Genomic DNA, 55,344 nt, shown 5'->3' with positions numbered 1-55,344 from the left:
ACTGCGCCTTTGTGGCCCAGCCGCTGGACGATCCAGCGCTGGCGTCGCTGCCGGCGTTCGAGGAAGAGCTGGTGCTGATCGCCCGCGAGCGCCATGCTCCCATACACAGCGCGGCAGACCTGGAAACCCGCACCATGCTGTCGTTCGAGTCCGGCTGCAATTACCGCGGCCGGCTCGAAGCCTGGTTCGGCGCCAGCGGCAGCCCGCCGCGCCGGGTGCTGGAGCTGGGCTCGTATCACGCCATCATTGCTTGTGCCGCAGCCGGCATTGGCGTGGCGATTGTGCCGCGCTCGGTACTTGGCCTGTACCGCGACCTGCCCAAGATCAGCCTCCACGACCTCGGCCAGGCCGGCAAAGTCACCACGTTGCTGGCTTGGCATCCGGCCATGGCCAATACCGCGCTGGGCGCCTTGGCCGACACATTCCGCGCCCCACGGCCAGGACTGGCCGCGGCCGCCTGAGTCCGCCAGCTGCCGCCACACCGGGCAAGATGTGCCCGGTCGCCTACACTGGAAGTGGCGCCGCGTTTGCACTCCACGTGCCGGCGTCATTGCCATGAAGCATGTCCCGATGCTCCTGCGATGGCTTGCAACGGCCTTCTGGCTAGCCCTCGTTGCCTTGGCGGCGACGCCGCTGGTCCCCGCCACGCCGGCCAATGCGCAGGCGAGCGCGCCCGCGGCCACCGGCGCTGTCCCGCCCGTTTTCGTCATCCCGCTCAAAGGCGCGATCGGCCCGGCCAGCGCGAGCTTTATCGAGCGCGGCATGGCGCGCGCGCGCTCTGACGGCGCGCAGCTGATCGTGCTGGAAATGGACACCCCGGGCGGGCTGGACCTGTCGATGCGCGAGATCATCCAGGGCATCCTGGCCTCACCGGTACCGGTGGCGAGCTATGTCTATCCGGGCGGCGCGCGCGCGGCCAGCGCCGGCACCTACATCCTCTACGCCAGCCATATCGCCGCGATGGCGCCCGGCACCAACCTGGGCGCGGCCAGCCCGGTGCAGATCGGCATCGGCGGGCCACAGAAGCCAGAGGCGGCCCCAGCCTCCGCCCCTGCCGGCGCGCCGCCGCAGGACACCATGGAGCGCAAGCAGATGCACGACGCCTCGGCCTATATCCGCGGCCTGGCGCAATTGCGCGGGCGCAATGCCGAGTGGGGCGAACGCGCGGTGCGCGAGGCGGTCAGCCTGTCGGCCAGCGAGGCGGTCGCGCAGAAGGTCGCGGACCTGATCGCGCCCGACCTGCCTGCACTGCTGCGCGCCGTGGACGGCAAGCACATCCAGGCCGCCGGCGTGGACCGCGTGCTGCGCACGGCGCACGCGCCGGTGCAGGTGCTGGAGCCGGACTGGCGCGACAGCTTCCTGGAGGTCATCACCGATCCCAGCGTGGCGCTGATCCTGATGATGGCCGGCATCTACGGCCTGATCTTCGAGTTCTCCACGCCGGGCATGGTGGTACCCGGCATTGGCGGCGCGATCTGCCTGCTGCTGGCGCTGTTCGCGCTGCATATGCTGCCCGTCAGCTACGCGGGCCTGGGGCTGATCGCACTGGGCATCGGCTGCATGGTGGCGGAGCTATACCTGCCCACCTTTGGGGCGCTGGGCGTGGGCGGCATCATCGCCTTTATCTTTGGGGCGGTGATGCTGATCGATACGAATGTGCCCGGCTTCGGCATTCCGCTGTGGCTGATCGGCAGCCTGGCACTGGCCAGCGCGGTGTTCCTGTTCGCCGTCTGGACGCTGCTCTGGCGCGCGCGGCGCATGCCCGCGATCAATGGCGGCGACGCGATGATCGGCACGCCCGGCGTGATCCTGGACGATCTCCAGGAAGACGGCTGGGCCGAGGTGCGTGGCGAGCGCTGGCGGGTACATAGCCTGCGGCCGCTGGCGCGCGGCGAGCCGGTGCTGGTCATCGGGCGCAATGGGCTGCTGCTCGAAGTGCGCTCCCTCCACGCGTCTGGAACGACATCCGGCCCGATTCCCCCATCCACCCAAGGAGCATGATCATGGCATTTGGATTCAGCGCAGGCGGTCTGGTCTTCATCGTTGCCTTGCTCATTGTTTCCTCGATCCGCGTGCTGCGCGAGTACGAACGCGGCGTGGTGTTCATGCTGGGGCGCTTCTGGAAGGTGAAAGGCCCAGGGCTGGTGATCCTGATCCCGGCGGTGCAGCAGATGGTGCGCGTGGACTTGCGTACGGTGGTGATGGACGTGCCGCCGCAAGACGTGATCTCGCGCGACAACGTGTCGGTCAAGGTGAATGCGGTGGTGTATTTCCGCGTGATCGACCCGGAGCGCGCCATCATCCAGGTGGCGAACTTCCTCGAGGCCACCAGCCAGCTGGCGCAGACCACCTTGCGCTCGGTGCTGGGCAAGCATGAGCTCGACGAGATGCTGGCCGAGCGCGAGCAGCTCAACATCGACATCCAGAAAGCGCTCGATGCCCAGACCGATAGCTGGGGCATCAAGGTCTCCAACGTGGAGATCAAGCACGTCGACCTCAACGAAACCATGATCCGCGCCATCGCGCGCCAGGCCGAGGCCGAGCGCGAACGGCGCGCCAAGGTGATTCATGCCGAGGGCGAGTTGCAGGCCTCGGTGAAGCTGCTGGAAGCCGCGCAGATGCTGGCAAGGGAACCGCAAGCGATGCAACTGCGTTATCTGCAGACGCTGACGCAGATTGCCGGCGACAAGAGCTCGACGATCGTGTTTCCGTTGCCCATCGACATCCTGACGCTGGTGGGAAAGCTGAGCCGCGAGTCGACGTGAAAAAAGGCGCCTGGGGCGCCTCAGACTGCTGACAAAGGTAGATCTGCGCAGGGGGTCACTCCCCTCTCCCGCGGGCGGGAGAGGGGCTGGGGGAGAGGGCGGGTGCTCGTCACGCCGTCATGCTGGAAACAACCATGGGCTTCGCTTCAAGTGGCCCCTAGCTAAGCCACCCCTCACCCCGGCCCTCTCCCCCTGAGGGGAGAGGGAGAGACAGCCGTCGTCATGGCACGCGGCTTTGGCCCATTCCTCGGCTTCGGCGAATGCCTCAGATCTGCCTCAGACCTGCCTCAAACCTTGCCCGCGACCCACTCGCCGACACCTGCCAGCGCCTTGGGCAGGTTGGCCGGCTCCGTGCCGCCAGCTTGCGCCATGTCCGGACGGCCGCCGCCCTTGCCGCCGACCTGCTGCGCGACAAAGTTGACCAGCTCGCCGGCCTTGACCTTGGCGGTGGCATCGGCGGTCACCCCAGCGATCAGGCTGACCTTGCCGTCGGCCACCGCGCCTAGCACGATGGCCGCGGTGCCCAGCTTGTCCTTGAGCTTGTCCATGGTTTCGCGCAGCGTCTTGACGTCGGCGCCGTCGAGCTGTGCGGCCAGCACCTTGATGCCCTTGACGTCGATGGCCTGCGCCGCCAGCTCGTCGCCTTGCGAAGCAGCCAGCTTGCTCTTGAGGCGCTCCAGTTCCTTCTCCAGCGCGCGCACTTGTTCCTGCACCTGCCCGATACGCGGCACCAGTTCGGACGGCTGCGCCTTGAGCGCGGCGGCGGCTTCGTTCAGCTTGGCGTCCAGTGCTTGCAGGTAATGCAGCGCGTTGTCGCCGGTGATGGCTTCGACGCGGCGGATGCCCGCTGCCACGCCGCTTTCCACCACGATCTTGAACACACCGATATCGCCGGTGCGGGTCACGTGGGTGCCGCCGCACAGTTCCTTGGAGCTGCCGATCGACAGCACGCGCACGTCGTCGGCGTACTTCTCGCCGAACAGCGCCATCGCGCCGCTCTTGACCGCGTCGTCGAAGGGCATGACTTCAGCACCGGTAGCTGCGTTCTGCAGGATCTCGGCGTTGACGATCTCCTCGACGCGACGGATCTGCTCGTCGGTCATCGGCGCGTTGTGCGAGAAGTCAAAGCGGGTCTTGTCCGCGTCGACCAGCGAGCCCTTCTGCTGCACGTGGCTGCCCAGCACTTCACGCAATGCCTTGTGCATCAGGTGGGTGGCCGAGTGGTTGCGCACGGTGCGCGCGCGGCGCTGCGCATCCACCTGCGCGGTGACGCTGTCGCCCACCTTGAGCGCGCCGCCCGCCAGGGTGCCCTGGTGGCCGAACACATCGGCCTGCACCTTGGTGGTATCGACCACGCTGAACACGGCGCTGCCGCTCTTCAGTTCGCCCTGATCGCCGGCCTGGCCGCCGGACTCGGCGTAGAACGGCGTGTTATCCAGCACGATCACGCCGGTCTGGCCGGGCTGCATCGTGTCGACGGATGCGCCGTCCACATACAGCGCGGTGATCTTCGCACCGTCCACGCCCAGCTTTTCGTAGCCGTGGAAGGTGGTCTTGTCGCCCTTGTACTCCAGGCCGGCCGCCATCTTGAACTTGCCGGCGGCGCGGGCCTGCTCGCGCTGGCGGTTCATGGCCGCGTCGAAGGCGGCTTCGTCCACCGTCATTTCCTGCTCGCGGCACACGTCCTGCGTCAGGTCCAGCGGGAAGCCAAAGGTGTCGTGCAGCTTGAAGGCAAGTTCGCCGTCGAGCACGGTACCGCCCTTGGCCTTGACGTCGGCCAGTGCCGAGTCAAGGATGGACATGCCGTTCTCGATGGTTTCGAAGAAGCGTTCCTCTTCTGCCTTGAGCACCTCCACGACGCGCGATTCGGCGTCGGACAGTTCCGGATAGGCTTCGCCCATCTGACCCACCAGATCGCCCACCAGCTTGTGGAAGAACGGGGTCTTGCGGCCCAGCTTGTAGCCGTGGCGGATGGCGCGGCGGATGATACGGCGCAGCACGTAGCCGCGGCCTTCATTGCCGGGGATCACACCGTCGACGATCAGGAAGGAGCACGCGCGGATGTGGTCGGCGATGACCTTCAGCGAATTGTTGTTGAGATCGGTGGTGCCGGTCTCGCGCGCAGCGCCCTTGATCAGTGCCTGGAACAGGTCGATCTCATAGTTGCTGTGCACGTGCTGCAGCACCGCGGCGATGCGCTCCAGGCCCATGCCGGTGTCGACGCAGGGCTTGGGCAGGCGCGGCATATTGCCTTGCTCGTCCCGGTTGAACTGCATGAATACCAGGTTCCAGATCTCGATGTAGCGGTCGCCGTCTTCCTCGGGAGATCCCGGGGGGCCGCCCCACACGTCAGGGCCGTGGTCGTAGAAGATTTCCGAGCACGGGCCGCAGGGGCCGGTGTCGGCCATCTGCCAGAAGTTGTCGGAGGCGTAGCGCGCGCCCTTGTTGTCGCCGATGCGCACGATGCGCTCGGGCGGCACGCCGACTTCCTTGGCCCAGATGTCATAGGCTTCGTCGTCTTCCGCGTACACCGTGACCCACAGCTTCTCGGCCGGCAGCTGGTAGACCTTGGTCAGCAGCTCCCACGCGTACTGGATCGCCTCGCGCTTGAAATAGTCGCCAAACGAGAAGTTGCCGAGCATTTCAAAGAAGGTGTGGTGACGCGCGGTGTAACCCACGTTCTCCAGGTCGTTGTGCTTGCCGCCGGCGCGCACCGAGCGCTGCGACGAGGTCGCGCGGGTGTACGGGCGCTTGTCGGTGCCCAGGAACACGTCCTTGAACTGCACCATGCCGGAGTTGGTAAACAGCAACGTCGGATCGTTCCCCGGCACCAGGCTGGACGAGCGGACCACGGTATGGCCCTTCGATTCGAAGTACTGCAGGAACTTGCTGCGGATGTCGGAGACTTTCATGTTCTGGGCAAGGGCGTCCCACGTCGTGGCAGGGCGCTGTCGGTCAAGATGGTTTTGCAAACCGTTGATTATACGGGGAAGCCTGAGCGCGCGGCATTCCGCCGGGGATTCGCCTTGCGCCGCCCGCAATACCGCGCGCCGCCGCGATCCGGGCCGGCCGCGATGTGCGCCCGGCGGCCTGCCGGTGGTAAAGTGCTGGCTGTCCCAGCCGGACGCCCCCGAGCCTGGTTTCGCGCCAGCCTCCGATTGCCCTGCAAGCCGCCACCCAGACCAGACGGCGGGGCCGCCCGGCCTTCCCTCGCCCACCCCTTGCCGGATCCGCAATACACCCCATGGGAGCTTTAAGCCACCTCCGCGTCCTCGACCTGACCCGCGTTCTCGCCGGGCCATGGTGCGCCCAGAACCTTGCCGACTTCGGCGCCGACGTGATCAAGATCGAGCGCCCCGGCGCCGGCGACGATACCCGCACCTGGGGCCCGCCCTGGCTGCAGGACGGCGAAGGCCGCGATACCGCGGAAGCTGCCTATTACCTGGCCGCCAACCGCAACAAGCGCTCGGTGACCTGCGATATCAGCACGCCCGAGGGCCAGGAACTGGTGCGCGCGCTGGCCGCCCAGAGCGATGTGGTGCTGGAGAACTACAAGGTCGGCCAGCTGAAGAAGTACGGGCTGGACTACGACTCCCTCAAGGCGATCAAGCCGGGCCTGATCTATTGCTCGGTGACCGGCTTCGGCCAGACCGGCCCCTACGCGGCGCGCCCGGGCTACGACTTCATCATCCAGGGCATGGGCGGCTTCATGAGCCTGACCGGCGAGCGCGACGACCTGCCCGGCGGCGGCCCGCAGAAGGCCGGCGTGGCCATCTCCGACCTGATGACCGGGCAGTACGCCACCATCGCCGTGCTGGCCGCGCTGGCCCACCGCGAGCGCACCGGCGAAGGCCAGTACATCGACATGGCCCTGCTCGACGTGCAGGTGGCCATGCTGGCCAACATGAACACCAACTACCTGGCCAGCGGCGAAGCGCCCAGGCGCTGGGGCAACGCGCACCCCAATATCGTCCCCTACCAGACCTTCCAGGCGGCCGACGGCTGGATCATCGTGGCGGTGGGCAACGACGGCCAGTTCCGCAAGTTCGTCGTTGCCGGCGGGCGCCCCGAACTGGCCGACGACCCGCGCTTCGCCACCAACCCGCAGCGGGTTGCGCATCGCGATGTGCTGGTGCCGATCCTCGCCGACATGGTCAAGCCGCGCACCCGCGCCCAGTGGATCCTCGACCTGGAAGCCGCCGGCGTGCCCTGCGGCCCGATCAACACGCTGGACGACGTGTTCGAGGATGCCCAGGTCAAGGCGCGCGGCCTGCGCGTGGACCTGCCGCACCCGAGCGCCGGCGAGGTCAAGCTGGTGGGCAGCCCGATCAAGATGAGCGCGACGCCGCCCGAGGCCGTGCGCCACCCGCCGCTGCTGGGCGAGCACACCGACGCCGTGCTTGGCGACATGCTGGGCTACACGCCGGAGCAGATAGCCGCGCTGCGCGCCAAGGGCGTGCTGTAAGGTGCTGGCCGCCTGTGTGCCTGCAGTGGCGGCGCGCGGGCGGCGAGCCGGAGTTTGTCGTCGTTGTTCCCATAACCGTTGCCGTAGCGAGAAAAAGCAAGAACCCTGACACCGCGCGCGCCGGCGTACGGCGCATGCCTGACCACAAAAGGAGTTTGGATGCTGACCGACGCCCTGCTGGCCTTCCTGCACTACACCTTCATCTTCCTGCTGATCGCCCTGATGACCGCCGAGGCGGTCGTGCTGCGCCCCGGCATGACGCCGCCCGTGCTCAAGCGCCTGTCGATCTACGACCTGCTCTACTTCCTCACTGCCATGGCGGTGCTGGCAACCGGCCTGCTGCGGCTGTTCTACGGCGCCAAGGGCGCACAGTTCTACCTGCACAACCCGTGGTTCCACGCCAAGATCACCGTGTTCGTGGTGATCGCCCTGTGCTCGCTGCCGCCCACCTTCGCCATCCAGCGGTGGCGCCGCCAGGCGCGCAGCTTGCCGGACTTCGTGCCCATGCCCGCCGAACTGAAGTCCGCGCGGCGCTGGGTCATGATCCAGGCCCACCTGCTGATCCTGCTGCCGCTGTGCGCGGTAATGATGGCGCGCGGCATCGGCATGAAATAGGCCGCAGCGCCCTCGCCGCCAGATGCCCCAGGGCGCCTGGCGCACCCAGATTCCCGATCCAACCCGACGTATCTCCATGCTAAAGAAAAAACTCGCCGCGGCGCTGCTCGCCGCCGCCCTGCCCGCTATCGGCACCCTTATCGCATTTAGCGCCTTTAGCGCCGCGCCGGCTTCCGCAGCGGCAGCCGCCTACCCGACCAAGCCGCTCAAGTTCGTCGTGCCCTACCCGGCCGGCGGCCCGCTGGACACGGTGGCGCGCGCTATCGGCGACAAGCTCAAGGACAGCCTGGGCCAGCCCGTGGTGGTGGAAAACCGCCCGGGCGCCGGCGGCAATATCGGCGCCGACTACGTGGCCAAGCAGCCGGCCGACGGTTACACCATCGTGATGGGCGCCGTGGCCACCCACGCCATCAACCCCAGCCTCTTCGCCAAGATGCCGTACGACCCGGTGAAGGACTTCAGCCCGATCACGCTGGTGGCCGACGTGCCCAACGTACTCGTCATGCATCCCGGCAAGGCTGCCGAACTGCATATCAACAATGTGCGTGAGCTGGTGGAATACGCGCGCAAGAACCCCGGCAAGCTGGACTACGCCTCGGGCGGCAACGGCAGCGCGGGACATTTGTCGGGCGAGCTGTTCAAGAGCATGGCCAAGGTCAGCATGGTCCACATCCCCTACAACGGCGCCTCGCCTGCGCAGCTGTCGGTGCTGTCCGGCCAGACCGACATGATCTTCGATAACCTCGCCTCCGCGGCGGCCAACATCAAGGCCGGCAAGCTCAAGGCGTTCGCCGTCACCACCGCCACCCGCGCCGCCGCCCTGCCCGAGCTGCCCACTATCGCGGAAGCCGGCAAGGGGCTCGGCCTGGAAGGCTTCGACATTTCCACGTGGTTCGGGGTGTTCGCCCCGGCCAACACCCCGAAAGAGATCGTCGACCGCCTCAACCACGAGATCGTCGCCATTCTCAAGACCGACGACATGAAGGCAAAGCTGGCCCGCATCGGCGCCCAGCCGGCACCAACCACGCCGGAGCAGTTCGGCGCACTGGTGCAGCGCGAGCTGAAGAAGTACGCGCAGATCGTGAAGGTGTCGGGCGCCAAGGTGGATTGATCCGCCTCGAGACATTTGCCGAAGCCGCCAGCCGGGCCAAAGCCGCGCGCCATGACGACGGCTGTCTCTCCCTCGCCCCTCAGGGGGAGAGGGCCGGGGAGAGGGGTGGCTTAGCTAGGAGCCACTTCAAGCTAAGCCCGTGGTTTTTTCCAGCACGCAGGCGCACCGAGCGCCCGCCCTCTCCCCCAGCCCCTCTCCCACAAGTGGGAGAGGGGAGACCACCGGCGCAAATCCTGCTTTGTCAGATCGCTCCCGGCTCCGCGCGCGGCAACAACAACCCCACCTGAATAATCCGCGGCCCATCCATCCGCGTCACCGTCAGCTTCAGCCCGGCGATCTCCACGGCATCACCCTCCACTGGTGGTGATGTAAAGGCCTCCTGCAAAGCGACCTCCAGTGTCCGTGCCGCCTCGGCAGGGCTCAACTCCCGCGTCCCGTAAAGCCCCGCCACATCCCGCAGCATGGCCTCCCCGGACAGCAGGAAATCATGGCTAGCCTTGCCCCAGGCAGGTGCCGGCCCAGGCCGATGGAACAACAGCGCCAGCATCGGCACGCTGGTCCCCGGCGCCAGGATCGACACCATGTCCCCAGCCCGCAGCACGGTCTGATCGGGCGCAGCCAGCGCTTTGTCCCGCACCACGGTCAGCAGCCGGCAACGGGGCGGCAACTCGAGCTGGTCGGCGCGCAGGTTTTCAATCGGCGAATCAGCCTCGACCCTGAACTGCATCACCTCCAGCGCCGGCGCATGGGTGCCCTGCAGCCGCGAGCGGGCCACGGGCTCCGGATAGGCGGGACGCAGCACGCGCGCCAGCCGCGCCGCCAGCGGCACGGTGGTGCCCTGCAGCAGCAGGCTGGCCAGCACCACCGCAAAGGCGATGCGAAACAGCAAGCCGGAATCAGGCATGCCCTGCAGCATGGGAAACAGTGCCAGCACGATAGGCACCGCCCCACGCAAGCCCATCCAGGCCACGAAGCCCTTCTCCCGGGCGCTGAAACGAAACGGCAGCAGCGCCAGCCAGACCGCCGCCGGGCGCGCCACCAGCATCAGGAATGCCGCCACCGCCACCGCCGGCAGCGCCACTTCCCAGATCCGGTGCGGCGCCACCAGCAGGCCAAGCAGCAGGAACATCGCGGACTGCGACAGCCAGGCCATGCCATCCATCGCCCGCATGGTGTCGGGGCCTACCGCGCGGTCGCGGTTGCCCACCAGGATGCCGGTCAGGTAGACGGCCAGGAAGCCGCTACCGCCCGCCGTCTGCACGATGGCGAACACCATGGCGCCGCCCGAGCACAGCAGGATGGCCTGCAGGCCTTCGGCTACGCGGATGCGCTCCATTACGTTGGCCATGCAGTAGCCCAGGCCTAATCCGAGCAATCCGCCGACCCCGAACTGCACCACCAGGCGCCACAACAGCGCGCCGGGGCTCAGGCCCGCGGGCGCGGCGATCCAGTCGATCAGGGTGAGGGTCAGGAAGATCGCCATCGGGTCGTTGATGCCGGATTCGATTTCCAGCACGCTCGCCACCCGCTCCTTGAGCCGGATGCCGCTGGTATTGAGCAGCGAGAACACCGCCGCGGCATCGGTCGAGCCGACGATGGCGCCCAGCAGCAGGCCCAGCTTCCAGTCGATCTCCAGCACCCAGGCGGCAAACAGGCCCACCAGGCCGGTCGTGACCAGCACGCCGACGGTCGCCAGCGACAGCGAGGGTTTCAGCGCCACCCGGAAGGTGGCCAGCCGGGTGCGCAAGCCACCATCGAGCAGGATCACCGCCAGCGCGAGATTGCCGACCAGGAAGCTCAGCCAGGTATTGGAGAAGCGGATGCCGCCGGGGCCATCCACGCCGGCCAGCATGCCGACCGATAAAAAGACAAGCAGGAAAGGCACGCCCGCGCGCGCCGAGAAGGCGCCCACCACAATGCCCAGCGACATCACGACGGCGCCGATCAGGATGACATGGTCAATGCTTTCCAAAACGGCTTTCCCTTTTACCTTTTCATGCCGTGCCGCATCGGCCACGGGCTGCGCACGCATCGGCAACGGCAGTGCAGCCGTCGATGATAGCGCAGCCCTATGACCACTCTGCCGCGCAGACGTGAAAGCGGCACCCGGCAACGAAGCAAGCGGCCCCTGGATGTCTCCTAGGGAGATACCCGCAGATTGACCATTTTTGCAGACATCTGAAAGGTAGCTGAAAGGTCTTCCCCTTAATTTCCTCCCTGCCAGCGGCGGGACGGTTGCGCGCGCGCTTTTGACGCACCGCAACATCCTTAGCCGCACGGATTTCAAGCAGTTTTTTCGAGGAGAATCATTTTGCGCATTCGTAGCCAAAAGGACTTTGCCTCCGGCCTGATGTTCATCCTGGTCGGATTCAGCTTTTCCTGGGTCGCACGCGGGTATTCCATGGGTACTGCCGCGAAGATGGGCCCCGGGTATTTCCCGTTCTGGCTCGGCATCGTGCTCGCCTTGCTGGGCGCGCTGGTGCTGTGGAGTTCCCTGTCCGCCAAGAAGGAAGAAGACCAGCTCGCACGCTGGGACATCAAGACCTTGCTGTGGATCCTGGGTTCGGTGGTGCTGTTCGGCCTGATGCTCAAGCCGCTGGGCATGGTGCTGTCGGTGCTGGTGCTGGTGCTGGTGTCGTCGATGGCCAGCCATGAATTCAGCTGGAAGGGTGCCGTTGTCAACGCCATCGTCCTGGTGATCATCAGCCTGGGCGCCTTCGTCTACGGCATCAATCTTCAGATGCCGGTGTGGCCGGCATTCTTGGCAGGATAAGGAGACGGCCATATGGAACTACTAGCCAACCTGGGCCTGGGCTTCTCGACCGCCCTGACCCTGCAAAACCTCGCATACGCCTTCCTGGGCTGCGTGCTGGGCACCCTGATCGGCGTGCTGCCGGGCCTGGGGCCTCTGGCCACCATCGCCATGCTGCTGCCGGTGACCTACACGCTGCCGCCGGTGGCCGCGCTCATCATGCTGGCCGGTATTTACTACGGCGCCCAGTACGGTGGCTCCACCACCGCCATTCTGGTCAACCTGCCGGGTGAATCGTCGTCGGTGGTGACTACCATCGATGGCTACCAGATGGCCAGGCGAGGGCGAGCGGGGGTGGCGTTAGCCACCGCCGGCCTAGGCTCGTTCTTCGCCGGCTGCGTGGCAACCCTGATCCTGGCCGCGTTCGCAGCGCCGCTGTCGGAACTGGCGTTCAAGTTCGGCCCTGCCGAGTACTTCTCGCTGATGGTGCTGGGCCTGATCGGCGCCGTGGTGCTGGCTTCGGGCTCGCTGGTCAAGGCCATCGCCATGATCGTGCTGGGCCTGCTGCTGGGCCTGGTCGGCACCGACGTGAACTCGGGTGCAGCGCGCTTCTCGTTCGACGTGCCTGAGCTGACCGACGGACTGAACTTCGTCTCGGTCGCCATGGGTGTGTTCGGCTTCGCGGAAATCATCGCGAACCTGGAACAAAAAGATGCCCGCGAAACCTTCACGGACCACATCACCAACCTGTTCCCGACCAAGGAAGACTTCAAGCGCATGATCCCGGCAGTGCTTCGCGGCACCTTCCTGGGCTCCGCGCTGGGCATCCTGCCGGGCGGCGGTGCGGCGCTGGCTTCGTTTGCAGCCTACTCGCTGGAAAAGAAGACCTCGAAGTTCTCGCATGAGTTCGGCAAGGGCGCCATCGAAGGCGTGGCGGGTCCGGAATCGGCCAACAACGCCGCGGCGCAGACCTCCTTCATCCCGCTGCTCACGCTGGGCATTCCGCCCAACGCCGTGATGGCGCTGATGGTGGGCGCAATGACCATCCACAACATCCAGCCGGGCCCGCAGGTCATGACCAGCAACCCCGCGCTGTTCTGGGGCCTGATCGCCTCGATGTGGATCGGTAACTTCATGCTGATCATCCTGAACCTGCCGCTGATCGGGATCTGGGTCAAGTTGCTCAAGGTGCCTTACCGCTACCTGTACCCGGCCATCCTGGTGTTCTGCTGCATCGGCGTGTACTCGGTCCAGAACACCACGTTCGACGTGTTCCAGACCGCGGCCTTCGGCGTGATCGGCTACCTGTTCATCAAGCTCAAGTGCGAGCCGGCGCCGTTGCTGCTGGGCTTCGTGCTGGGGCCGATGATGGAAGAGAATTTCCGCCGCTCCCTGCTGCTGTCGCGCGGCGAGTTCAGCGTGTTCCTGACCCGCCCGCTGTCGCTCGGCCTGCTGATCGCAGCCGCCGTGCTGGTCCTGATCGTGGCACTGCCGTCGATCAAGAACAAGCGCGAAGAAGCTTTCCAGGAAGAATAAGAGAGCAAGTCCCGCGGCCGGTATCCGTGCCGGCCGCGAGCGACGATGCCAGAGAAGACCCTCAAGGTGCCGCAAGGCACCTTTTTTCATGCCTTGCCCGCTGCGGCGCCCGGATGCTGGCGGCGAGCGCGCCGGCTCGCGCCAGCCAGGCATCCCTCTGCCCGGGCTGCGAGCCCAGTACCGGGCCGAACGCCATGGTGCTGACCGGCTTGATCCCGCAGAACTCCAGCGTGGTATTGCGCATCTGGCGGATGCCCGGCATGCGGTAGATCCATTTGAAATACCAGGGCGGCGTATCCATGGTCACCAGCAGATGCGCCGAGCGGCCCTTCAGGAGCTGCTCGGGAAACGCTTTGCCGGCGCGGTACTTGAAGGCGAAGCCGGGCAGCAACACGCGGTCCAGGAAACCCTTGAGCAAGGCGGGCGGGCCGCCCCACCAGATCGGGAAGACGAAGGCAAGGTGTCCCGCCCAGGCCATGGCTTCCTGTGCCTCGACCAGATCGGGCTCGAGGCCCTGGATGGCGTTGTAGCCCGCATGCAGGATGGGATCGAACTTCAGCACATCCAGCCTGAGCAGCCGGACCTCGTGCCCCGCGGCTTCGGCGCAGGCCGCATAGGTCCTGGCGATGGCGCCGCACAAGCCATGGTTAGAAGGGTGACCCATGATCACCAGTACTCGCTGCCGCATCGCGACGCTCTCCAAAAAAGGTTGACGCCGCGAGGGTAAGGCTTGCCCCTTGAGGCAGAGTCAAGGCTGCGGGCACGCCATTGCGTCGTGCGGCGGATCGCTAGCCGCTTCGCGCGCTTCGCCACGGCCAAGGCACGCACGGATTTCCGCGCCGATCTCGCCAAGCTCTGCGTCCAGCTTGCGCAACCTGTGGATTTCTTCGCGCAGGCTCGCGCGCTTGCTGTCGACCTGCTGCACGAGCCGGTGCCAGTCCGGCTCCCCCGCGCCCGCATCCATCACCGGGAGCAGCTCGGCCAGGCGAAAGCCCAGGGCCTGCGCCTGCCGGATCAACCCGACCTGCCTGACTGCGTCGTCCGCGTAGACGCGGTATGAGCCGGCGCGCGTGACCTGCCCTAGCAAGCCAAGCGATTCGTAGTGGCGGATCGCCTTCGGCGACGCGCCCGTGCGCCTGGCAATTTCTCCGATGAACATCCCCGTTCCTCCTTGCATTGGTATTGGTACGAAAGCACGAAACGCCAGTGGCATCCGGCGGCTTGCCCTGGCTTGGCTTATGGCGCGAACCTTGGGCGCGAACCTTGCCGCAAGCGCCTCAAAGGGTAAGGCTTGCCCTTAGGGGCAGAGTCAAGCCCCCCCGAGGTGCCTTTCGCCAGTGCCAGGGGCATCGAACAGGCCTGCGCAGGCGTCCCGCACGGCTGCCGTGACGTGGCGGCGCGCCTGGTCGCGCCGCTCCAGCATGCCGATGGTGCGCAGCACCGGCGCGCCGCCGATTTCCAGCGGCAGGATGCGCAGCGCTTCGTCCTCCAGCCAGCGCGCACGCTGCAGCAACGGCACCACGGTCACGCCGACCTGCTGACGCACCAGTTCGACGAGCGCCTCGATCGAGTTCAGCTCGAGGAACTCATTGACGCGCAGATGCGCGCGGCGCAGCGCCCGCGCAACCAGCATGCCGGTGCGCTGGCCGCGGTCGAAACGCAGGAAGGGGTTGGCCGCCAGCGCTTCGCGCGCGTTCGTGCCCAGGCTGTCGCGCCCAGCAATCGCCACCAGCGGCTCCTGGTAAAGCGGCGTCCACACCAATGTGCCGGGCAGGCGGCCCGCCCCTTCCACCAGCATCGCCGCGTCCAGCTCACCGGACTCCACCTGCGCCGCCAGTTCGATCGACTTGGCGCTGACCAGGCGCACGTCCAGCGCCGGGTATTCGCGCTTCATGCGCGCCACCACATGCGACAGGCCGCCCATGACCGACACCACCGCGCCCACCGCTACCGCGCCGGCCATCGCGTCCGGCGCTTCCGGGGGCAAGCGCATCTCGTCGTAGAGCGCGAGCATGCGGCGCGCCTGCGGCAACAGCTCGCGCCCACCGGCATTGAGCGCCACCACCCGGCCGCCCCGGTCGAACAGTTCGCGGCGCAGTTCCATCTCCAGCGCGCGCATCTGCAGGCTGACCGCGGCCTGGGTCAGGGCGACTCGCTCGGAGGCGGCGGCAAAGGAGCCGTGGTCGGCCACGGCAACGAAGGTGCGCAGGAAACGGATGGTGCTCATGGGGAGAACGTCATGATGTGTGGCTTGGTGTGTCGCTTGGTGCGTGGCTTGGCGTATGTCTTATTCGGCGCACTAATACTTAAGAAAACCTTTAGACATAAGAAAGAAATATTAGCTTTCATTATGATGACCTGCACGGAATAATTGATCCGCAGCACCGCCTGGCAGCATCCGCGGCGGGGTGTGTTGCCCGAGGGCCGGCCCCGGCCTGCGTTTGCCTTGCTTCCCCGATCCGGAGATCACCATGAAACACTGGCTGCGCCTCTTTGGCACGAGCCTCGCCACGGGACTTGCGCTGAGCGCCGTCCCGGCACTCGCCGACACCTACCCGAACAAGCCGATCCGCCTGATCGTACCGTTCCCGGCCAGCGGCGCGACCGATTTGCTGGCTCGCGCCATCGCGCAGAAAGTGGGCACCAACATGGGCCAGCAGATCGTGGTCGACAACCGGCCCGGCGCCGGCGGCGCCATCGGCTCCGACATGGCCGCCAAGGCCCCGGCCGACGGCTACACGCTGCTGATCGCCACTACCAGCACGCATTCGATCGGGCCGTACATCAACACGCGCCTGCCGTACAACACCGAGACCGACTTCACGCCGATCGGCCAGGTGGCCATCGCCACCAACGTGCTGGTGGTGCCGAACAGCCTGCCGGTGAAGAACGTCAAGGAGCTGATCGACTACGCCAAGAAGCATCCGGGCGAGCTGAACTACGCGTCCAGCGGCAATGGCACCGTGGTGCACCTGACCGCCGAAGCCTTCAAGGCGCAGGCTGGCGTATTCATCACGCACATCCCGTATCGCGGCACCGCGCTGGCCGTGCCCGACCTGATCTCCAACAAGGTGCAGATCCTGTTCGACAGCATCGTCTCGGGCCTGCCGCACGTGAAAGACGGCAAGCTCAAGGCGCTGGCCGTGACCAGCCTGAAGCGCTCGCCGCTGGCGCCCGAGATCCCGACCGCCAGCGAGTCCGGCCTGCCCGGCTTCGAGTCCGATACCTGGTTCGGCATCTATGGCCCCAAGCAGATGCCGGCCGAGCTGGTGAACCGCCTCAACGCCGAGTTCAACAAGGCGATCCAGGCGCCCGACGTGAAGGAGCGCCTGGGCAAGCTGGGCGCGGAACCCGTTGGCGGCACGCCGGCCCAGTTCGCCGCTATGGTCAAGAAGGACAGCGCGCGCTGGGGTAAGCTGATCAAGGATCGCAAGATCACCGTGGAATAACGTACGAACGCTGGCAAGCCCGCCGCGGCATTGCGGCTAAGCGCTGCCAGCGCATCGAACCGAGACAAGCATGCAGAACTTCAACTGGACCAATCCCTACCCTTCCGTGCGCATCCCGCTGTTCGCGCGCAACGTGGTGTCCACCTCGCACCCGCTGGCGGCGCAGGCCGGCCTGCGCATGCTGCTCAAGGGCGGCAACGCCGTCGATGCAGCCATCGCCGCGGCGGCGGCCATCACCATTGTCGAGCCGGTCTCGTGCGGCCTGGGCAGCGACGCTTTCGCAATCCTGTGGGACGGCAAGGAAATGCATGGCCTGAACGCTTCGGGCGTGGCGCCGGCGGCATGGAACCCTGAGTATTTCAAGAGCAAGTACGGCACGGACGCCAACGGCATCGCCAAGCGCCCCGTGCGCGGCTGGGACGCCGTCACCGTGCCGGGCGTGATCGCCGGCTGGGCCGCGCTGCACGAGCGCTTTGGCAAGCTGCCCTTTGCCGAGCTGATGGAGCCCGCCATCGAGATCGCCGAGCGCGGCTATGCCGTGCCGCCGGTGGTGGCGCACAAATGGGCCGCCGCCGTGCCGGAACTCAAGGACCAGCCTGGCTACGCCGAGGCCTTCATGCCCAATGGGCGCGCACCCAACGTGGGCGAGAAGTTCACGCTCAAGGCTGCCGCCGACACGCTGCGCAAGATCGGCGCCAGCAATGGCCGCGCCTACTACGAAGGCGAGATCGCCGAGAAGATCGTCGCCTTCAGCAAGGAATGCGGCGGCGCCATGACGGCCGACGACCTGCGCAACTACAAGCCGGACTGGGTCAAGCCGATCAGCAAGGCCTATCGCGGCTACGAGCTGCACGAGATCCCGCCGAATGGCCAGGGCATCGCCGCGCTGGTGGCGCTGGGCATCCTGGACCAGTTCGACATGGCCGCGCTGCCGGTGGATTCGGTCGAGTCGCAGCATCTGCAGATCGAGGCAATGAAGCTGGCTTTTGCCGATCTCTACCGCTACGTGGCCGACCCTGGCAGCATGGAAGTCACGCCCGAGCAGATGCTGGACGACGCATACCTGAAGTCGCGCGCCAAGCTGATCGACATGGAGCGCGCCACGCACTTCGATTTCGGCATGCCCAAGGTCGGCGGCACCATCTACCTGACCGCCGCCGACGAGAACGGCATGATGATCTCGTTCATCCAGTCGAACTACATGGGCTTCGGCTCCGGCGTGGTCGTGCCGGGCACCGGCATCAGCCTGCAGAACCGCGGCGTGGGCTTCTCGATGGACCCGAAATCCCCCAACGTGGTGGCCGGCGGCAAGCGCCCCTTCCACACCATCATCCCGGCCTTCCTGACCAAGGACGGCCAGCCGGTGATGAGCTTCGGCGTGATGGGCGGCGACATGCAGCCGCAGGGCCATCTGCAGACCGTGGTGCGCATGGTGGACTACAACCAGCAGCCGCAGGCCGCCTGCTGCGCACCGCGCTGGAAGGTCAACCGCGACTTCACGCTGGACGTCGAATCCACCATGGATCCGGCGGTCGTTGCTGGCCTGAAGGCTCGCGGCCACCAGCTCAAGTCGGTCGACGACCCGTACATGGATTTCGGCTCGGGGCAGTTTATCTGGCGCCTGTCGGATGATGCCGAGCATGGCTATGTGGCCGCCAGCGACAGCCGGCGCGACGGGCAGGCCGTAGGGTTTTGAGTACCCGTAAGTAGCACTGGGAGCGCCCGCCGCAAGGCGGGCTTTTTTTTGGCTGTGCACCGCCAGTGCAGATCACCTTGACGTGGCGACCGATCTCACCTTAAATTTCTGTATTGACAGAAATTACTGACAAAACGCAAGCCAGATCGCACCACGCGGAGGAGAACATGACATGAGCACGCCCGCACTGACGCTGTTCTTCGACGGCAGTTGCCCGCTTTGCGCCGCCGAAATGCGGCGCATGGCCAGGCTCGACCGCCACGGCCGGCTGGGATACCTCGACATGCGCGGCGAGGGCTTCGATCCCGCGGCCTATGGCACCACCTTCGCCGCCATGGATACGGCACTGCATGGCGTGCGCGCCGACGGCCAATTGCTGGTTGGCATCGACTGCATCGCCGAGAGCTATGCGCTGATCGGCCTGGGCTGGCTGGTGTGGCCGCTCAGGCTGCAGGCTACCCGCCCGGCGTGGCAGCACCTCTACCGCTGGTTTGCGCGCAACCGCTATCGCGCCAGCCGGCTGCTGGGCTACGGCTGCGCGGACGGCATCTGCACGCCGGGCCGGCGCTAAGCCGGGCGCCTCATCCGACTGTCTGCAACTGGCCTGCTTGCCATGGCGACGACTGTGCATGGTGTGCGCCGCGTAGGGCACTACACTGAGGCCTTCACCTTTGCTTTCGCCCCGGCCGCCATGACCACCTACGCTTTCCGCCTGCTCAACGTCTTCGCCGAATCCACCTTCGGCGGCAATCCCCTGTGCGTGTTCGAGGATGCGCGCGGGCTCGATACGGCCACCATGCAGGCCCTGGCACTGCAGTTCAACCTGTCCGAAACCACCTTCATCCTCCCCTCCGAGCAGGCCAGCGCGCACGTCCGGATTTTCACCACGGGCTACGAGATGCCCTTTGCCGGCCATCCCACGCTGGGCACCGCCCATGTGGTGCGCGACCTGGCCACTACCGGCGACGCGCTCACGCTGGAGTTCAAGGCGGGCGTGGTGCCGGTGACCGCGCAGGGCGACGTGTGGACCTTCACCGCGCCGCATGCGGGTGCGCCCAGGACCGCGCCGGCGGGCCTGCCGGACGCGCAGATGGCATCGCTGCTCGGACTCGCCGAGACCGACCTGCTGGCGGCGCCGATCTGGGTCGACACCGGCGCCGACCAATTGATGGTGGCCGTGAAGAGCGTGGATGCGGTACGCCGCGCGCAGCCTGACAGCGCACGCCTGGCATCCTGGCCGCAGAGCAGCCTGGGCCGCAAGACGGCTTACGTCTTCGCGTTCGACCCGACCCGGCCGGGCCAGGTGGTGTCGCGCTATTTCTTCACCAAGCAAGGTGGTGGCGTGGCCGAGGACCCGGGCACCGGTTCGGCCTGCGCCAACCTGGGCGGCTGGCTGATCGCCAACGACCACGCGCTGCCGGCCGCCTACCAGGTCTCGCAGGGCGAGGCGGTCGACCGGCCGTGCACGCTGCGCCTGGAGGTCACCGGCGAGCAGGCCATCCGCGTGGGCGGGCGCGTGATCGAGCTGGGACGCGGCACCATCAACCTGTAACACGCAGGACTGCGGCGTCAACGCGACAAAGGGCGCGCTACTGCGTTACAGTGAGCGTCTGCTAGGTCTTCCCAACGCCCTGACGAGCGCCCCCACATGCGCCACCCACATGCGCCACCCACATGCGCCAACCGACATGACCACGCCGCACGCCCTGACCACGCTGGCCGAGCTGGAGGCCCACTACGCCGAAGCCGGCGAAGCCTCGCTCGCCAAGGAAGTCGACTATCTGCACCCGCACTACCGTGCCTTCGTCGAGGCCGCCCCGCTCTGCCTGCTGTCCACGGTGGGCGCAGAGTACGCGGAAGTCTCCCCGCGCGGCGATGCGCCGGGCTTTGTGCAGGTGCTGGATGAGCGCACGCTGCTGCTGCCGGACCGGCGCGGCAACAACCGCCTGGACAGCCTGCGCAACATCATCACCGACCCGCGCGTGGGCCTGCTGTTCCTGATACCGGGCGTCAACGAGACCATCCGCGTGGCGGGCACCGCCCATGTCTCGGTGGACCCGGCGCTGATCGCGCGCTGCATAGTGGATGGCAAGGCGCCGGCCACCGTGCTGGTGATTTCGATCCAGTCGGTGTTCTTCCAGTGCGCCCGCGCGCTGGTGCGCTCCAAGCTGTGGGCCCCGGAAACACAGGTGGCGCGCAGCAGCCTGCCGAGCAACGGCACCATCCTCGCCGCCGTGAGCCAGGCGCCCTTCGACGGCGCCGCCTACGACGAGTCGCAGCCCGCGCGGATGAAGCAAACCCTGTACTGATCCCATGTACACGCCATCCCACTTCGCCAGCATCGAAAGCGACGCCATCGACGAGGTCATGCGCCGCTACCCCTTTGCCACGCTGATCGGCAACGACGCCGACGGGCTGCCGTTCGCCACCCACCTGCCGGTGGTGGCCCAGCGCAGCGGCGACGCCTGGCAGATCGAAGGCCATATGGCGCGTGCCAACCCGCACTGGCGCTGGCTGGAGCAGACGCCAAGCGCCCTGCTGGTGTTCCAGGGGCCGCATGGCTATGTGTCGCCATCGTTGTACGAACAAAAGCTGTCGGTGCCGACCTGGAACTACGTGGCCGTGCATGTGTACGCAGAGATCGCCACCATCCATGACGCCGGCGCCAAGGATGCGCTGCTCAAGCGGTTGATCGCGCAGAACGAGCCCGGCTACGCTGCACAGTGGCGTGCGCTGCCGGAGGATTTCCAGCAGAAAATGCTGGGCGCCATCGTGGGCCTGCGCATCGTGCCCACGCGCATCGAAGCCAAGTTCAAGCTCAGCCAGAACCGCCCGGAGGGCGACCGCGTCCGCATTCTCGCGGCCCAGCGGGAAGGCAACCCCATCGAGCGCGACATGGCGGACTGGATGGCGCGCATGACTGGCGCCTGAAGAACGCCCGAAGCCCCCCTCACGGCCAGCTTCGAACCCAGCCCATGCGCTGCTCAGGCGCGCGGCAGCCACTCAGGCGCATGCGTGCCCAGGGGCACCGACGGCAGCGCCCAGTACGCGGGCGTCTCGGACAAGCGTCCCGCGTGCGACACCGCGCGCAATTCGCCAAAGCCCGACGGCAACGTCACCAGCAGGTCTTCCACGTCCTCAAAGCACTGGTCCGGCGCCTGCAACCCGCCCTCGACCCGGCCCAGGCCGCGCAACCACTGGCCTACCTGCGCCAGCGACACCCGCACATGCCAGCTGCCGCCCTCGGCCACACGGCGATGCAGCCCGGCCATGGCGCCAAGCGCCAGCAGGTAGCCGGCCGCATGATCCAGCACTTGCGCCGGCAGCGGCAGCGGCTCCTCGCTGCGCGCCGCGAACGCCTCGGCCTGATTGAAACCGCTGGCAGTCTGCACCAGCGAATCGAAGCCGCGCTTGCCAGCCCAGGGGCCCACATGTCCATAGGCACTTAGCGTCACATAGACAATGCCCGGGCGGGCGCGGGCCACCGCCTCCGGCCCCACCCCCAACTCCGCCAGCCCCTGCGGGCGATAGCCCTGGATCAGCACGTCGGCGCCGTGCAGCAGCTTGTGCAGCGCGCGCTTGTCGTCGGGGTCGCGCAGGTCCAGCTGGCAGGCGCGCTTGCCGCGCCCGGTGTCGATCACCAGCGGGGCGATGCTGGGCAGGTGGGCCGCGCTCACCTGCAGCACATCGGCTCCGTGCGCGGCCAGCGTGCGTCCGGCTACCGGCCCGGCGATGACGCGGGTGAAATCCAGCACGCGCACGCCGCACAGCGGGCGCGCGCCGGCCGCGGGCAGCGCGGCAAGCGGCTGCGGCGGCGCTTCGCCGATGCGCTCGATGGTGAGTGGCGGCATGCCGTGCAACGCCTGCCCCTGCGGATGGCGGTCCCACTCGTCGAAGCTGCGCAGGGCGGCCACGACCAGGCCAGCCTCGGAGGCGGTGGCCTCGAAGGCCTCGGCGTCCCATTTCTGCAAGGATGAGCGCACCGCGGCGGGATCGTGCGGGCAGCCCAGGATGCGCAGCACGCCGTCCCGATGATGGGGAAAATTGGCATGCACGCGTACCCAGCGGCCGTCGCCGCAGCGGTACAGGCCAGACACCTTGTCGCGGAACTCCGGCGCGGGCTCGCCGCCCACGCGCAGGTAGCGCTCGCTGCGGAACTCGGCCACGGCGTGGCGCATGTCGACGGCCACGTCCTGCCAGCGCCCGCTGCGCTGCTGCCACAGCATGGCGGCGGCCAGCGCCGACGCGCCCAGGCTGGCCTGGGCGGCCGTGCCCACGGCGAACGACGACGGCAGCACCGGATCGGCACCGCTGAGCTGCAGCCGGTCCAGGGCTGCGGCTGGCAGCCCGGCGGCCAGCCAGAGCCCGGCGACGGCCTCCAGCGGGGTTGGGCGGGTGGCTTGGGAAATCGTTGGCGTCGGCATGGCGGCAAGGCTCCACAGGGCGGGTGCGCTCTCTCCATCCTAGGCCGTGCCGGGTGTTTTTGCGCCCGTGCGCGGAGTTTGCACGACTCTGGTCCCCGGCACGGTAAAATCACCCGATCCGGCATTCCGCCATGCAATCGAGCAGCGCGGCAGGCTGCGCGCCAGACTCCGGCCGCCGCCCCGCCTCCTGACTTAACCGCCCACCGGCGCCACCATGAGCAACGACCCCAAAGCCAACGACAGCACGACCGCCGCATCCAATTTCCTGCGCAGCATCATCGACCAGGACCTCACCGCCGGCACCTACGCCGGCCGCCAGGATGCCCAGGGCGAGCCGTTGCCCCCCGTCATCACCCGCTTCCCGCCGGAGCCCAATGGCTACCTGCATATCGGCCACGCCAAGAGCATCTGCGTGAACTTCGGCATGGCGCGCGATTTCGGCGGCCGCTGCCACCTGCGCTTCGACGACACCAACCCGGTCAAGGAAGACACCGAATACGTCGATTCCATCATCGACGCGGTGCACTGGCTCGGCTTCAGCTGGGACACCACGGCCAAGGACGGCAGCAAGCAGCCGCACCTGTATTACGCCAGCGACTACTTCGACCAGCTCTACGCCTTCGCCGAAAAGCTGATCGAGCGCGGCGTCGCCTACGTGGATAGCCAAAGCGCCGAGCAGATCGCCACCAACCGCGGCGACTTCTCCCGCCCGGGCACGCCTTCGCCGTACCGTGACCGCAGCGTCGAGGAAAACCTGCAGTTGTTCCGCGACATGCGCGACGACAAGTACGCCGACGGCGAGCACGTGCTGCGCGCCAAGATCGACATGAACGCGCCCAACATCGTGATGCGCGATCCGGTGATCTACCGGATCCGCCACGCGCATCACCACCGCACGGGCGACAAGTGGTGCATCTACCCGATGTACGACTTCACCCACTGCATCTCGGACGCGCTGGAAAACATCACACATTCGCTGTGCACGCTGGAGTTCGAGAACAACCGCCCGCTGTACGACTGGGTGCTGGCGCAGCTGCGCGAATGCGGCGTGTTCAGCGAGCCGCTGCCGCACCAGTATGAGTTCGCCCGCCTGAACCTGACCTACGCCATCACCAGCAAGCGCAAGTTGCTGCAACTGGTCACTGAAAACCGCGTGGACGGCTGGGACGATCCGCGCATGCCTACCATCGTGGGCGTGCGCCGCCGCGGCTTTACGCCCGAATCGATCCAGTTGTTCTGCGAGCGCATCGGCGTGGCCAAGTCCGATAGCTGGATCGACATGAGCACGCTGGAAGGCGCCGTGCGCGACGACCTCGACGCGCGCGCCGCGCGTGGCGCCGCCGTGCTGGACCCGCTCAAGCTGATCCTGGACAACTACCCCGAAGGCCAGAGCGACGACTGCACGGCGCCGGTGCATCCGAAGAAGCCGGAGCTCGGCATGCGCGTCTTCCCGCTCACGCGCGAGCTGTGGATCGAGCGCGACGACTTCAGCGAAGCGCCGCCCAAGGGCTACTTCCGCCTGTTCGCGCCCAAGGAGGACGGCACCCCGGGCAGCAAGGTGCGCCTGCGCCACGGCTACGTGATCGAATGCACGGGCGTGGACCGCGACGCCGACGGCAAGGTCATCGCCGTGCACGCCAACTACCTGCCCGAGACCCGCAGCGGCACGCCGGGCGCGGACAGCGTCAAGGTCAAGGGCAACATCCATTGGGTCAGTGTGGCGCATGCCTATGAAGCCGAAGTGCGGCTGTATGACCGCCTCTTCAACGACCCGAACCCGGACGCCGGCGGCAAGAACTTCCTCGACGCGCTGAACCCGGACTCGAAGAAGATCGTCACGGCCTACCTGGAACCCGGCCTGGCGCAAGCCGCTCCGGAGGAGCGCTTCCAGTTCGAGCGCCAGGGTTACTTCGTCGCCGACCGCGTGGATTCGAAGCCGGGCAAGCCGGTCTTCAACCGCATCGTCGGGCTGCGCGACAGCTGGGGGAAATAGGCCCATGCAAACCGTAACCTTCCCGCTGGAGGGCGAGCATATCGCCCTGAACGACCTGCTCAAGGTCGCCGGCGTGTGCGATAGCGGCGGCGCCGGCAAGGCGCTGGTGGCGGCCGGTGAAGTCTCGGTCGACGGCGCGGTGGAATCGCGCAAGACCGCCAAGATCCGCGCCGGCCAGGTGGTCAGCGTGGCTGGTGTGAAAATCCGCGTGGTGGCGGCCTGAGGCCGTCGCGTTCGCGAGCACGCCCGGCGGCCGCCCAGTCCGGTCGCCGGGCGTTTTCCTCCAAGCAAAGGAAATGACAATGCCGATCGCATTCTGGTGTGTGCTGCTGGCGGGGATCCTGCCCGTCGTGACGGTAGGCGTGGCCAAGGCGAGCGGACGCGCCTACGACAACCACGACCCGCGCGGCTGGCTGGAAAAGCAGGGCGGGCGCGCGCGGCGCGCCGACATGGCGCACCGCAATCACTTCGAGGCCTTCCCCTTCTTCGCCGCGGCCGTGCTGTGCACCACGCACCTGCAAGCACCGGCGGCGCGCATCGATGAACTGGCGCTGGTCTTCCTCGCCGCGCGCATCCTGTACACCGTGTGCTACCTGGCAGATCGCGCCACCTTGCGCACGCTGTGCTGGACCATCGGCTTCCTGTCGGTGATCGGTATCTTCCTGTTGCCGGTGTTCGTCCACTAAGGACACGCATCATGCGGCTTTCGACAACTGTCGCTTGCGCGCTCTGCCTGCTGACGCCGTGCCTGCCTGGCGCGGTGCAGGCTGAGCCTGTCAACTTCGCGGTGGACCCGACGCACACCACGGTGTACTTCGCCGCCAGCCACTTTGAGCGGACCTCGGTGCGCGGGCGCTTCGGCAAGATCGATGGCCGCATCAGCTTTGACGAAGCCAGCGGCAGCGGCGCGATCGATTTCACGGTCGATGCCGACTCGGTCGATTCCGGCAACCGCACGCTGGACGGCATCCTGCGCTCAGCCCAGTTTCTCGATGCCCAGAATTTTCCCGTGGTCCGGCTACGCGCGAATCGCTTCGTGCGAGACGGGGACCGGCTGGTGGCCGTGGAAGGCGAGCTGACCCTGCACGGCGTCACGCAGCCGCTGCGGCTGGAAGCCGAGCGCTTCAGCTGCGGCGAGATCTCCCTGTTCGGCATCAAGCGCCACGTGTGCGGCGGAGACTTCCGCGCCGTGCTGTCGCGCAGCGCGTTTGGCATGACGCGCTTCCTGCCGGACGTGGGTGATACCGTGGTTCTGACCCTGTCGGTGGAAGCCACGCCGGCACTGCCGGCGCTGGAGTGATAGCCACGTCACGCTCGCCTTCCTGCCGCTGCGGCATGTCGGCCCAGCGGCACCTGAAAGCCGGAATTCTTCTGTAGAATCAGCGGTTTGCATTTTTCCGGCCGGCCCTTTCCCGGCCCCCTCCTGAACGGGGAACCCGAGAACAATGATCACGATTCAAGTTGGGGATGTGGTGGCGGCCTCGCTAGCCGCCGCGGGCGCCTGCCTGATCTGCAGCATCCCGATGGCCTTCCTGCGCAATTTCCCCGCGTGGGCGCTGCGCACCTATGGGCGCCGCGCGCTGCTGGTGCCCCTGATGATCCTGCCGGTAGGCAGCTGGCTGGCCAGCCTGGCCCTGTCGGGACAGATCGACAGCCCCGCCGGGCACGCCATGGTGATTGCCCTCGCTTTTCTCTGCCTGACGCTGGCGTCGGCGCTGCTGCGCTACTACCTGAGCGATTACAAGAAATCCCGCTGAAGCGCCGCCAGGCCCACCATGAGCACGCCCCTGCGCTTTGACATCGAGGCCGGCGCCGAAACGCTGGCCGCCGACCGCCTGGACGCCGGCAACGGCGCGAGCTGCCTGCTGCTGCACGGCGCGGGCACCAGCCACCGCGCGCGCTGGCTGGCCTTGCGCCAGGCGCTTGCCGCGCGGGGCGTGGGCAGCGTTGCCATCGATTTTTCCGGCCACGGCGAAAGCTCGGCGCGCACGCCCAACTCGCTGGCCAAGCGCCTGCGCGAGGCCCAGGCGGCGCTGGCGCACCTTGACGGCACCGCCCCCCGGGCCGTGATCGGTATCAGCATGAGCGGGGAAATCGCCGTGCGGCTGGCCGCCGACCCGCGCAACCATATCGGGCGGCTGCTGACGCTGGTGGGCGCCGCCTATGCCCCGGCCGCGTTCGAACTCCCCTTCGGCCCGGCCTTTACGGCAGTGCTGCGCACCCCCGGCAGCTGGCGCGCCTCGCTCGCCTTCGACCTCATTGCCGGGTTCCGCGGCCGCCTGACGCTGGTGCGCGGCGCCGAGGATGCGGTCATTCCGCCCGGCATCGCCGATACGCTCGCCGAACGCGCCGGCCTGGCCGAGCGCGTGGAGGTGATCGACCTGCCGGATACCGGCCACTTGCTGGGCGAGGCCTGGCAGAACCAGCCCGGCTTTGCCAACCGGCTGAGCACGATCGCGCTACGCGCCGTGGGCGCCTGAGCGCGCACTTGAAAGTCCGGCGCGAGATCGCCCCGCCCGATTCACGTATGATGCGGCCTTTCGCTTCTCGCAGCCTTTGCCGCCCCCGCTTCCTTCATGGCTCTTAAATCCACCATCTACAAGGCCGAACTGTCCGTCTCCGACATGGATCGGCCCTACTACGGCAGCCACGCCCTGACCATTGCCAAGCACCCGTCGGAAAACGACGCGCGCATGATGGTGCGGCTGCTGGCCTTTGCCTGCGAAGCCAGCGACACCTTGACCTTCACCCGCGGCCTGGACGAGCCCGACGAGCCGGACCTGTGGGAAAAGACCCTCACCGGCGACATCGCACACTGGATCGAGCTGGGCCAGCCCGACGAATCGCGCCTGAAGCGCGCCGCGGCCCGTGCCGATCGCGTCACCGTGTTCACCTACAATGGTGCGAGCGCGCGTGAATGGTGGAAGGGCATGGCCGGCAAGGCGGGCAAGCTGCGCAACGTGACCATTTACAATGTGCCGGCCGAGGCGGTAGAAGCACTTGCTGCCCTGGCCCAGCGCGCCATGCGGCTGTCGGTGACAATCCAGGATAGCGAGATCTGGGTCAGCGACGACGACCACAACGTCCGCATCACGCTCGAAGTCCTGCAACAGCCCGCGGGCTGAGCCAAACCCGTTCAACCAATCCGCCCGGTGCGGCCGGTTTGCCGCCGGCCTCACCGAACCCGTGACCCTCGCTGATACAGCACAAGGAAGCCATCCATGAATACCACTCCCTCCGGCCTGCAATTTGAAGACACCGTCACCGGCGAAGGCGCCGAAGCCACGGCAGGCAAGCATGTCACGGTGCACTACACCGGCTGGCTCTACGAAAACGAGCAAGCCGGCCGCAAGTTCGACTCGAGCAAGGACCGCAACGACCCGTTCGTGTTCCCGCTGGGCGCCGGCCACGTCATCCGCGGCTGGGATGAAGGCGTGCAAGGCATGAAGGTTGGCGGCACCCGCCGCCTGGTGATCCCGGCCGAGCTGGGCTACGGCGCGCGCGGCGCGGGCGGCGTGATCCCGCCGAACGCCACCCTGCTGTTCGAAGTGGAACTGCTGGCGGTCTGATCGCTGGCCGCCGCTGCGGCAGCGGCCGATCGCATCCATCCGCACCTTGCGCGGATCGCACAAGAAAGAGGGGCGCCCACCGGCGCCCCTCTTTGCATTGCGCCGCGGACAGGCCGCGATCAGAAACTGATCGCGGCGTTGCCCACGTCGACCCGGACCTTGTCGCGGTCCAGCAGGCGGGCGGCATGGCGGGCGTAGTCCTGGGCCCACGCGGCATCGCCGCTGAAGCGCTGCTCACCAGAGAACTTGGCCACGCTGAGGATCTTGTCGATCACCAGCACTTTGCCGACCGGACTGGAGGCCTGGCAATCGAGCTCGGCGTACTCGCGGTCGAACCAGCGCCAGCCAGCATCCTCGGTGACCGCCGCCAACTCTGCGTCGCCAATGGTGAAGCCAAATTCCTTGCCGGTACCGAAAACTACCGTGAGCGTGCGCGCCATAGCCTGTTCTCCTGGTTGATGCCCCATTGTAAAGACATAGCAGGCGATACCGCCACCTTGCCCGGCAGATAGTGCCAGTCCGCGACAGGAATCCCTGCGTCAGCCAGACAATTCGCAGCGCGGCGCCAGCACCGCCTGCGCCACCTCGGCGCCGGGCTGCTGCGCGAAGGCAACCCAGGCCAGCTTGTGCGGGTCGGCCCCGGTTGGCAGCGGCACGCTGCCCGACCAGGCCAGCCCCTCGGCCGGCACCGCGAAGGGGCCCAGCCAGAGCCGCACGACACGCTCATGATGCAGCGTGGCGCCTTGGTTCTCGCCGGCCTTCACCGACGACACCAGCCCGTCCTCGACCAGCGCGGCATAGGCCTGCAGTGGCCCGGAGCGGGCCGCGGGCGTCACGTTCAGCGCGACCTGCACTTGCCCGGCGGAGAGCGCCTGCCAGCCCAGCCGAAGCGAGGCGCCGGGCGCTTGCGCGTTGATCTCGGCGACGCGCGCCGCGACCTCGCCTGCATCGTGCCAGCGGCGCTGCTCGCGCGCGCCGACAAACACCTCGGGCGTATATACCGTATGACTGCCGACGGCGCCCGCCAGCGTGCGCTGGCGAGCGGTGAACACCGGGCTGGCAAAGCGGTCGCGCCAGCCCAGGCTGTCCCAGTAGTCGACGTGCAGCGCCAGCGCCAGTGCCTGCGAGGCCGGCAGCCGAGCGGCCTGCGTGCCGAGCCAGTGATCGGCCGGCGGACAGCTGCTACAGCCCTCCGAGGTGTAGAGCTCGATCAGCGCTAGCCGCTGGGGCGGGCTGTCGTGCAGGCATGCTGCCGGCACGGAGCCTGCCGTCGCGCGCACCGGGCCGGCCAGCGCGGCGAGCATCAGCACCGGTGCCCAGCGCACAGGCCAAGACCTGGGCTTGCAGGATTTCCGCGATGGGGTGCGCGGCCCGGCTGCCCGGTGCGCGATGGCATTGGCCTGCGCCCATTGTTCGAGATGCTTGTGCATGCTGGACCTCCGAAGGCTGCCTGACCGTTGTCAGTCGCATACAGCCTGCCGGACCTTACAGACATTTCTGCGTGCCATGTGGTTTCCATGCCGCCTGCCGCGCAGCTTTGGATTATGCTTGCATCATGGCCATCACCCGACAAGATCTCGAAACAGATCGGCTGCGTGCTTCTCTTTGCAGCACGCCGGTGGCTTCCTCGCTACTTCCCGAAGAAGCTTTCGAGCGTTCTCTGCGCGCTACGCTGGACCAGCGGCCGGATACGCCCGGGCTGGCCGGCGATGTCCTGCTGTTCGGCTATGGCTCGCTGATCTGGAACCCGATGGTGATTCACACGGACCGCCAGCTGGCTACCGTGCATGGCTACCACCGCGGCTTCTACCTGTACTCGCGCATCAATCGCGGCACCTGGGACGACCCGGGCCTGGTGCTCGCGCTGGACCGCGGCGGCTCGTGCCAGGGCGTCGTCTTCCGCATCCCCCATCACATGATCGAGCAGGAATTCCGTCTGCTGTGGCGCCGCGAGATGCTGACCGGCGCCTACCATCCCCGCTGGCTCAATGTGAAGATGAACGGCAGCCCGCGGCAGCGCGCCCTGGCCTTCGTGATGAACCGCGAGCACGAAGCCTATGCCGGACGCTTGCCGGACGACCGCGTGGTGGCCTGCCTGCGCCACGCCTGTGGCCTGTATGGCCCGGCCCGCGAGTACCTGCAACAGACGCTGCTTGGCCTTGCCACCAACGGGGTCGACGACCCCTACCTGGGCCGGCTCTGGCGCCGGCTGCAGGATACGGATGCCACGGCCGCACAGGCTGTCAGCGAACCCGCCTGACCCAGGATCGACCAGGATGCCACGCCCTGCTGCCCGCCCCCGCCGACTGGTGCTTGCCGAAGTGCTGGGGCTGACCGGATTGCTGATGGGCGGCGCGCTGCTGGCCGGACCCGGCGGATCGACGCTGGCAGCGCGCCCTGCCAGCAATGGCCCGGCCCAGTCATCGCCGCGCTCGCATGGGCAAGGCTCTGCGGGCTCCGCCGCTGCCGCGCACGATGGCGTTGGCGGGCTCGACCGCAATCTCCTTGCCGCGGCAACGCTGGGAGATCTCGAACTGGTCAAGCGCTTGCTGGCTTCGGGCGCTTCCGCCCAGGCCGCCGACGAACGCGGCCGCAGTGCCTTGCTGGTGGCGGTCTATAGCCGCCATACCGAGGTAGCCAAGGCGCTGGTGGCGGCGGGCGCCGATGTCAACCGCAAGGACATGGAATCCAACAGCCCCTTCCTGCTGGCCGCGGCCACCGGGCAGCTCGAGCTGGTGCAACTGGCGCTGGCGCATGGGGCCGACCTCAACAGCACGGACAGCTACGACAACACCGCCCTGATCGCCGCGTGCGAGCATGGCAATACCGAAGTGGTGAAGGTATTGTTGAAAGCCGGTGTGGCGGTCGACCATATCAACCGCCAGGGCTGGACCGCCTTGCTGGAGACCATCGTCATGGGCGACGGCAGCGCGCGGTATGAAGACACCGTGCAGTTGCTGCTGGATGCGGGCGCGGACGCCAACCTTGCCGACCGGGATGGCACCACCCCAACCCGGCACGCCCGCGAGCGCAGCTACAAGACCATGGTGAAGATGCTGGTGCGCGTGCGCGGGCACTGACGCGGGCACGGACGTGCCCGCGCATCCCGCCGATGCGACGCTACCCGCTCGGGCCACTCAGGCCGCTGGCTTCGACTCCGCGCTGCGCGCATTCTCGCTTTCCTGCAGCGCGCGCCACATCACCTTGCCCGTGCCCGACTTGGGCAGCGCGTCGACAAACTCCACCACACGCGGGTACTTGTAGGCCGCCATGTTTTCCTTGGCCCATTCGATGATTTCCTCGGGCGTGGTCTTGCCCTTGGCATGCGTCTTGAGCACCACCACCGCCTTCACGGTTTCGCCACGATACGCATCGCGCGTGCCGATGATGCAGGCCTCTTGCACGTCGGGGTGCTTGTACAGCAAGTTCTCCACCTCTGCCGGCCACACTTTGAAGCCCGACGCGTTGATCATGCGCTTGAGCCGGTCGGTGATGAAGTAGTAGCCCTCTTCGTCCATGCGGCCCAGGTCGCCGGTACGGAAGAAGGTCTTGCCCTCGAACTCGATGAAGGCATCGCGCGTGGCATCCGGCTTGCCCCAGTAGCCCTTGAACACCTGCGGGCCGCACACGATGATCTCGCCAGTCTCGTTGACCGCCACTTCCTTGAGCGTGACCGGGTCGATCACGCGCGCGTCGGTATTGAAGGTGGGCACACCCAGGCACTGCAGCTTGGGCCGCTCGCCCGGATTGCTGTGGGTCGGCGCCATGGTCTCGGACAGGCCATAGCCTTCAATGTAATTAAGGTCGAACTGCTGCTTCAGGCGCTCTGCTACCGCCTGCGGCATGGCCGCGCCGCCGCCGCCGATATAGCGCAGGCTCGACAGGTCGAACTGGTCCAGGTTCGGGCTGCCCAGGAAGTCGATCACCATGGTCGGGATGTTGGTCCAGTGCGTGATCTGGAAGCGCGAGATCAGCCGGCCCGCGACTTCGCGGTCCCAGCGCGGCAGCATCACCACGGTAGCTCCGCTGTAGATCGGGCCGTTCATGCCGTACTGCATGCCGGTCACGTGAAACAGTGGCAGCACCGCCAGGATCGTCGATTCCGCGCCGCTACCGCTCCAGATGCCGCCGCCGATCACGTTATGCATGACGGAGCGGTGGGTGTGGATGCAACCCTTGGGAAAGCCGGTGGTGCCCGAGGTGTAGGGCATCACCGCCATATCGTCCGGGCCCGCGGTATGCGGGCCAGGCACCAGTTGCGCGGCAAGCGCCTCGGCCCAGGGGGTGGCGCCGGCCGGCAGCGGATGCTGCGTGGTCAGCCAGGCGCCTGGAGCGTCTTCGGGGTTCTCGTAGCTGGCCGGCAGCGCATCGCTGTATTGCGTGACCAGCAGGTGCTGCAGGCGCTGCTCGGGCGGCAACTCGTTATTGGCCTGCTCGGCGCCCATGGCCAGATCCGCGCTGCAGATCGCCACGCTGGCCTGCGCGTCGGTGATGTAGTGCTTGAACTCCTCAGACCGGTTCATCGGATTGACCGGCACGACCACGGCATCCGCGCGCAGGATCGCGTAATAGGCAATGATGAACTGCGGGCAGTTCTGCATATACAGCAGCACCCGGTCACCCTTCTTCACGCCAGCCTTTTGCTGCAGCCAGCCCGCCATGGCGCTGGCCTGGGCTTCCAGCGCCCGGAAGGTGATGGCGTTGCCGAAATACCGGATGGCCGCCTTGTCGGCGTAGCGATGGGCGGAGACCACCAGGTTGTACCAGAGCGAGGTCTCCGGCAGCACGATCTTGGTGGGCACGCGCTTGGGCCAGAACTGGAAATGCGGGCGCGCGGGCTGGGGGGTCTGCATAAAGGTCTCCTGTGCGGTCTATCCGACCTGGTCTTGGATGCGAGGCGAGAGATGAATTTGTCGAAACCAGCAATCAGTCAAGCAATATAACCGAACGACCGTTCTTTTTTCAATCCATCGCTTACCCTTGCCTGCACCGGCATCCATGCCGCGCGGCGTGCAAAGGTTGCATTCGGCGGGGCGGTCCCAATATGAGACACAAGACGTCTTTGCGCGAGTGGAGCCATTCGCGCCGGCGTTCCACACTCCGAGGCCAAGCCATGAGCGACGTAACCCTGCAGAATTTTGACGCCGACGTGATCGAGACGTCGCGCCACATCCCCGTGCTGGTGGATTTCTGGGCCCCGTGGTGCGGCCCTTGCCGCACCTTGGGGCCGATGCTGGAAAAGCTTGAGGGCGAGGCGGCCGGCAAATGGCGGCTGGCCAAGGTGAACGTGGATGAGAACCAGGAGCTGGCATCGCATTTCGGCGTGCGCAGCATTCCCCACGTGGTGGCGTTCGCCGACGGCCAGGCGGTGGACCAGTTCACCGGCGTGCTGCCGGAATCCGGGCTGCGCGAGTTTGTTGCCCGGGTGATGCCCGACCCGGGCAGGGTGGCCCTGCGTGCTGCCCGCGACGCTGCCGGCGCGGGCGACCGCGAGGCGGCCAGGTCGGCGTTCCAGGCGGCGCTGGCATTCGATCCTGGCTTTGATGCCGCTCGCCTTGAATACATCGGTTTCCTGCTGGACGAGGATGCGCTGGACCAGGCCCAGTCGGAGTTCGGCATGTTGTCCCCCAACGCGGCCCAGGAGGACGGCTACGCTGCGCTCTGCACCCGGATCGAGGCCATGCGCGGTGCCTCGGACCTGCCCGACGCGGCCACCCTGGCGGCCCGTGTCGCCGACGCCCCCGGTGACCTGCAGGCGCGGCTGGACCTGGCGCGCGCGCTGATCGCGCATCGGCAATATGAGCCGGCGCTGGAGCAACTGCTGGCCATCGCGCGCACGGATCGCACCTTCGAGGACGATATCGGCCGCACGGCCATGCTGTCGGTATTCAAGCTGATGAGCGACCAGCCTGACGTGGTGTCGCGCTATCGCCGGCTGCTGGCCTCGGCGCTCAATTAAACTGGCGGGTGAACGCGGCGGGCCGGGCCCGCCGTTTTATTTCCTTGCAACCGCCCTGTTCCGCCGTGACTGCCTCCCCGCCCCGCCTGATCGACTTCCAGACCGACCCCGAACCGCTTCCCAGCCACGATCGCCCACGCCCGGACCGGCTGGTTGCCGGCAACCCGGACCGCACCACCTGGACGCACTACAGCGCCAGCCAGGGAGATTTCGATTGCGGCATCTGGGCTTGCGAGCCGGGCGCGTGGCGCATTGCGTTTCCGGCTGGCAAGGAGGAGTTCTTCCATGTCATCAGCGGCCGCCTGCGCATCAGCGACGACGCGGGCAACGCCCGTGAATTCGGGCCCGGCGACGCCTGCGTGATCCCGGCCGGCTTCACCGGCCTGTTCGAGGTGCTCGAACCGGTGCGCAAGCACTTTGTCGTGCTGGACCGGGCTGCCGCCGACGCCAGCTAGGCAATCTAGGCCATCCAGGCCATCCAGGCCATTTAGCCCGCCTGCTCCGAGGGCGCCTCGATCAGGCTAAAGCCGTTCTCGCGCATGTGGTTGACCATCATCGCGTCCATCGCCTTCACGTGCTGGTCGAACCAGCCGGGCAGCTCCGACAAGAGCCGCCGGCCCAGCGCCAGGTCGCCCTCGGCCACCTTGTCGCGCACCGCACCGGCCACCGCCAGCACCTGCTCGTGCTCGCCGCGGTGGCAATGCTGCGGGCCGAAGGCCATCGCCTCCATCCACGCTTCTTCCTGGCCGAAATGATGGCGGGTGTGGTCGATCCACTCGTCCAGGGCTGCCAGGAAGCCCGCATCGTCGGCGCGCGTGGCGGCATCCAGCAGTTGGACGAATTCGGCGTGGGTGGCATCGGTGACCGGCTCGCCCAACAACAGGTCGGGGGCCAGCGTGGCGGTGCCAGGCGAAGAGGAATCGGTCATATCGGAAGGGACAACATCGCGAAAACCGCAAGGATACCGAATCCGCGGCGGCCCGGACTGATCCAGGACAAACCGCAGCGCCGCCAAGGCCGGCGGCACGCGCAGGGTATGCTCAGGGCTGGCTCCATCACCGCACCAGGCTGATTCCTGGCTTCCCATGCCCCGACTGCTCTTCTTCTGCGGCCATGCCGGCACCGGCAAGACCACCCTGGCCCACCGCCTGATCGGCCCACTGATGCAGGCCACCGGCGAGCCGTTCTGCCTGCTCGACAAGGACACGCTCTACGGCGGCTATAGCGCCGCCGCAATGGGCGCGCTGACTGGGGACCCGAACGACCGCGACAGCCCGACCTACCTCAAGTACCTGCGCAATGCGGAATATCATGGCCTGCTGGATACCGCGCGGGAGAACCTCGCCCTGGGCATCAGCGTGATCGTGGTGGGCCCGCTATCGCGCGAGGTGCGCGACCACCTGCTGCACGATCCCGAATGGCTGCACGTGCCCGCCGGCACCATCGTGCGCACCCTGTGGGTGCACCTGCCGGAGAACGAGGCGCATGCGCGCATCGTCAAGCGTGCCAATCCAAACGATGCCTACAAGCTGGCGCACTGGGACGACTACCGCACCCGGCGCTTCATGCCCGAGCCGGCGCAGTACCCCGAGTTGGCCTACTTCGACAATACGGCGCCGGACGACGCCGCGCTGAACGCCCTGCTGGCCACGCTCGCGGCGTAGCCAGCCGCCGCGATGCTCATTCCGGCGCCGTCGAAACGTCCGGCGCCGTGAGGGCGGCCAGCACGCTGGACGCCGCCACCATCCCGAACACCGCGGTGACCGCCACCGAGGAGCCGAAGCCGGCGCAGGCCAGGCCCTGCGGGCCGGCCGGCGGCTCAGCCGAGGTGCCTGGCGCGGCTTGCGGGGCCTCGTCGATCTCGCAGGACTGCTGCTCGGGCTCCGGATAGCGCAGCGGCTCGTCGGAGAAGACCGCGTCGATGCCGAACTTGCGCTTGGGGTTGCGCGGCCAGCCCCAGTCCTTGCGCAGGGTGGAGCGCACCTTGGCCAGCAGCGGGTCCTGCACGGTGCGGGAAAAGTCCACCACGCGGATGCGGGTCGGGTCGAGCTGGCCGCCGGCGCCGCCGCAGGTGATGATGCGCCGGCCCACGCGGCGGGCCCAGCCCAGCATGGCGATCTTGACCTTGACCGAGTCGATCGCATCAATGATGTAGTCGTGCCCGTCGAGCAGTTCGACCAGATTCTCCGGGGTCACGAAATCGTCCACCTCGGTTACCCGGCAGCGCGGGTTGATCTGCACCATGCGCTCCGCCATGGCCTGCACCTTGGCGCGGCCATAGGCGTCGCCCAGCGCGTGGATCTGGCGGTTGGTGTTGGATACCGCGATATGGTCCAGATCGATCAGCGTGACGCGGCCGACCGCGTTGCGCGCCAGCGCCTCGGCCGCCCAGCTGCCCACCCCGCCGATGCCGACCACGCAAACGCTGGCCTCCTCCAGCCGCGCCAGGCCCGCCGCGCCGTACAGGCGCGCCACGCCGCCGAAGCGGCGGTGGTAGTCGTCATCCTCCGGGCTCTCGTGGGTAAGGGCCGGCGGCAGTTGCGCCAGCTCCGGTTCCGGCTGGGTGGAGATTGCGGGGACGGGGTTGCTCATTTCTACGCTCGAAGCTGGCTGAATTGGAGGACACTGCGGGGGAAAAGCGCACGTTGCCGCACCTTGTCAGCCAAGCGCCGACAGGGGAGCGGGGCGCGCAACTATACAATACCCACAGCAGTGGTTCGACCGCCGCATTGTCTCGCAGAGTGCGCGCGGCTGCCGGCGCCAACCAGGAAACCGATCCCATGCCCCTGCGCCGCAAGGCCGTTCTCTGGAGTGTACTGACACCGCTGGTGCTGATCGCGGCGCTTGTCGTGATCATTCTGACCTTCGACTGGAACCGCCTCAAGCCGTGGCTGAACCAGAAGGTTACCGAGGCCATCGGCCGGCCCTTTGCCGTCAATGGCGACCTCACCCTGACCTGGCGCAGCGCCGAGGGCGAGACCGGCTGGCACACCTGGGTCCCCTGGCCACGCCTGTCTGCCCGGGATATCACCGTCGGCAACCCGGAATGGGCACAGGAGGCCAACTTTGCCACCGTGCGCGAGCTGATCTTCGTGCTACGCCCGCTGCCCCTGCTCTCCCACCAGATCTCGATCCCCAGCATTACCGTCGACAGCCCCGCGGTCTGGCTGGAGCGGCTGGCCGACCAGCGCAACAACTGGACCTTCGTCACGCCCGCCGGCAAGGCGCCATCGCCATGGCGGCTCGACATCGGCGAGATCTCGCTGGCGCGCGGCGACCTGGCGCTGGACGACAAGGCAATGAAGATTGAGCTGCAGGCGCGCCTGGACACCATCGGCGACGCCGCCCTCTACGACAAGACCCGCGACGGCGCCCTGATCGCGCCCCCGGCATCCGGCACGGCCGGCGCCGTCGGCCAGCCCGGCAGCGCCGGCCAGCGCTATGGCCTGCGCTGGAAGGCCACGGGACGCTACAACCAGGCCACCATCAACGCCACCGGCAAGGCCGGCACCGTGCTGAGCCTGCGCGATACACAGGACCCCTTCCCGCTGCAGGCCGATGTGCGGGTGGGCAACACCCGTGCGGTCGTGGAGGGCACGCTGACCAACCCCGCCCACCTGGGCGCGCTCGACATGCACCTACAGCTGTCCGGCGACAACATGGCCAAGCTGTACGCGCTGACCGGCATCGTGCTGCCGAGCACTCCGCCCTACGAGACCCGCGGCCGGCTGGTTGCCACCTTGCGCAAAGGTGCTTCCGTGTACCGGTACGACAAGTTTTCCGGGCGCGTCGGCGGCAGCGACCTGAACGGCTCGCTCACCTACACGCAGCGCCAGCCACGCGCCCTGTTGTCGGGCGAACTGGAATCGAAGCAACTGCGCTTTGAGGACCTGGCTCCGCTGATCGGTGCGGACGCCAAGCCCGGGCAGGCAGCATCCGACAGCACAGTGCGCCAGCCCGCCGACAAGGCGCTGCCGGTGGCGCCGTTCCGTACCGAGCGCTGGGACAGCATCGACGCCGACGTGAAGTTCACCGGCAAGCGCATCATCCGCACCGCCGACCTGCCGATCACCGACCTCGTCACCCACCTCAAGCTCGACGATGGCGTGCTGACACTGGACCCGCTGAACTTCGGCGTGGCCGGCGGCAACCTGATGTCCTCGCTGCAGCTCAACGGCAAGCGCGAGCCGCTCGCCGCCACCATCGACATGAAAGCGCGCCACCTCCAGCTCAAGCAATTGTTCCCGAAGTTCGAGTCGATGCGCGCCAGCGTGGGTGAGGTCAATGGCAGCGCCAAGCTGAGCGCCACCGGCAACTCGGTGGCGGCCTTGCTGGGCTCGTCCAATGGCGAGGCCAAGCTGCTGGTGGAAAACGGCACGGTCAGCAAGTTCCTGCTCGAGGCGATGGGCCTGAACGTGGGCAGCGTGGTGATCTCCAAGCTGTTCGGCGACAAGCCGGTGCAGATCCATTGCGGCGTCAGCGATTTCAGTTTCACCAACGGCGTGGCGCGCTCGCGCGTCTTCGTCATCGACACCCAGGACGCCGTGATCGACACCAGCGGCGCCATCGACCTTGGCAGCGAGCGGCTAGCGCTCACCGTGCGGCCGGATTCCAAGGGGCTGCGCATCTTCTCGCTGCGCTCGCCGCTCTATGTGGGCGGCACGCTGAAGAAGCCCTCGGTCAGCCCGGACATCGGCGTGCTGGCCTTGCGCGCCGGCGGCGTGGTGGCACTGGCGCTGGTCGCGCCGGTGGCCACGGCAGTCCTGCCCCTGATCGATCTATCGGCTGCGCCCGACAGCCAGTGCGGCAAGCTGCTGGCGGAGATTCGCACGCGCCCGACCGCGCCGCCGCCGGGGCAGGCCTACCGCGACCCGAAGGCCGGCAAGACCAGCCAGGCGGCCGGCCCTGCCCCTTCGCCGGACGCGCAAGCCACGCCCGCCGCCTCGGCACCGGTCAAGCCCACTGCACCGTCGCGCCCCGGCGCACCCGATCGGCCAGCACCAGGCAATACGCTCTATCAGGGCGGCTGACCGGCGGTGCGCCGCTCGGTTGCAAGCCGGGCGTTGCCTGCTTGCGACACCTTGCGACACCTTGCGACACCCATCCCGCCGTCGACGCAATTACGCAACACTTTGGTGCATTGCAATGCAAGGCATCGTTGTGCATCGCCCACATTCGGCCGCATAATTAAACGGCCATTTACAACGAAGTTTCCAATACGTGGCATGAAGCGGATGTCTGGCTCCGATGCATTTCGAGGCTGGCGTCCTTCTCAGGGTGCGGTTTCGGCCGCACTTGTTTTTCCCGATTTCCCCTCCAGCCCCCGCCCCTGCATGACGCCGCTACATGCCACCGTCCCGCCGATCGGCTGCCTGATCGCCCTAACGGTGTGCAACCACGTAGCCTTCAATGCCAGCCGCGTCGTGGTGTCACTGTTTGCCCTCTCGCTCAAAGCCTCGACCGTCACGCTCGGCATCCTGATGTCGCTTTATGCGTTGCTGCCGATGCTGCTGGCGATCCATGCCGGCAAGCGCATCGACGAGATCGGGCCACGCAAGCCGATGACCGCGGGCTCATTGATGGTGGTCGCGGGCACGCTGCTGCCGGCGCTGTGGCCGGGCATCGCGGCACTCTACCTTTCCTGCGCGCTGATCGGCGTCGGCTTCATGCTGGTGCAGGTCGCCATGCAGTTGCTGATCGGGCAGATTTCCACCGATGGCACGCGGCTGCGCAACTACACGCTCCAAGCGCTGGGATTCTCGTTCTCCGGCACGCTGGGCCCGGTGATGATGGGCTATGTGATCGAGCACGCTGGCTACCGCCCGGCTTTCTTTGTGCTGGTGGCAGTAGCGGCCGCAGGGCTGGTCGGCCTGTACTTCATGCGCGGGCGGCTGCCGGCACACGGCGGGCGCGCCGCGCGCGGCGCCATCGTGGACGGCACCCGCAACTCCACATTGGGCTTGCTTGCCCACCCGGAGTTGCGCGCGGTCTTTATCGCCAGCGCGGTCCTGTCGGCGGCCTGGGACCTGCACGCCTTCCTCATTCCCATCCAGGGCACCCGGGTTGGCCTTTCGCCGTCGTCGGTCGGCTGGGTGCTGGGTGCCTTCGCCATTGCCACCTTCGCCATCCGTGTGGCAATGCCGCTGGTGTCGCGCCGGCTCTCGGAGTGGAAGGTGATTCGGGTCGCGCTGCTGGTCGGGGCGGTGGCCTACCTGCTCTACCCCTTCGCGGCCGAGTTCTGGCTGATGTGCTGCCTGGCCTTCCTGCTAGGCCTGGCGCTCGGCAGCGCGCAGCCCAACGTCATGAACATCCTGCACACGGCCTCGCCCACCGGGCGCGCCGGCGAGGCCCTGGGATTGCGCTCGGCCGTGCTCAATACCAGCCAGGTGGTGTGGCCGCTGACCTTTGGCGTGGTCGGCACGGCGCTTGGCATGCTGCCGATTTTCCTGTCGATGGCAGGGGCAATGGGCGTGGCCGGCTATTACTCGCGTGGCCAGGCCCGCAAGCTGCCCCAGCCGCCGGCCTGAGGCGCCCACGGCATCGCGCATGAGTTGCTTAGGCGCAAATGCGGTCCGCTGCGCTTTCGCTATACTCAAATCAGACAGGCCGCCGGCGCCGTGCATGCTTGCCCCGCGCGCGGCCTGCTGACTCGATACCTGATCCGACATGACCCAACTCGCCGACCTCCGCCGCACCTACGTACTCGGATCGCTGTCCGAATCCGACGTGGCGTCCGATCCCATCAGCCAGTTCCAGCGCTGGTTCGATGAAGCCATCCACGCCAAGCTCCCGGAACCCAATGCCATGACGCTGGCCACCGTCGACGCCGACGGCCAGCCCTCGGCACGCATTGTGCTGCTCAAGGCCATGGACACCCAGGGCTTTACGTTCTTCACCAACTACGAAAGCCGCAAGGGCCTGGACCTTGCCGCCAACCCGCGCGCGGCGCTGCTGTTCCACTGGGTGCAGCTGGAGCGCCAGGTGCGCGTGGAAGGACGCGTTGAAAAGGTTACCGATAGCGAGAGCGATGCTTACTACGCGACGCGTCCGCTCGGCTCGCGCCTCGGGGCATGGGCCTCGGAGCAGAGCCGCGAGGTGGCGGACCGCACGGTGCTGGAGCAGCGCGAAGCGGATTTCCGCGCCAAGTTCGGCGATAACCCGCCGCGGCCGGCGCACTGGGGCGGGTACCGGCTGGTGCCGACCCGCATCGAGTACTGGCAGGGACGCCCGTCGCGCTTGCACGACCGGATCGCCTACCGCCTGGCGCCGGACGGCAGCTGGCAAATCGTGCGTCTGTCGCCCTGAGCGCCATGAGCCGCGGTGCCACCGGTTGCCGAGGCCGCGCACTGCACAAAATTAGGAATTGTCGTAAAGTAAGTCAGGGTCGCTTTCCGGTTTTGTGAGGAAGCGGCCACCAGGAGCAGGCCCCGCCTGCCCTGTGCTGTAGTTCGAGGAGTGTGCCGCAACCATCAGGAGGGAGGCCGCATGTTTTTCAAGCAAGCACTGGACAAGCAACTGGACCACTGGATCGCCGATCTGCGCGACCGGGCCAATCTCCCTGTGAGGCTGCGGCTATGGAACGGCAACGAGTATCCGCTCGGCCGCTTCGATCATCCCGCGGTGACCCTGACCATACGCGAGGCGGGTGCCCTGCCCCTGCTGCTCACGCCCAGCCTCGACAATCTCGGCGAAGCCTATGTCCAGGAAAAGATCGACCTGGACGGCACGCTCAGCGACATCATCGCCGTGGCTTACCGCTTCTCGGCTGCCGCCAGCGCGCAGGCCGGTGGCGCACTGGCACGGGTGGCCCAGCATTTCGCCCACACCAAGGCGGCGGACAAGGCCTCGATCCAGTATCACTACGACGTATCCAACGCGTTCTACCGGCTCTGGCTGGACCCGGGCATGGTGTACTCCTGCGCCTACTTCGAGCATGGCAATGAAGACCTTGCCACCGCCCAGCGCAAGAAGATCGACCACATCCTGACCAAGATCCGGCTGCAGCCCGGACAGACCTTGCTCGACATTGGCTGCGGCTGGGGCGCGCTGGTCATCCGCGCGGCGGAAAAGTTCGGCGCGCGCTGCGTGGGCATCACGCTGTCGCAGAACCAGTTCGACCTGGCGACCGAACGCGTCAGGCAGGCGGGCCTGTCCGACCGCATCGAGATCCGTTTGCAGGATTACCGCGACACGGCCGGCACCTTCGACCGCATCACCAGCGTCGGCATGTTCGAGCACGTCGGCAAGGACAACCTGCCCGCCTATTTCGGCCGCATGCGCGAGTTGCTCGCCGATGATGGCTTCGCCATGAACCACGGCATCACGTCGCCCGACCCCGACAGCGGCGCCACGCCCATGGACGGCTCCGAGTTCATGGACCGCTACGTGTTCCCGCAGGGCGAGCTGCCGCACATCGGCATGGTGCTCAACACCCTGCAGCGCGGCGGCCTGGAAGCCACCGATGTAGAGTTGATGCGCGGCCACTACCGGCGCACGCTGCAACATTGGGCGGACAACTTCGAAGCGCAGGGTGATACCATCCGGGCCATGGTGGGCGAGAAGAAATACCGCATCTGGCGCGTCTACCTGGCAGGCTGCGGCCATGCCTTCGATACCGACCAGATGTCGATCTACCAGGTGGTTTGCCACAAGGCCGGCCTCTCGTCGCAGAGCTTGCCCTGGTCGCGCCGCTACATCTACGACAAATCGCTTGACTGAAAATCGGCTTGACTGAAGACCTGTTCGGCGGCCTGCTGGAGCCGCCAGGGGTGGCCGCTGCCGGCGCCGCACCACTTGCCGGAGCTTCCCCGACCGCTGCCGCCAAGCCATCGCGCGGCAAAAGTGTACTGGCGCCGGCCCCGGACCCTGCCCTGCTCGCGCTGGCCGAACGCCTGCCGGCCGGGCTGCATCTCGGCACATCATCATGGTCCTATGGCGGCTGGAACGGCCTGGTCTACCAGGGGGAGTACACCGACAGCCTGCTCTCGCGCAAAGGACTGGCCGCCTACTCGCAGCATCCTTTGCTGCGTGCCGCCGGCATCGATCGCGGGTTCTACGCGCCGATCCCGCTTGCCGACTACGTTGCCTACGCGGCCCAGGTGCCCGCGCACTTCCGCTTCCTGATCAAGGCACCTGCCAGCGTTTGCGATCCGTGGCTGCGCACGTCCGAAGGCGCCGGCCGGCTGGCCAACGCCAGCTTCCTCGATGCCGAGATCGCCGCGCGCGATTTCATCGCGCCGGCCACCGCGGGCCTCGGCGCCAAGTGCGGGCCGCTGCTGTTCCAGCTTTCCCCGCTAGGTGCGATGGCCACCGACAGCGCCGGCTTCCTGTCGCGGCTCGACGCCTTCCTCGGCGCCCTGCCCGCGCTCGACGCCGCCACGACACCGCACGCCTGCTACGCTGTGGAGTTGCGCGATGCCGCCTTGCTCACGCCGCGCTTCATCAAGCTGCTGCGCGCACGCGGCGTGCGTTTCTGCCTGTCCGCGCGCGAGCGCATGCCGCCGGCCGAACGGCAACTGCCAGCACAAGCACTCATGGACGAGGGCGCACCAGGACCGCTGGTGCTGCGGTGGATGTTGCATGCGGGCTTTGCCTACGAGCAAGCCGAATCCCGCTACGCGCCGTTTGACCGGCTGATCGACGAAGACCCGCATACCCGCGCGGTGATCGCCGAGCAGGTGGTGCGCACGCTGCGCGCGGGCCAGCCCGCCTATGTGATCGTCAGCAACAAGGCGGAAGGCTCGGCGCCGTTGACTTGCGTGCGGCTGGCCGAGGCCATTGCCGAGCGCCTGGAAGCAAGCTGAGCGCAGGCCCGGCGCATCAGCGATTCAGGTGATGCGCGAACTTCTGCCGGAACTTGGCCAGCTTGGGTGAAATCACAAACGAGCAATAGCCCTGGTTCGGGTGGTTCTGGAAGTAATTCTGGTGGCCTTCCTCCGCGCGCCAGTACGGTTGCGTGGGCTCGATCTGCGTCACCAGCGGCGCATCGTAGAGCTTGTGCTCCGCCACCTCCCGCATCACATACTCGGCCATGGCACGCTGCGGCTCCGTGTTGGTGAAGATCACCGAGCGGTACTGCGTGCCGACATCGTTGCCCTGCCGGTTGAGGGTGGTGGGATCGTGGATGGCAAAGAAGATCTCCAGGATCTCGCGGAACTTGATCACCGTGGGATCGAAGGTCACGCGCACCACTTCGGCGTGCCCGGTGTCGCCGCTGCACACCTGCTCGTAAGTCGGATGGTTTACGTGGCCGCCGGTATAGCCCGACTCCACGGCCCGTACGCCCTTGACTTGCTGGTACACCGCTTCCAGGCACCAGAAGCAACCACCGCCCAGCGTGGCAATCTCATGCTCGTTGTCCATCTTGATCTCTCCGGCTCATGACTATAGGTAGCATACTCGTTCGCCACCCTTCACGTCGCCCGAGACTGCAATGGACGCCGCGCCTAACGGATCGGCAAAGCGACCGGCCGGATCGGCGCGGCGTCGGCCCCGCGGAACTTCAATGAGGCGCCGATAAAAGCGAACTGGTAGACGCGCTCGCGCGACAAGGCCTCCAGGTTCACCAGCTCGATGATCGGTGCGCCCTGCTGCGCCAGCAAATAAGTATGGACCGGGATGTAGTTGTCGGGCACCTCCGCCGGGAACGTCTCGAAGCTCAGGTTATCGGCCCCCACAACCATCGCGCCCCCTTCCTCGACCAGGAACCTGGCTGCATCCAGTCCCAGTCCCGGCGGGTTGGCCATATAGGCCTGGGCGTTTTCATAGTGCTGCATGCGCCCGGTGCGGATCAGCACCACATCGCCCTGCTCCAGCGCCACGCCTTGCTTGTCCAGCGCTTCGCGCAGGTCCTTGCGCGTCACGCGGTAGTTGTCGGGCAGCATGTCCAGCCCCTTGGCCGCGGCCACGTCGATCAGCACGCCACGGGCGACGATCGGCGGCAACTTCTCCGCGCCTGTCACTTTCCAGCCGCGATCGCCCAGGTGCTCGGCAGCGGAATAGCCATTCCAGATCTTGCCGTTCAGGCCGAAGTGGTTCAGCGCATCGATATGCGTGCCCATGTGGGCATACATGGAAACCGCCGAGCCGCTGTAGCTGACATGCCGGTTCATCGCCTCGCCCACCTGCATGGAATCAGCCACCAGGTTGCCGTGCGGGGTATGGGTCATCCACATCTGGTAGGGCGGATCGCCGGCGGCCTGCCAGCTCGGCATGCCGATGAAGTAGTCCACCGCCAGGTCGTAGGCCTGCGTGCCGGAAACCCGCGCCATGATGGCGGCGCGCGAGGCCGGGGTAATCAGGTTGAGGCGGCCGATCTCATCCTTAGGGCCCCAGGGGCTGACGCCCACCTGGGGCGCCGCGCCAGCGGCGCCGCTCAGTAGCGCGAACAGCAGCGGCAGGGAAAAAGCGGCCAGGCGGCGCGTGGCGCTGGCGGCAGGGGTAAGACGAAAGGACATAGTGGACTCCTGACTGGATTGGCGGTTTCCACAGCAACGTGGAAGGCATGCCGCCATCCTATTAGGCACGTGATGGTAGATAATCTGCAAATTCAGACAAACATATTCAACCAGCAGGAAAATATATGGATCTGCTCGCGGCGATGCGCACCTTCCGGCGCGTGGTGGAACGCGATAGCTTCAGCCAGGCTGCCGCCGATCTCGGGCAGTCGACCGCCGCGGTCAGCAAGCAGGTGCGCCAGTTGGAGGCGCGCCTGGGCGCGCTGCTGATCCAGCGCACCACGCGCCGCATGCGCCTGTCGGAAACCGGCCGCGCCTACTTTGCCGAGTGCTGCCGCCTGCTCGACGAGCTCGATGCGCTGGAGCGGGCCACAGCCGCCGGCACGGATGAGATCAGCGGCCGCCTGCGCGTGAACGCGCCGCTATCGTTCGGGCTCAAGGTGCTCTCGCCTCTGCTGGTGACGTTCATGGCGCGCTATCCGCAGGTACAGGTCGAGCTGACCCTGGACGACCGCTTGCTGGACGTGGTGTCGGAGGGCTTCGACGTCTCGCTGCGCATCCGCTCTGCATTGACGGACTCGTCCCTCATCGCGCGGCGGCTGGGCAAGGTAGAGCAAACCATCTGCGCCGCCCCCGCCTACCTGGCAGCGCGCGGCACGCCGCGCACCGTCGAGGATCTGCGCAACCACGACTGCCTGGCCTACCAGCTGGCCGACTATCCCGGCAGCTGGCACCTGGAAGGGCCGCAAGGCACCACCAGCATCGAAGTGCCCGCGCGCTTCTCGGCCAACAACAGCCTGCTGCTCAGCGATATGCTGCTGGCCGGGCTAGGCATCGGCGCGCTGCCCTCATTCATCGCGCTGCCCCTGCTGGCGCGCGGCGAGCTGGTCAGGGTGCTGCCGGAGCATGCGCTGGCCGGCCGGAGCATCTATGCGCTCTATGCCAGCCACCGGCACCTGCAACGGAAGGTGGGCGCGTTCGTGGCGTTCCTGGCCGAGGCTCTGCAAGGCCAGCCGGACGCTAGCGCAACGACGCCGCCACCATCGCCCGCAACTGGGGCTTGAGCACCTTGCCAAGCGCGCTCCTGGGCAGGCTGTCCACCAGCACCACCCGCTGCGGCAGCTTGAACCGCGCAATCGATAGCGCCAGCGTTTCACGCAGCGCCTCTGGCGCCAGCGCGGCGCGATCCGCGCCGGCGGCAGCCACCACGACGGCAACCGGCACCTCGCCCCAGCGCGCGTCCGGCAGCCCCACCACCGCGCAATCCAGCACGCCGGGCAGGCCCAGCAGCGCGTTCTCGATCTCGGCCGGATAGATGTTCTCCCCGCCCGAGATGATCATGTCCTTGCTGCGGCCGACCACCTCGATGCAACCATCGGTATAGCGATGCGCTAGGTCTCCCGAGCGGAACCAGCCATCGCGGAAATCCGGATGCTCCGGCTGCCGCCAGTAACCCTGCATCAGGTTGGCGCCCGCGAGCCAGAGCTCGCCCACTTCGCCATCGGCGACCGCAATGCCTTGCGCATCGGCTAGCCGTACCTGTACCTCCGGCTGGGGCCAGCCGGCATAGCCGGGCCGGGCCTTGGCCTGGTCCAGGCGCAGCACGACCGATACGGGACCGGTCTCTGTAGCGCCGTAGACCTGCCCGAGCGGGACGCCGCGCGCATGGAAGGCATCAATGTACGCGCGGGGAATCGGCGAGGAGCCAGCCATCACGCCGCGCAGCGAAGAGAGGTCCACGCTTGGCCAGCCGGGATGTTCCAGCACGGCGCGCAGCGTGGCTGGCACCATCAGCGACAGCGTGGGCTGCGTCTGCGCGCACGCATCGAGCCAGGCATCCGGCGCGAAACGCTGGTGCAACGTCACCTGCGCCCCGGCCAGCAATGCCGGCAGCGTCTGGATGCACAAGCCGCCCACATGGAACAGCGGCAGCACGGACAGCACATGGTCGTCCCGCGTCATGCCGTGCGCCCACCAGCTCGCGCGCGCGTTGGCCAGCAAGCCGGCCTGCGTGTGCAGCGCGCCCTTGGGATGGCCTGTGGAGCCGGAGGTGTAGACCAGTAGCAGGGGCGCCTCGCCGGGCGGCTGCGATGGCCTCGGCAGGGGCGTGTCCAGCGGCGCCGGCCGGTCGATCAGGCTATCGATCGGCGCCCGCGCGGCAGGCTCCGGCAGGGCGGCTGCCACCGCCGCCGCAGCCTGCGCGTGCGGCGCATCGTGGAACAGCAGGCGAATGCCCGCATGCGCGGCGATGGCGCTCAGCTCCGGCACGGCCAGCCGGAAGTTCAGCGGCACGAAGATGGCCCCGAGCCTTGCGCACGCGAACAGGATGGCGAGCTGCAGATCGTGGTTCAGGCACAGCGTGCCCACGCGATCGCCCGGCTGCACGCCCCAGGTGCCAGCCAGGTGTGCGCAGACGCGTTCCACGCGGCGCCACAGCTTGCCATAGTCGATGGTGTAGCCGAGGCTATGCAGCGCCGGGCGCAGGGGCGCGGCACTGACATGCGCATGCAGTGTGCGCAGCAGCGCGCCCGGCTCCGGCGTGCCAGCGAACAGCCGGTTGGCGCGCTCGCTCATTCGTCGCGCTCGCCCGACTCGTACAGGGTCTCGCGCCCCATGCGGTCCAGGATCAGCTCGGCGGTCCAGGGCAGCATCAGCGCGCCGCAGCGCGAATCGCGATAGAGCCGCTCCAGCGGCAGGTCCTTGAGCATGGACTGGCCGCCGCAGGTGCGGATCGCCAGCCGGGCGATGTCGTTAGCGCCTTCCATCACGCTGTAGTGCGCAGCGTACAGCCGCATGCGCGCATCCTTCCCCGGGCTGGCGCAGGCTTCATGAATCACGCGCCAGAAGATCGAGCGCATGTTCTCCAGCTGGATGCGCATCTGCGCCACGGCGATCTGCTTGGTGGGATACATGCGGCGCTTCACCGGCGGCTGGCCCGGCACTTCGCCGCGCAGGTACTGCACGGTGAAGTCGTATGCGGCCTGCGCCACGCCGAGATAGGTCGGCGAGAGCGTGAAGAACATGGCTGGCCAGGTCTGCGCCGCTTTGTAATAGACGCCGCGCGGCATCAGTTGCTCCTGGTCGGCGACGAACACATCCTTGAGCAGCAGCGTGCGCGACACCGTGCCGCGCATGCCCATCGGGTCCCACTCTCCGGTCACGGTGAGGCCTTCGGCCTCGCCCGGCACCGCGATGTAGAGCGTGTCGCGCATATCGGGCGAGTGGTCCGCGCACTCCTCCGTGCAGAGGATGCCGTAGTAGTCCGCCGCGCCCGACAGCGACGCAAAGATCTTGCGGCCATTGAGCACCCAGCCGCCTTCGACCTTGCGTGCGCTGGTGCCGAAGGGCGCGCGCCCGGCTGCGGCGGCCGAGCCCTCCGAGAAGGGCTGAGCGTAGATCGCGCCGTCCTTCACCACGCGCGCAAAGTGCAGCTCGCGCCGGGCCTCGTGCTCGGCGCGCTGCTCGGGCGTCATGGCGATGCCGTCGGCCAGCATGCCGGTCCACATGGTGGAGCAGATGTGCATGTTGTAGGTCAGCGCGGTGGCGCCACAAAAGCGGCCGATCTCCGCGCCCACCATGCAATACGTGGCGAAGTCCGCGCCCTCTCCGCCAAACTCGCGCGGCACGCACAAGGCCAGCAGGCCGGCCTCGCGCAGATCATCATAGTTGGCAAAGGGGAAGCTGGCCTCGCGGTCCCACTGCGCCGCGCGCGGGGCAAAGCGCTCGCGGCCAAGCCGGTTGGCGAGCGTCAGCAGGCGCTCCTGCGCCTCGGTGAAATCGGCGCTGCCGACGGCGGGGATGAAGTCCAATGGCATGATCGTGTCTCCCGGGCATCGGCCACACGCGTGGCGATGCCTCGATGTTCTTGTGGATTCAGTGCAGCGGGAAATGCCGCCCCAGGAAGCCGAGCACGGCGGCATTGAAATCCGCCGGGCGCTCCATGCAAGCCAGGTGGCCCACCGCGGGCAAGCACAGGTACTCGGCGCCAGCGATCTTCTGCGCCATGCGCTCCATCACGGCGGGCGCGGCATTGGCGTCGTGTTCGCCGGCCAGCACCAGCACCGGCACGGTGATGCGCGCCAGCACTTCGCGCCGGTCAAAGCGCACCAGCGCCTGCAAAGCGGCGCGATAGGTGTCGGGCGGCACGGCCGCCATCACGCTGGCGGCGAACGCCACCGCGCGAGGCTCGGCCTGCGGCGCGACCATGGCGCGCACCAGCCCGTTGGCCATCTCCGCCATGGTCTTGCCGGCATCGAGCGGCGCCGTGCGCGCAGCCACGAAGTCGCGTTGCCACTGGCCATCGGCCTTGCCGAATGCGGGCGACGTACCGGACAGCACCATTGCGTCGATCAGTCCTGGCATGGCTGCGTAAGCTTCCTGCGCGACCATGCCGCCCATGCTGTGGCCTAGCAGCACCACGCGCCGGCCCGCGTCGCGCTCGGCCTGCAGCACCGGCTGCAAGGCATGCGCCAGCCCGGCGAAATCACAGGGATCGATCATGGCGCTGTCGCCGTAGCCAGGCATGTCCCAGGCCACCGCCCGATAGCCCGCTTGCACCAGCGCAGCGATCTGCGCCGGCCACGCGGCCTTGCCGCCGCCGATGCCATGCAGCATCACGACGGCCACGGGGCCGGTGCCCTGCGCGATGATGGAGATGCCATTGGCATGGGGCTGGGGCTGGGGGCCAGGATTCACGTTCTCGTTCATGCGCTTGCCTTGTTGTTTGTTTGGGCCGCTTCGGGCGTGGCCGGGCCGGCGAGCCGGCCTTCGTCCACCTCGCCCACGCCGTCGAGCGTGATCGTGCAGTTGCGCAGCGGCAGGTCGAAGTGGCCCAGCGTGTGGCGGCCGGCGACCTCGTTGGCGCCGGTGGAGTAGAGAAAGTTGCCGGCGAAGGCGCGCAGCTCCGTGCCGTTGCAGTCGCGTTTGTCGTAGAACGTCATCGCATCCCAGCGGGCCTGCGGGTTCAAGCCCCAGCCCACGTGCGAAACCGCGTAGGCGTCGCGCGTGCCTTCGCGGTCGGCCCACGCCGCGTAGTAGCCGCGCATCATGTCGGCGTCCATGCCCTGCCCTTCGATGCCGACCATGTAGTCATCCTCGATATGGCAGACGATGGTGTCGCGCAGGTAGGTCTTGAAGGTCAGGTTGACGTCGCCCGGCGCGAGCACCAGCGTGCCGTTGACCTGCCCGCCGGCGGGGAAGGCCAGGCACAGGCCGCCGGGCCAGTGCGCGACCTGGCCGGGCTTGTTGCAGTAGCCCCAGACGCCGCCGACGCGCGCGCTTGCGAGCCCGACGCGCAGCTCGGTGCCGGCGGCCGAATGCACGCGCATCTCGCCTGCGCCGCGCAACCGTTTCATGGCCGCGCGCACGCTGCTCTCCAGCGCGGGATCGGGCAGGCAGCGCTCCAGGATCTCGGGATGTTCGTTGCTGACCATCAGCAGGCGCGGCACGACGCCGTCGGCGCCTTTGAGGATCAGCGGGAGTTCGGGCGCATGCAGCAGGCCCTCCACGGTGCAATCGATCACCAGGTGGCAGCGCTGCAAGGCGGCCACCACCGGGGCGAGTTGCTGCAAGGCATCGCTGGCGCCGGTGGAACGCACGGGCGCGGGGGCGGCAAGCGCCGGGGACGGCACCCGGATGCGCACGGGCGTGGCGCCCAGCGATTGCACCGCCAGTTCCGCCAACTCCACATTGACGCGTCGGGATTGGGACTCCGTTACAATCCCAACCACTTCCTGGGCGGACAGGGCGCACAGTTCAAGGGTGCGCCGAAAAGCCGCCAGCCAGCGGTGCTCGATTTGCTCGATGAGCATAGGTCTCCTCCTGGTGCGATCTGCTGCGATCCTGGCAGGGTCCCGGGGGAATGGCCTTGGTGCGCCAGCCCACCGATGCCTCCCGCCGGACGCATTAGCTTTGTGCTTGTGATTCTTGTCGCTGGCGCAAATAATATATGAAATTTCATGGATCCCAGTGGAGCCCGCGCTATGGGCATGCCTGAGGCCACGCCAAGCATCATCGGCAAGGCCGCTTCTCCCGATTTCGATACGCTGCACTTCCGGCGCACGCTGTCCCAGTTCGCCACCGGCGTGACGGTGATCACCACCCGCGCGGGCCCTGGTTCGCCGCCGGGCGCGCCGTTCGTGGGCATTACCGCCAGCTCGTTCAACTCGGTCTCGCTCGATCCGCCGCTGGTGCTGTGGAGCATGGCCACGCGCGCCAACAGCCTGCCGATGTTCCGCGACGGCTCGCACTACATCATCAATGTGCTGTCGGCCTCGCAACTGGACCTGTGCCAGCGCTTCGCCACGCTCAAGGGCGACCGCTTCGCGGGTGTCGACTACCGCCTGTCCGAGAACGGCCTGCCGATCCTGGCCAACGCGCTGGCCTGGTTCGAATGCCACAACCGCAGCCGCTACGACGAGGGCGACCACGTCATCTTCGTGGGCGAGGTGGAGCGCTGCGGCGTGCACGACAACGCGGGCAACCCGCTGGTGTTCCACGACGGCCGCTTTGCCACCACCGATCCGCTGACGGACTGAAGTCCGGGCGCAGCAGCCATGAAGGATTCGCCCAAGCCGGCCCCGGCGGCCCCAGACGCTTTTGTAGATGGCTACCTGCCCTATCTGCTGGCGCGGGCCAGCCACCTTGTGTCGGGCGAGTTCCACCGGCAGGTCGAGGCAGCCGGGTTCTCCGTGCCCGAATGGCGCGTGCTGGCCACGCTGACCGGCCGGCCGGACTGCACCATCGGCACGCTGGCCGATATCACGCTCACCAAGCAGCCCACCCTGACCAAGCTGATCGACCGCATGGCCGCCGACGGCCTCGTCACGCGGCGCAACGGCGCCCTGGACCGCCGCCATGCGCTGGTATCGATCACCGCGCGCGGGCGCAGCCGCGCCCGCGCCTTGCTAGACCAAGCCGCCGCCCACGAGCAACAAGTGCTGGATGACTTTGGCGTCGCGCAGGGCAATCAGCTCAAGGACACCTTGCGCCGCCTGATCGCGCTGCACGCGCCGCGCTGAGTGGCGACAGCCCTCAGGGCCGCGGCTCGCCCTTGACGACCGCCAGCGGCGAGCCATCCGTCTTGATCCTTTGCAGCACGATGTTCGAGCGGATATCCATCACGCCCGGCGTGCGGTAGAGCCGGTTCACGATGAAATCCGAGTAGTGCTTGAGGTTGCGCGCCTGCACGGTCAGGATGTAATTGCTGTCGCCGGTGATGATGTAGGCCGACACCACTTCAGGCCAGGATTGCACCGCCGCGTTGAAGGTATCGTGCCAGCCCTCGGTTTCGGGGCGCATCGACACCTGCACGATCGCCTCCAGTTCCAGGCCGAGCCGCTCGGCGTCGAACCACGCCCGGTAGCCGCCGATCACACCGTCCTCCTCCAGCAAACGCACCCGCCGCAGGCAGGCCGAAGGCGACAGCGCCACGCGGTCGGCCAGGTCCTGGTTGCTGATGCGCCCGTTCTCCTGGAGGCAGGTCAGGATGCGCAAATCGATGGGATCCAGGTTCATTTCGCAGATTCTTCCATAAATCTCTTCACAAATGAAATTCTATGCGAAAACCATTGGAATCCACGGGCCATTTCGCAAGCCTCTTGTCCGTAATATTGACTATCATGCCGTCATCCGCTCCATGAAGAGCCTTGGAACGCCGCTCCCAGGCGTCAGCCCCCGATGACGAACCGCCCCACCCCCGATACCAACGATAGGCCGCGCCAGCTCTGGGATATCAGTCCCGCGCTCTCGCCCGACACGCCGGTGTGGCCGGGCGACACGCCGTTCCAGCTCGAGCGCAACTGGCAGATCGACGCCCACTGCCCCGTCAATGTCGGGCGCATTACCTTGTCGCCCCACACCGGCGCCCATGCCGATGCGCCGCTGCACTACGCCGCCGACGGCGCGCCCATCGGCGCGGTGGACCTGGCGCCCTACCTCGGCCCGTGCCGGGTGATCCATTGCATCGGTGCGGCCCCGCTGGTCGAGCCCCGCCACATCGAACACGCGCTGGCAGGCGTACCGCCGCGTGTGCTGCTGCGCACTTACCAGCAAGCACCGCTGGCGAAGTGGGACCCGGACTTCTGCGCGGTCGCGCCGGAAACCATCGCGTTGCTCGCAGAGCACGGTGTGACGCTGGTCGGCATCGACACGCCCTCGCTGGACCCACAGGAATCCAAGACCATGGCCGCGCATAACATGGTGCGCCGGCATCGCCTGGCCATCCTCGAAGGCCTGGTGCTCGACGCCGTGGCCGAGGCCGACTACGAACTGATTGCCCTGCCCCTGCGCTTTGCCGGACTCGATGCAAGCCCGGTGCGTGCCGTGCTGCGCAGCCTGGCCTGAACGATCGCACTGAACGACCCGACCCCAACCTCCCCCCAGGAAACCTCTCACACATGACCGCACTGACCCGCGAGCAATGCCTCGCCCTCGACCAAGAAGATCCGCTGCGCCACCTGCGCGACCAGTTCGCGCTCCCGCAAGGCGTGATCTACCTCGATGGCAACTCGCTGGGCGCGCGCCCGCGCAGCGCCGCGGCACGCGCCGCCGAAGTGGTGAGCGAGGAATGGGGCACGGGCCTGATCCGCAGCTGGAACACGGCCGGGTGGTTCGAACTGCCCCAGCGCCTGGGTAATATGCTGGCACCGCTGGTCGGCGCCGGCGAGGACGAAGTCGTGGTGACCGACACCACCTCCGCCAACCTGTTCAAGGTGCTGGCGGCCGCGCTGCGCGTGCAGCAGACCCGCGACCCGAAGCGCAAGGTGATCGTATCGGAAGCCAGCAACTTCCCCACCGACCTCTACATCGCACAGGGGCTGGCTGACCTGCTGCAGCAAGGCTATTCGCTGCGCCTGGTGCATGCGCCCGAGGAGATCGATGCGGCGGTGGACGCCGACACCGCCGTGCTGATGCTGACCCATGTCAACTACAAGACCGGCGAAATGCTCGACATGGCCAGCGTGACCGAGATGGCGCATGCCCGCGGCGCGCTCACGGTGTGGGACCTGGCCCACTCGGCCGGCGCCGTGCCCGTGGCGCTCAAGGCATCGGGTGCGGACTACGCGGTCGGCTGCACGTACAAGTACCTCAACGGCGGCCCCGGCTCGCCCGCCTTCCTGTGGGTCGCGCCGTCGCTGCGCGATGCCTTCTGGCAACCGCTGTCCGGCTGGTGGGGCCACGCCGCGCCGTTCGCGATGGAACCCTGCTACCGCCCGCGCGAAGGCGTAGCGCGTTTCCTGTGCGGCACCCAGCCCATTGCCTCGCTGGCCATGGTCGAATGCGGGCTCGATATCTACGCCCAGACCGACATGGCAGCGCTACGCGCCAAGTCGCTGATGCTGACCGACCTCTTTATCGCACTGGTGGAAACACGCTGCGCCGCGCATCCGCTCGAACTGGTGACCCCGCGCGCCCATGCGCGCCGCGGCAGCCATGTGAGCTTTGCCCATCCGGACGGCTTTGCTGTGGTGCAGGCCCTGATCGAGCGCGGCGTGATCGGCGACTACCGCGAGCCACGCATCGCGCGCTTTGGCTTCACGCCGCTGTACACCAGC

Annotated in this window: 55 protein-coding genes (2 of these 55 running past the window's edge); 37 read left to right on the top strand and 18 right to left on the bottom strand. The window is 67.3% G+C overall.

Going from position 1 to position 55,344, the window contains the following annotated elements:
- The 3 genes from AC07XB_RS08225 to AC07XB_RS08215 form a co-directional block, all read left to right on the top strand.
- Positions 1-461, top strand: the 3' portion of a protein-coding gene (locus AC07XB_RS08225; RefSeq protein ID WP_492376620.1) for a LysR family transcriptional regulator. 418 nt of this gene lie to the left of the window's left edge; only the last 461 of its 879 coding nucleotides appear in the window; the start codon falls outside the window, past its left edge; its stop codon occupies positions 459-461.
- A 94-nt stretch (positions 462-555) separates the two neighbouring features.
- Positions 556-2,001 carry an NfeD family protein gene (locus tag AC07XB_RS08220; protein ID WP_492376621.1) on the top strand — a complete coding sequence of 482 codons (1,446 nt, stop codon included), beginning with the start codon at positions 556-558 and terminating at the stop codon, positions 1,999-2,001.
- Between the two features lie 2 nt (positions 2,002-2,003).
- Positions 2,004-2,765, top strand: coding sequence for a slipin family protein (locus AC07XB_RS08215; protein WP_492376622.1), 762 nt, complete (start codon positions 2,004-2,006; stop codon positions 2,763-2,765).
- Between the two features lie 287 nt (positions 2,766-3,052).
- Here the strand turns inward: AC07XB_RS08215 and alaS are convergent, their stop codons facing one another.
- Complete coding sequence (alaS, locus tag AC07XB_RS08210) at positions 3,053-5,677, bottom strand: alanine--tRNA ligase (RefSeq protein WP_492810982.1); 2,625 nt, start codon at positions 5,675-5,677, stop codon at positions 3,053-3,055.
- A 332-nt stretch (positions 5,678-6,009) separates the two neighbouring features.
- Between alaS and AC07XB_RS08205 the strand changes: the two genes are divergently transcribed.
- The 3 genes from AC07XB_RS08205 to AC07XB_RS08195 all read left to right on the top strand — a co-directional run bounded on the left by AC07XB_RS08205 (position 6,010) and on the right by AC07XB_RS08195 (position 8,956).
- Complete coding sequence (locus tag AC07XB_RS08205; RefSeq protein WP_253928722.1) at positions 6,010-7,230, top strand: CaiB/BaiF CoA transferase family protein; 1,221 nt, start codon at positions 6,010-6,012, stop codon at positions 7,228-7,230.
- Positions 7,231-7,389: 159 nt separating this feature from the next.
- Positions 7,390-7,845 carry a DUF2214 family protein gene (locus tag AC07XB_RS08200; RefSeq protein ID WP_150984164.1) on the top strand — a complete coding sequence of 152 codons (456 nt, stop codon included), beginning with the start codon at positions 7,390-7,392 and terminating at the stop codon, positions 7,843-7,845.
- A 76-nt stretch (positions 7,846-7,921) separates the two neighbouring features.
- Positions 7,922-8,956 (top strand): tripartite tricarboxylate transporter substrate binding protein, encoded by a 1,035-nt coding sequence (locus tag AC07XB_RS08195; protein WP_492375177.1) that lies wholly within the window; start codon positions 7,922-7,924, stop codon positions 8,954-8,956.
- Between the two features lie 241 nt (positions 8,957-9,197).
- Here the strand turns inward: AC07XB_RS08195 and AC07XB_RS08190 are convergent, their stop codons facing one another.
- Positions 9,198-10,928 carry a potassium/proton antiporter gene (locus AC07XB_RS08190; RefSeq protein WP_492827684.1) on the bottom strand — a complete coding sequence of 577 codons (1,731 nt, stop codon included), beginning with the start codon at positions 10,926-10,928 and terminating at the stop codon, positions 9,198-9,200.
- A 339-nt stretch (positions 10,929-11,267) separates the two neighbouring features.
- Between AC07XB_RS08190 and AC07XB_RS08185 the strand changes: the two genes are divergently transcribed.
- Both AC07XB_RS08185 and AC07XB_RS08180 read left to right on the top strand, forming a co-directional pair.
- Positions 11,268-11,729 (top strand): tripartite tricarboxylate transporter TctB family protein, encoded by a 462-nt coding sequence (locus AC07XB_RS08185; protein WP_043348382.1) that lies wholly within the window; start codon positions 11,268-11,270, stop codon positions 11,727-11,729.
- A gap of 12 nt (positions 11,730-11,741) precedes the next feature.
- Positions 11,742-13,244 (top strand): tripartite tricarboxylate transporter permease, encoded by a 1,503-nt coding sequence (locus AC07XB_RS08180; RefSeq protein WP_174422528.1) that lies wholly within the window; start codon positions 11,742-11,744, stop codon positions 13,242-13,244.
- A gap of 61 nt (positions 13,245-13,305) precedes the next feature.
- Here the strand turns inward: AC07XB_RS08180 and AC07XB_RS08175 are convergent, their stop codons facing one another.
- The 3 genes from AC07XB_RS08175 to AC07XB_RS08165 all read right to left on the bottom strand — a co-directional run bounded on the left by AC07XB_RS08175 (position 13,306) and on the right by AC07XB_RS08165 (position 15,471).
- Positions 13,306-13,932, bottom strand: coding sequence for an NAD(P)H-dependent oxidoreductase (locus AC07XB_RS08175; RefSeq protein WP_492375110.1), 627 nt, complete (start codon positions 13,930-13,932; stop codon positions 13,306-13,308).
- A 60-nt stretch (positions 13,933-13,992) separates the two neighbouring features.
- The gene (locus AC07XB_RS08170) at positions 13,993-14,403 is read right to left on the bottom strand and encodes a MerR family transcriptional regulator (RefSeq protein WP_492375109.1); all 411 of its coding nucleotides are present in this window, start codon (positions 14,401-14,403) and stop codon (positions 13,993-13,995) included.
- A gap of 150 nt (positions 14,404-14,553) precedes the next feature.
- Positions 14,554-15,471: a LysR substrate-binding domain-containing protein gene (locus tag AC07XB_RS08165; protein WP_492827686.1), complete on the bottom strand. Its 918-nt coding sequence runs from the start codon at positions 15,469-15,471 to the stop codon at positions 14,554-14,556.
- Between the two features lie 244 nt (positions 15,472-15,715).
- Between AC07XB_RS08165 and AC07XB_RS08160 the strand changes: the two genes are divergently transcribed.
- The 6 genes from AC07XB_RS08160 to AC07XB_RS08135 all read left to right on the top strand — a co-directional run bounded on the left by AC07XB_RS08160 (position 15,716) and on the right by AC07XB_RS08135 (position 21,320).
- The gene (locus AC07XB_RS08160; protein ID WP_150984157.1) at positions 15,716-16,693 is read left to right on the top strand and encodes a Bug family tripartite tricarboxylate transporter substrate binding protein; all 978 of its coding nucleotides are present in this window, start codon (positions 15,716-15,718) and stop codon (positions 16,691-16,693) included.
- A 70-nt stretch (positions 16,694-16,763) separates the two neighbouring features.
- Complete coding sequence (ggt, locus tag AC07XB_RS08155) at positions 16,764-18,389, top strand: gamma-glutamyltransferase (protein WP_492810975.1); 1,626 nt, start codon at positions 16,764-16,766, stop codon at positions 18,387-18,389.
- A gap of 172 nt (positions 18,390-18,561) precedes the next feature.
- Positions 18,562-18,960: a thiol-disulfide oxidoreductase DCC family protein gene (locus tag AC07XB_RS08150; RefSeq protein ID WP_492375106.1), complete on the top strand. Its 399-nt coding sequence runs from the start codon at positions 18,562-18,564 to the stop codon at positions 18,958-18,960.
- Between the two features lie 120 nt (positions 18,961-19,080).
- The gene (locus AC07XB_RS08145; RefSeq protein ID WP_492375112.1) at positions 19,081-19,941 is read left to right on the top strand and encodes a PhzF family phenazine biosynthesis protein; all 861 of its coding nucleotides are present in this window, start codon (positions 19,081-19,083) and stop codon (positions 19,939-19,941) included.
- A 109-nt stretch (positions 19,942-20,050) separates the two neighbouring features.
- Entirely contained in the window at positions 20,051-20,698 is a 648-nt protein-coding gene (locus AC07XB_RS08140; protein ID WP_492827688.1) for a pyridoxamine 5'-phosphate oxidase family protein, read from the top strand.
- Between the two features lie 4 nt (positions 20,699-20,702).
- Positions 20,703-21,320 carry an FMN-binding negative transcriptional regulator gene (locus tag AC07XB_RS08135; RefSeq protein ID WP_492375104.1) on the top strand — a complete coding sequence of 206 codons (618 nt, stop codon included), beginning with the start codon at positions 20,703-20,705 and terminating at the stop codon, positions 21,318-21,320.
- A 53-nt stretch (positions 21,321-21,373) separates the two neighbouring features.
- Here AC07XB_RS08135 and AC07XB_RS08130 read toward each other — a convergent pair whose 3' ends face one another.
- Positions 21,374-22,813 (bottom strand): CoA transferase, encoded by a 1,440-nt coding sequence (locus AC07XB_RS08130; RefSeq protein ID WP_492375103.1) that lies wholly within the window; start codon positions 22,811-22,813, stop codon positions 21,374-21,376.
- A gap of 214 nt (positions 22,814-23,027) precedes the next feature.
- Here AC07XB_RS08130 and AC07XB_RS08125 point away from each other — a divergent pair, with 214 nt between their 5' ends.
- The 8 genes from AC07XB_RS08125 (at position 23,028) to AC07XB_RS08090 (ending at position 28,375) form a co-directional block, all read left to right on the top strand.
- A complete protein-coding gene (locus AC07XB_RS08125; protein ID WP_492827690.1) occupies positions 23,028-24,806 on the top strand; it encodes a glutamine--tRNA ligase/YqeY domain fusion protein in 1,779 nt (592 codons plus the stop codon).
- Between the two features lie 4 nt (positions 24,807-24,810).
- Entirely contained in the window at positions 24,811-25,029 is a 219-nt protein-coding gene (locus AC07XB_RS08120) for an RNA-binding S4 domain-containing protein (protein ID WP_043348411.1), read from the top strand.
- A 79-nt stretch (positions 25,030-25,108) separates the two neighbouring features.
- Positions 25,109-25,492, top strand: a complete 384-nt coding sequence (locus AC07XB_RS08115; RefSeq protein WP_492827692.1) for an MAPEG family protein — start codon at positions 25,109-25,111, stop codon at positions 25,490-25,492.
- An 11-nt stretch (positions 25,493-25,503) separates the two neighbouring features.
- Positions 25,504-26,106 carry a YceI family protein gene (locus AC07XB_RS08110; protein ID WP_492827694.1) on the top strand — a complete coding sequence of 201 codons (603 nt, stop codon included), beginning with the start codon at positions 25,504-25,506 and terminating at the stop codon, positions 26,104-26,106.
- A gap of 145 nt (positions 26,107-26,251) precedes the next feature.
- Entirely contained in the window at positions 26,252-26,563 is a 312-nt protein-coding gene (locus tag AC07XB_RS08105) for a hypothetical protein (RefSeq protein WP_441634391.1), read from the top strand.
- A gap of 18 nt (positions 26,564-26,581) precedes the next feature.
- Complete coding sequence (locus tag AC07XB_RS08100) at positions 26,582-27,286, top strand: alpha/beta hydrolase (RefSeq protein WP_492375099.1); 705 nt, start codon at positions 26,582-26,584, stop codon at positions 27,284-27,286.
- Between the two features lie 96 nt (positions 27,287-27,382).
- Complete coding sequence (locus AC07XB_RS08095) at positions 27,383-27,931, top strand: YaeQ family protein (protein WP_043348422.1); 549 nt, start codon at positions 27,383-27,385, stop codon at positions 27,929-27,931.
- Positions 27,932-28,027: 96 nt separating this feature from the next.
- Positions 28,028-28,375, top strand: coding sequence for an FKBP-type peptidyl-prolyl cis-trans isomerase (locus AC07XB_RS08090; protein WP_006162999.1), 348 nt, complete (start codon positions 28,028-28,030; stop codon positions 28,373-28,375).
- A gap of 119 nt (positions 28,376-28,494) precedes the next feature.
- Here the strand turns inward: AC07XB_RS08090 and AC07XB_RS08085 are convergent, their stop codons facing one another.
- Positions 28,495-28,815: a hypothetical protein gene (locus tag AC07XB_RS08085; protein ID WP_043348426.1), complete on the bottom strand. Its 321-nt coding sequence runs from the start codon at positions 28,813-28,815 to the stop codon at positions 28,495-28,497.
- Between the two features lie 99 nt (positions 28,816-28,914).
- The gene (locus tag AC07XB_RS08080; protein ID WP_492827697.1) at positions 28,915-29,805 is read right to left on the bottom strand and encodes a DUF1223 domain-containing protein; all 891 of its coding nucleotides are present in this window, start codon (positions 29,803-29,805) and stop codon (positions 28,915-28,917) included.
- A gap of 125 nt (positions 29,806-29,930) precedes the next feature.
- On the opposite strand from AC07XB_RS08080, the gene AC07XB_RS08075 reads away from it, so the two are divergent.
- Positions 29,931-30,635 (top strand): gamma-glutamylcyclotransferase, encoded by a 705-nt coding sequence (locus AC07XB_RS08075; protein ID WP_253928705.1) that lies wholly within the window; start codon positions 29,931-29,933, stop codon positions 30,633-30,635.
- 16 nt (positions 30,636-30,651) lie between these two features.
- A complete protein-coding gene (locus AC07XB_RS08070) occupies positions 30,652-31,455 on the top strand; it encodes an ankyrin repeat domain-containing protein (RefSeq protein WP_492375097.1) in 804 nt (267 codons plus the stop codon).
- A 57-nt stretch (positions 31,456-31,512) separates the two neighbouring features.
- Here the strand turns inward: AC07XB_RS08070 and AC07XB_RS08065 are convergent, their stop codons facing one another.
- A complete protein-coding gene (locus AC07XB_RS08065; RefSeq protein WP_492375096.1) occupies positions 31,513-33,228 on the bottom strand; it encodes a long-chain fatty acid--CoA ligase in 1,716 nt (571 codons plus the stop codon).
- A 260-nt stretch (positions 33,229-33,488) separates the two neighbouring features.
- On the opposite strand from AC07XB_RS08065, the gene trxA reads away from it, so the two are divergent.
- Both trxA and AC07XB_RS08055 read left to right on the top strand, forming a co-directional pair.
- Positions 33,489-34,334: a thioredoxin gene (gene trxA, locus AC07XB_RS08060; RefSeq protein ID WP_492375095.1), complete on the top strand. Its 846-nt coding sequence runs from the start codon at positions 33,489-33,491 to the stop codon at positions 34,332-34,334.
- Positions 34,335-34,399: 65 nt separating this feature from the next.
- Positions 34,400-34,789, top strand: coding sequence for a cupin domain-containing protein (locus AC07XB_RS08055; RefSeq protein ID WP_492375094.1), 390 nt, complete (start codon positions 34,400-34,402; stop codon positions 34,787-34,789).
- A 32-nt stretch (positions 34,790-34,821) separates the two neighbouring features.
- Here AC07XB_RS08055 and AC07XB_RS08050 read toward each other — a convergent pair whose 3' ends face one another.
- The gene (locus tag AC07XB_RS08050) at positions 34,822-35,262 is read right to left on the bottom strand and encodes a bacteriohemerythrin (RefSeq protein WP_174422549.1); all 441 of its coding nucleotides are present in this window, start codon (positions 35,260-35,262) and stop codon (positions 34,822-34,824) included.
- Between the two features lie 157 nt (positions 35,263-35,419).
- Here AC07XB_RS08050 and AC07XB_RS08045 point away from each other — a divergent pair, with 157 nt between their 5' ends.
- Positions 35,420-35,998 (top strand): P-loop nucleotide/nucleoside kinase family protein, encoded by a 579-nt coding sequence (locus AC07XB_RS08045; protein WP_416049340.1) that lies wholly within the window; start codon positions 35,420-35,422, stop codon positions 35,996-35,998.
- A gap of 16 nt (positions 35,999-36,014) precedes the next feature.
- Here the strand turns inward: AC07XB_RS08045 and tcdA are convergent, their stop codons facing one another.
- Complete coding sequence (tcdA, locus tag AC07XB_RS08040; protein ID WP_492827699.1) at positions 36,015-36,926, bottom strand: tRNA cyclic N6-threonylcarbamoyladenosine(37) synthase TcdA; 912 nt, start codon at positions 36,924-36,926, stop codon at positions 36,015-36,017.
- Positions 36,927-37,114: 188 nt separating this feature from the next.
- Here tcdA and AC07XB_RS08035 point away from each other — a divergent pair, with 188 nt between their 5' ends.
- The 5 genes from AC07XB_RS08035 to AC07XB_RS08015 all read left to right on the top strand — a co-directional run bounded on the left by AC07XB_RS08035 (position 37,115) and on the right by AC07XB_RS08015 (position 44,137).
- Complete coding sequence (locus tag AC07XB_RS08035) at positions 37,115-39,364, top strand: AsmA family protein (RefSeq protein WP_492827701.1); 2,250 nt, start codon at positions 37,115-37,117, stop codon at positions 39,362-39,364.
- A 303-nt stretch (positions 39,365-39,667) separates the two neighbouring features.
- Positions 39,668-40,861, top strand: a complete 1,194-nt coding sequence (locus AC07XB_RS08030) for an MFS transporter (protein WP_492827703.1) — start codon at positions 39,668-39,670, stop codon at positions 40,859-40,861.
- Between the two features lie 139 nt (positions 40,862-41,000).
- The gene (gene pdxH, locus AC07XB_RS08025; protein WP_174422553.1) at positions 41,001-41,639 is read left to right on the top strand and encodes a pyridoxamine 5'-phosphate oxidase; all 639 of its coding nucleotides are present in this window, start codon (positions 41,001-41,003) and stop codon (positions 41,637-41,639) included.
- 180 nt (positions 41,640-41,819) lie between these two features.
- Positions 41,820-43,052 (top strand): class I SAM-dependent methyltransferase, encoded by a 1,233-nt coding sequence (locus tag AC07XB_RS08020; protein ID WP_416049344.1) that lies wholly within the window; start codon positions 41,820-41,822, stop codon positions 43,050-43,052.
- An 8-nt stretch (positions 43,053-43,060) separates the two neighbouring features.
- Positions 43,061-44,137 (top strand): DUF72 domain-containing protein, encoded by a 1,077-nt coding sequence (locus AC07XB_RS08015; protein WP_492827705.1) that lies wholly within the window; start codon positions 43,061-43,063, stop codon positions 44,135-44,137.
- Positions 44,138-44,153: 16 nt separating this feature from the next.
- Here the strand turns inward: AC07XB_RS08015 and msrA are convergent, their stop codons facing one another.
- Positions 44,154-44,696, bottom strand: coding sequence for a peptide-methionine (S)-S-oxide reductase MsrA (gene msrA / locus AC07XB_RS08010; protein ID WP_492375090.1), 543 nt, complete (start codon positions 44,694-44,696; stop codon positions 44,154-44,156).
- Positions 44,697-44,779: 83 nt separating this feature from the next.
- On the bottom strand, positions 44,780-45,790 hold the full coding sequence (locus AC07XB_RS08005; protein ID WP_492375089.1) for a cyclase family protein: 1,011 nt from the start codon (positions 45,788-45,790) through the stop codon (positions 44,780-44,782).
- Between the two features lie 125 nt (positions 45,791-45,915).
- On the opposite strand from AC07XB_RS08005, the gene AC07XB_RS08000 reads away from it, so the two are divergent.
- Positions 45,916-46,854 carry a LysR family transcriptional regulator gene (locus AC07XB_RS08000; protein ID WP_492375088.1) on the top strand — a complete coding sequence of 313 codons (939 nt, stop codon included), beginning with the start codon at positions 45,916-45,918 and terminating at the stop codon, positions 46,852-46,854.
- On the opposite strand, the gene AC07XB_RS07995 is transcribed toward AC07XB_RS08000, so the two are convergent.
- The 4 genes from AC07XB_RS07995 to AC07XB_RS07980 are packed head-to-tail and all read right to left on the bottom strand — an operon-like array spanning position 46,811 to position 51,600.
- The gene (locus AC07XB_RS07995; RefSeq protein ID WP_492827707.1) at positions 46,811-48,364 is read right to left on the bottom strand and encodes a class I adenylate-forming enzyme family protein; all 1,554 of its coding nucleotides are present in this window, start codon (positions 48,362-48,364) and stop codon (positions 46,811-46,813) included. The two genes, AC07XB_RS08000 and AC07XB_RS07995, sit on opposite strands and share 44 nt — an antisense overlap.
- Positions 48,361-49,605 (bottom strand): acyl-CoA dehydrogenase family protein, encoded by a 1,245-nt coding sequence (locus AC07XB_RS07990; RefSeq protein ID WP_492375086.1) that lies wholly within the window; start codon positions 49,603-49,605, stop codon positions 48,361-48,363. Before AC07XB_RS07990 ends, AC07XB_RS07995 begins: the two co-directional genes overlap by 4 nt.
- A gap of 58 nt (positions 49,606-49,663) precedes the next feature.
- Positions 49,664-50,497, bottom strand: a complete 834-nt coding sequence (locus AC07XB_RS07985; protein ID WP_492827710.1) for an alpha/beta fold hydrolase — start codon at positions 50,495-50,497, stop codon at positions 49,664-49,666.
- Positions 50,494-51,600 (bottom strand): 2,5-dihydroxypyridine 5,6-dioxygenase NicX family protein, encoded by a 1,107-nt coding sequence (locus tag AC07XB_RS07980; RefSeq protein WP_492376349.1) that lies wholly within the window; start codon positions 51,598-51,600, stop codon positions 50,494-50,496. Before AC07XB_RS07980 ends, AC07XB_RS07985 begins: the two co-directional genes overlap by 4 nt.
- Before the next feature lie 171 nt (positions 51,601-51,771).
- On the opposite strand from AC07XB_RS07980, the gene AC07XB_RS07975 reads away from it, so the two are divergent.
- Both AC07XB_RS07975 and AC07XB_RS07970 read left to right on the top strand, forming a co-directional pair.
- Positions 51,772-52,326, top strand: a complete 555-nt coding sequence (locus AC07XB_RS07975; protein WP_006162962.1) for a flavin reductase family protein — start codon at positions 51,772-51,774, stop codon at positions 52,324-52,326.
- Between the two features lie 18 nt (positions 52,327-52,344).
- The gene (locus tag AC07XB_RS07970) at positions 52,345-52,809 is read left to right on the top strand and encodes a MarR family winged helix-turn-helix transcriptional regulator (protein WP_492827712.1); all 465 of its coding nucleotides are present in this window, start codon (positions 52,345-52,347) and stop codon (positions 52,807-52,809) included.
- Between the two features lie 13 nt (positions 52,810-52,822).
- Here the strand turns inward: AC07XB_RS07970 and AC07XB_RS07965 are convergent, their stop codons facing one another.
- Positions 52,823-53,305: an Lrp/AsnC family transcriptional regulator gene (locus tag AC07XB_RS07965; protein ID WP_043348484.1), complete on the bottom strand. Its 483-nt coding sequence runs from the start codon at positions 53,303-53,305 to the stop codon at positions 52,823-52,825.
- A gap of 162 nt (positions 53,306-53,467) precedes the next feature.
- Here AC07XB_RS07965 and kynB point away from each other — a divergent pair, with 162 nt between their 5' ends.
- Together kynB and kynU are read left to right on the top strand one after the other, a co-directional pair.
- A complete protein-coding gene (gene kynB / locus AC07XB_RS07960) occupies positions 53,468-54,133 on the top strand; it encodes an arylformamidase (RefSeq protein ID WP_492376351.1) in 666 nt (221 codons plus the stop codon).
- Positions 54,134-54,186: 53 nt separating this feature from the next.
- On the top strand, positions 54,187-55,344 hold the 5' portion of the coding sequence (gene kynU / locus AC07XB_RS07955; RefSeq protein WP_492827714.1) for a kynureninase. 99 nt of this gene lie beyond the right edge of the window; 1,158 of the gene's 1,257 nt are visible here — the first part of the coding sequence; its start codon is at positions 54,187-54,189; its stop codon lies beyond the right edge, outside the window.

It is taken from the genome of Cupriavidus sp. GW821-FHT02F09 (assembly GCF_059421605.1).
Note: the sequence above shows the minus strand (reverse complement) of the source record. Positions and strands in the feature narration are given on the sequence as shown.

Coding starts and splice junctions, on each gene's coding strand:
- AC07XB_RS08220 (WP_492376621.1), top strand. CDS start 556: ATGAAGCATGTCCCGATGCTCCTGCGATGGCTTGCAACGGCCTTCTGG.
- AC07XB_RS08215 (WP_492376622.1), top strand. CDS start 2,004: ATGGCATTTGGATTCAGCGCAGGCGGTCTGGTCTTCATCGTTGCCTTG.
- alaS (WP_492810982.1), bottom strand. CDS start 5,677: ATGAAAGTCTCCGACATCCGCAGCAAGTTCCTGCAGTACTTCGAATCG.
- AC07XB_RS08205 (WP_253928722.1), top strand. CDS start 6,010: ATGGGAGCTTTAAGCCACCTCCGCGTCCTCGACCTGACCCGCGTTCTC.
- AC07XB_RS08200 (WP_150984164.1), top strand. CDS start 7,390: ATGCTGACCGACGCCCTGCTGGCCTTCCTGCACTACACCTTCATCTTC.
- AC07XB_RS08195 (WP_492375177.1), top strand. CDS start 7,922: ATGCTAAAGAAAAAACTCGCCGCGGCGCTGCTCGCCGCCGCCCTGCCC.
- AC07XB_RS08180 (WP_174422528.1), top strand. CDS start 11,742: ATGGAACTACTAGCCAACCTGGGCCTGGGCTTCTCGACCGCCCTGACC.
- AC07XB_RS08175 (WP_492375110.1), bottom strand. CDS start 13,932: ATGCGGCAGCGAGTACTGGTGATCATGGGTCACCCTTCTAACCATGGC.
- AC07XB_RS08170 (WP_492375109.1), bottom strand. CDS start 14,403: ATGTTCATCGGAGAAATTGCCAGGCGCACGGGCGCGTCGCCGAAGGCG.
- AC07XB_RS08165 (WP_492827686.1), bottom strand. CDS start 15,471: ATGAGCACCATCCGTTTCCTGCGCACCTTCGTTGCCGTGGCCGACCAC.
- AC07XB_RS08160 (WP_150984157.1), top strand. CDS start 15,716: ATGAAACACTGGCTGCGCCTCTTTGGCACGAGCCTCGCCACGGGACTT.
- ggt (WP_492810975.1), top strand. CDS start 16,764: ATGCAGAACTTCAACTGGACCAATCCCTACCCTTCCGTGCGCATCCCG.
- AC07XB_RS08150 (WP_492375106.1), top strand. CDS start 18,562: ATGAGCACGCCCGCACTGACGCTGTTCTTCGACGGCAGTTGCCCGCTT.
- AC07XB_RS08145 (WP_492375112.1), top strand. CDS start 19,081: ATGACCACCTACGCTTTCCGCCTGCTCAACGTCTTCGCCGAATCCACC.
- AC07XB_RS08140 (WP_492827688.1), top strand. CDS start 20,051: ATGCGCCACCCACATGCGCCAACCGACATGACCACGCCGCACGCCCTG.
- AC07XB_RS08135 (WP_492375104.1), top strand. CDS start 20,703: ATGTACACGCCATCCCACTTCGCCAGCATCGAAAGCGACGCCATCGAC.
- AC07XB_RS08130 (WP_492375103.1), bottom strand. CDS start 22,813: ATGCCGACGCCAACGATTTCCCAAGCCACCCGCCCAACCCCGCTGGAG.
- AC07XB_RS08125 (WP_492827690.1), top strand. CDS start 23,028: ATGAGCAACGACCCCAAAGCCAACGACAGCACGACCGCCGCATCCAAT.
- AC07XB_RS08120 (WP_043348411.1), top strand. CDS start 24,811: ATGCAAACCGTAACCTTCCCGCTGGAGGGCGAGCATATCGCCCTGAAC.
- AC07XB_RS08115 (WP_492827692.1), top strand. CDS start 25,109: ATGCCGATCGCATTCTGGTGTGTGCTGCTGGCGGGGATCCTGCCCGTC.
- AC07XB_RS08110 (WP_492827694.1), top strand. CDS start 25,504: ATGCGGCTTTCGACAACTGTCGCTTGCGCGCTCTGCCTGCTGACGCCG.
- AC07XB_RS08105 (WP_441634391.1), top strand. CDS start 26,252: ATGATCACGATTCAAGTTGGGGATGTGGTGGCGGCCTCGCTAGCCGCC.
- AC07XB_RS08100 (WP_492375099.1), top strand. CDS start 26,582: ATGAGCACGCCCCTGCGCTTTGACATCGAGGCCGGCGCCGAAACGCTG.
- AC07XB_RS08095 (WP_043348422.1), top strand. CDS start 27,383: ATGGCTCTTAAATCCACCATCTACAAGGCCGAACTGTCCGTCTCCGAC.
- AC07XB_RS08090 (WP_006162999.1), top strand. CDS start 28,028: ATGAATACCACTCCCTCCGGCCTGCAATTTGAAGACACCGTCACCGGC.
- AC07XB_RS08085 (WP_043348426.1), bottom strand. CDS start 28,815: ATGGCGCGCACGCTCACGGTAGTTTTCGGTACCGGCAAGGAATTTGGC.
- AC07XB_RS08080 (WP_492827697.1), bottom strand. CDS start 29,805: ATGCACAAGCATCTCGAACAATGGGCGCAGGCCAATGCCATCGCGCAC.
- AC07XB_RS08075 (WP_253928705.1), top strand. CDS start 29,931: ATGGCCATCACCCGACAAGATCTCGAAACAGATCGGCTGCGTGCTTCT.
- AC07XB_RS08070 (WP_492375097.1), top strand. CDS start 30,652: ATGCCACGCCCTGCTGCCCGCCCCCGCCGACTGGTGCTTGCCGAAGTG.
- AC07XB_RS08065 (WP_492375096.1), bottom strand. CDS start 33,228: ATGCAGACCCCCCAGCCCGCGCGCCCGCATTTCCAGTTCTGGCCCAAG.
- trxA (WP_492375095.1), top strand. CDS start 33,489: ATGAGCGACGTAACCCTGCAGAATTTTGACGCCGACGTGATCGAGACG.
- AC07XB_RS08050 (WP_174422549.1), bottom strand. CDS start 35,262: ATGACCGATTCCTCTTCGCCTGGCACCGCCACGCTGGCCCCCGACCTG.
- AC07XB_RS08045 (WP_416049340.1), top strand. CDS start 35,420: ATGCCCCGACTGCTCTTCTTCTGCGGCCATGCCGGCACCGGCAAGACC.
- tcdA (WP_492827699.1), bottom strand. CDS start 36,926: ATGAGCAACCCCGTCCCCGCAATCTCCACCCAGCCGGAACCGGAGCTG.
- AC07XB_RS08035 (WP_492827701.1), top strand. CDS start 37,115: ATGCCCCTGCGCCGCAAGGCCGTTCTCTGGAGTGTACTGACACCGCTG.
- AC07XB_RS08030 (WP_492827703.1), top strand. CDS start 39,668: ATGACGCCGCTACATGCCACCGTCCCGCCGATCGGCTGCCTGATCGCC.
- pdxH (WP_174422553.1), top strand. CDS start 41,001: ATGACCCAACTCGCCGACCTCCGCCGCACCTACGTACTCGGATCGCTG.
- AC07XB_RS08020 (WP_416049344.1), top strand. CDS start 41,820: ATGTTTTTCAAGCAAGCACTGGACAAGCAACTGGACCACTGGATCGCC.
- msrA (WP_492375090.1), bottom strand. CDS start 44,696: ATGGACAACGAGCATGAGATTGCCACGCTGGGCGGTGGTTGCTTCTGG.
- AC07XB_RS08005 (WP_492375089.1), bottom strand. CDS start 45,790: ATGTCCTTTCGTCTTACCCCTGCCGCCAGCGCCACGCGCCGCCTGGCC.
- AC07XB_RS08000 (WP_492375088.1), top strand. CDS start 45,916: ATGGATCTGCTCGCGGCGATGCGCACCTTCCGGCGCGTGGTGGAACGC.
- AC07XB_RS07995 (WP_492827707.1), bottom strand. CDS start 48,364: ATGAGCGAGCGCGCCAACCGGCTGTTCGCTGGCACGCCGGAGCCGGGC.
- AC07XB_RS07990 (WP_492375086.1), bottom strand. CDS start 49,605: ATGCCATTGGACTTCATCCCCGCCGTCGGCAGCGCCGATTTCACCGAG.
- AC07XB_RS07985 (WP_492827710.1), bottom strand. CDS start 50,497: ATGAACGAGAACGTGAATCCTGGCCCCCAGCCCCAGCCCCATGCCAAT.
- AC07XB_RS07980 (WP_492376349.1), bottom strand. CDS start 51,600: ATGCTCATCGAGCAAATCGAGCACCGCTGGCTGGCGGCTTTTCGGCGC.
- AC07XB_RS07975 (WP_006162962.1), top strand. CDS start 51,772: ATGGGCATGCCTGAGGCCACGCCAAGCATCATCGGCAAGGCCGCTTCT.
- AC07XB_RS07970 (WP_492827712.1), top strand. CDS start 52,345: ATGAAGGATTCGCCCAAGCCGGCCCCGGCGGCCCCAGACGCTTTTGTA.
- AC07XB_RS07965 (WP_043348484.1), bottom strand. CDS start 53,305: ATGAACCTGGATCCCATCGATTTGCGCATCCTGACCTGCCTCCAGGAG.
- kynB (WP_492376351.1), top strand. CDS start 53,468: ATGACGAACCGCCCCACCCCCGATACCAACGATAGGCCGCGCCAGCTC.